At 44.7% G+C, this 56,476-nt stretch carries 61 protein-coding genes, 2 pseudogenes and 2 riboswitches (2 of these 65 cut by a window edge); of the genes and pseudogenes, 21 read left to right on the top strand and 42 right to left on the bottom strand.

Going from position 1 to position 56,476, the window contains the following annotated elements; translation table 11 throughout:
- A riboswitch (purine riboswitch) is annotated at positions 1-94 on the top strand; it begins 8 nt to the left of the window's first position.
- 241 nt (positions 95-335) lie between these two features.
- The 3 genes from B9Y67_RS14370 (at position 336) to B9Y67_RS14360 (ending at position 3,945) form a co-directional block, all read left to right on the top strand.
- Entirely contained in the window at positions 336-920 is a 585-nt protein-coding gene (locus B9Y67_RS14370; protein ID WP_085507657.1) for a xanthine phosphoribosyltransferase, read from the top strand.
- On the top strand, positions 917-2,206 hold the full coding sequence (locus B9Y67_RS14365; protein ID WP_085507655.1) for a nucleobase:cation symporter-2 family protein: 1,290 nt from the start codon (positions 917-919) through the stop codon (positions 2,204-2,206). Before B9Y67_RS14370 ends, B9Y67_RS14365 begins: the two co-directional genes overlap by 4 nt.
- Before the next feature lie 176 nt (positions 2,207-2,382).
- Positions 2,383-3,945, top strand: coding sequence for an IS1182 family transposase (locus B9Y67_RS14360; RefSeq protein WP_085505220.1), 1,563 nt, complete (start codon positions 2,383-2,385; stop codon positions 3,943-3,945).
- A 405-nt stretch (positions 3,946-4,350) separates the two neighbouring features.
- Here B9Y67_RS14360 and B9Y67_RS14355 read toward each other — a convergent pair whose 3' ends face one another.
- The 5 genes from B9Y67_RS14355 to B9Y67_RS14335 form a co-directional block, all read right to left on the bottom strand.
- Positions 4,351-5,202, bottom strand: coding sequence for a VOC family protein (locus B9Y67_RS14355; protein ID WP_085507652.1), 852 nt, complete (start codon positions 5,200-5,202; stop codon positions 4,351-4,353).
- Between the two features lie 367 nt (positions 5,203-5,569).
- Positions 5,570-6,655: a GerAB/ArcD/ProY family transporter gene (locus B9Y67_RS14350; RefSeq protein WP_085507650.1), complete on the bottom strand. Its 1,086-nt coding sequence runs from the start codon at positions 6,653-6,655 to the stop codon at positions 5,570-5,572.
- Between the two features lie 19 nt (positions 6,656-6,674).
- Complete coding sequence (locus B9Y67_RS14345; protein ID WP_085507647.1) at positions 6,675-6,896, bottom strand: hypothetical protein; 222 nt, start codon at positions 6,894-6,896, stop codon at positions 6,675-6,677.
- Positions 6,893-8,101: a Ger(x)C family spore germination protein gene (locus B9Y67_RS14340; RefSeq protein WP_085507645.1), complete on the bottom strand. Its 1,209-nt coding sequence runs from the start codon at positions 8,099-8,101 to the stop codon at positions 6,893-6,895. The genes B9Y67_RS14345 and B9Y67_RS14340 overlap by 4 nt, the downstream gene beginning before the upstream one ends.
- Before the next feature lie 24 nt (positions 8,102-8,125).
- Complete coding sequence (locus B9Y67_RS14335; RefSeq protein WP_139823814.1) at positions 8,126-9,685, bottom strand: spore germination protein; 1,560 nt, start codon at positions 9,683-9,685, stop codon at positions 8,126-8,128.
- A gap of 287 nt (positions 9,686-9,972) precedes the next feature.
- Between B9Y67_RS14335 and B9Y67_RS14330 the strand changes: the two are divergent.
- Positions 9,973-10,841, top strand: a pseudogene (locus B9Y67_RS14330) (DMT family transporter).
- Positions 10,842-10,921: 80 nt separating this feature from the next.
- On the opposite strand, the gene B9Y67_RS14325 reads toward B9Y67_RS14330, so the two are convergent.
- The 3 genes from B9Y67_RS14325 to B9Y67_RS14315 form a co-directional block, all read right to left on the bottom strand.
- Positions 10,922-11,644 (bottom strand): DsbA family oxidoreductase, encoded by a 723-nt coding sequence (locus B9Y67_RS14325; RefSeq protein ID WP_085507639.1) that lies wholly within the window; start codon positions 11,642-11,644, stop codon positions 10,922-10,924.
- Between the two features lie 33 nt (positions 11,645-11,677).
- On the bottom strand, positions 11,678-12,310 hold the full coding sequence (locus B9Y67_RS14320) for an FMN-dependent NADH-azoreductase (RefSeq protein ID WP_085507637.1): 633 nt from the start codon (positions 12,308-12,310) through the stop codon (positions 11,678-11,680).
- A 174-nt stretch (positions 12,311-12,484) separates the two neighbouring features.
- Positions 12,485-13,324, bottom strand: a complete 840-nt coding sequence (locus tag B9Y67_RS14315; protein ID WP_085507635.1) for a pirin family protein — start codon at positions 13,322-13,324, stop codon at positions 12,485-12,487.
- A gap of 200 nt (positions 13,325-13,524) precedes the next feature.
- Here B9Y67_RS14315 and B9Y67_RS14310 point away from each other — a divergent pair, with 200 nt between their 5' ends.
- Together B9Y67_RS14310 and B9Y67_RS14305 are read left to right on the top strand one after the other, a co-directional pair.
- Positions 13,525-13,845, top strand: coding sequence for an ArsR/SmtB family transcription factor (locus tag B9Y67_RS14310; RefSeq protein WP_085507633.1), 321 nt, complete (start codon positions 13,525-13,527; stop codon positions 13,843-13,845).
- A gap of 48 nt (positions 13,846-13,893) precedes the next feature.
- Entirely contained in the window at positions 13,894-14,292 is a 399-nt protein-coding gene (locus B9Y67_RS14305) for an ArsI/CadI family heavy metal resistance metalloenzyme (protein WP_085507631.1), read from the top strand.
- Between the two features lie 333 nt (positions 14,293-14,625).
- Here the strand turns inward: B9Y67_RS14305 and B9Y67_RS14300 are convergent, their stop codons facing one another.
- From B9Y67_RS14300 to B9Y67_RS14290, 3 genes are all read right to left on the bottom strand, one after another.
- On the bottom strand, positions 14,626-14,823 hold the full coding sequence (locus tag B9Y67_RS14300) for a cold-shock protein (protein ID WP_014641831.1): 198 nt from the start codon (positions 14,821-14,823) through the stop codon (positions 14,626-14,628).
- Between the two features lie 179 nt (positions 14,824-15,002).
- Positions 15,003-15,329 carry a YnfA family protein gene (locus B9Y67_RS14295; RefSeq protein WP_085507629.1) on the bottom strand — a complete coding sequence of 109 codons (327 nt, stop codon included), beginning with the start codon at positions 15,327-15,329 and terminating at the stop codon, positions 15,003-15,005.
- Between the two features lie 29 nt (positions 15,330-15,358).
- A complete protein-coding gene (locus B9Y67_RS14290; RefSeq protein ID WP_085507627.1) occupies positions 15,359-15,538 on the bottom strand; it encodes a hypothetical protein in 180 nt (59 codons plus the stop codon).
- A gap of 274 nt (positions 15,539-15,812) precedes the next feature.
- Between B9Y67_RS14290 and B9Y67_RS14285 the strand changes: the two genes are divergently transcribed.
- Complete coding sequence (locus B9Y67_RS14285) at positions 15,813-16,061, top strand: GlsB/YeaQ/YmgE family stress response membrane protein (RefSeq protein ID WP_085507625.1); 249 nt, start codon at positions 15,813-15,815, stop codon at positions 16,059-16,061.
- Positions 16,062-16,115: 54 nt separating this feature from the next.
- On the opposite strand, the gene B9Y67_RS14280 is transcribed toward B9Y67_RS14285, so the two are convergent.
- The 6 genes from B9Y67_RS14280 to B9Y67_RS14255 form a co-directional block, all read right to left on the bottom strand.
- Positions 16,116-16,952: a 5'-methylthioadenosine/S-adenosylhomocysteine nucleosidase gene (locus B9Y67_RS14280; protein WP_139823862.1), complete on the bottom strand. Its 837-nt coding sequence runs from the start codon at positions 16,950-16,952 to the stop codon at positions 16,116-16,118.
- Positions 16,953-17,187: 235 nt separating this feature from the next.
- Positions 17,188-17,291, bottom strand: a riboswitch (purine riboswitch).
- A gap of 32 nt (positions 17,292-17,323) precedes the next feature.
- Positions 17,324-19,936 (bottom strand): YfhO family protein, encoded by a 2,613-nt coding sequence (locus B9Y67_RS14275; RefSeq protein ID WP_085507621.1) that lies wholly within the window; start codon positions 19,934-19,936, stop codon positions 17,324-17,326.
- A gap of 56 nt (positions 19,937-19,992) precedes the next feature.
- Complete coding sequence (locus B9Y67_RS14270) at positions 19,993-20,985, bottom strand: glycosyltransferase family 2 protein (RefSeq protein ID WP_085507619.1); 993 nt, start codon at positions 20,983-20,985, stop codon at positions 19,993-19,995.
- 106 nt (positions 20,986-21,091) lie between these two features.
- Positions 21,092-21,310, bottom strand: a complete 219-nt coding sequence (locus tag B9Y67_RS14265; RefSeq protein WP_085507617.1) for a hypothetical protein — start codon at positions 21,308-21,310, stop codon at positions 21,092-21,094.
- A gap of 10 nt (positions 21,311-21,320) precedes the next feature.
- Entirely contained in the window at positions 21,321-21,512 is a 192-nt protein-coding gene (locus B9Y67_RS14260) for a hypothetical protein (protein WP_085507615.1), read from the bottom strand.
- A 382-nt stretch (positions 21,513-21,894) separates the two neighbouring features.
- Positions 21,895-23,364: a PTS transporter subunit EIIC gene (locus B9Y67_RS14255; protein ID WP_085507613.1), complete on the bottom strand. Its 1,470-nt coding sequence runs from the start codon at positions 23,362-23,364 to the stop codon at positions 21,895-21,897.
- A gap of 128 nt (positions 23,365-23,492) precedes the next feature.
- On the opposite strand from B9Y67_RS14255, the gene B9Y67_RS14250 reads away from it, so the two are divergent.
- Positions 23,493-25,256, top strand: a complete 1,764-nt coding sequence (locus B9Y67_RS14250; protein WP_085507611.1) for an amylo-alpha-1,6-glucosidase — start codon at positions 23,493-23,495, stop codon at positions 25,254-25,256.
- A 45-nt stretch (positions 25,257-25,301) separates the two neighbouring features.
- On the opposite strand, the gene B9Y67_RS14245 is transcribed toward B9Y67_RS14250, so the two are convergent.
- The 6 genes and pseudogenes from B9Y67_RS14245 to B9Y67_RS14225 all read right to left on the bottom strand — a co-directional run bounded on the left by B9Y67_RS14245 (position 25,302) and on the right by B9Y67_RS14225 (position 31,263).
- Positions 25,302-26,024: a UTRA domain-containing protein gene (locus B9Y67_RS14245; RefSeq protein ID WP_085507609.1), complete on the bottom strand. Its 723-nt coding sequence runs from the start codon at positions 26,022-26,024 to the stop codon at positions 25,302-25,304.
- 601 nt (positions 26,025-26,625) lie between these two features.
- The gene (locus B9Y67_RS14240) at positions 26,626-27,579 is read right to left on the bottom strand and encodes a hypothetical protein (RefSeq protein ID WP_085507607.1); all 954 of its coding nucleotides are present in this window, start codon (positions 27,577-27,579) and stop codon (positions 26,626-26,628) included.
- A 147-nt stretch (positions 27,580-27,726) separates the two neighbouring features.
- The gene (locus tag B9Y67_RS21210) at positions 27,727-28,317 is read right to left on the bottom strand and encodes a YrrS family protein (protein WP_254901861.1); all 591 of its coding nucleotides are present in this window, start codon (positions 28,315-28,317) and stop codon (positions 27,727-27,729) included.
- A gap of 39 nt (positions 28,318-28,356) precedes the next feature.
- Positions 28,357-29,268: pseudogene (locus tag B9Y67_RS21205) on the bottom strand (LCP family glycopolymer transferase); the annotation flags it as partial.
- A 28-nt stretch (positions 29,269-29,296) separates the two neighbouring features.
- Positions 29,297-30,691, bottom strand: a complete 1,395-nt coding sequence (locus B9Y67_RS14230) for a glycosyltransferase family 2 protein (RefSeq protein WP_176224012.1) — start codon at positions 30,689-30,691, stop codon at positions 29,297-29,299.
- Positions 30,692-31,071: 380 nt separating this feature from the next.
- Positions 31,072-31,263 (bottom strand): hypothetical protein, encoded by a 192-nt coding sequence (locus B9Y67_RS14225; RefSeq protein WP_085507603.1) that lies wholly within the window; start codon positions 31,261-31,263, stop codon positions 31,072-31,074.
- A gap of 65 nt (positions 31,264-31,328) precedes the next feature.
- On the opposite strand from B9Y67_RS14225, the gene B9Y67_RS14220 reads away from it, so the two are divergent.
- Positions 31,329-31,571, top strand: a complete 243-nt coding sequence (locus B9Y67_RS14220; protein ID WP_085507601.1) for a hypothetical protein — start codon at positions 31,329-31,331, stop codon at positions 31,569-31,571.
- Between the two features lie 64 nt (positions 31,572-31,635).
- Here the strand turns inward: B9Y67_RS14220 and B9Y67_RS21160 are convergent, their stop codons facing one another.
- From B9Y67_RS21160 to B9Y67_RS14185, 8 genes are all read right to left on the bottom strand, one after another.
- Positions 31,636-31,923, bottom strand: a complete 288-nt coding sequence (locus B9Y67_RS21160; protein ID WP_085507599.1) for a TIGR04104 family putative zinc finger protein — start codon at positions 31,921-31,923, stop codon at positions 31,636-31,638.
- Positions 31,924-32,106: 183 nt separating this feature from the next.
- Entirely contained in the window at positions 32,107-32,664 is a 558-nt protein-coding gene (locus B9Y67_RS14210) for a hypothetical protein (protein ID WP_085507597.1), read from the bottom strand.
- Positions 32,661-33,287, bottom strand: coding sequence for an SCO family protein (locus tag B9Y67_RS14205; protein ID WP_085507595.1), 627 nt, complete (start codon positions 33,285-33,287; stop codon positions 32,661-32,663). Before B9Y67_RS14205 ends, B9Y67_RS14210 begins: the two co-directional genes overlap by 4 nt.
- 72 nt (positions 33,288-33,359) lie before the next feature.
- Positions 33,360-35,039, bottom strand: a complete 1,680-nt coding sequence (locus B9Y67_RS14200) for a cbb3-type cytochrome c oxidase subunit I (protein ID WP_085507593.1) — start codon at positions 35,037-35,039, stop codon at positions 33,360-33,362.
- Positions 35,040-35,052: 13 nt separating this feature from the next.
- Positions 35,053-35,520 (bottom strand): cytochrome c oxidase subunit II, encoded by a 468-nt coding sequence (locus tag B9Y67_RS14195; protein ID WP_085507590.1) that lies wholly within the window; start codon positions 35,518-35,520, stop codon positions 35,053-35,055.
- A gap of 6 nt (positions 35,521-35,526) precedes the next feature.
- Positions 35,527-35,673 carry a cytochrome c oxidase subunit 2A gene (locus B9Y67_RS20475; protein WP_139823813.1) on the bottom strand — a complete coding sequence of 49 codons (147 nt, stop codon included), beginning with the start codon at positions 35,671-35,673 and terminating at the stop codon, positions 35,527-35,529.
- Positions 35,674-35,925: 252 nt separating this feature from the next.
- Positions 35,926-36,474 (bottom strand): Rossmann-fold NAD(P)-binding domain-containing protein, encoded by a 549-nt coding sequence (locus B9Y67_RS14190; RefSeq protein ID WP_176224011.1) that lies wholly within the window; start codon positions 36,472-36,474, stop codon positions 35,926-35,928.
- Between the two features lie 133 nt (positions 36,475-36,607).
- Positions 36,608-36,775: a YfhE family protein gene (locus B9Y67_RS14185; RefSeq protein WP_085507587.1), complete on the bottom strand. Its 168-nt coding sequence runs from the start codon at positions 36,773-36,775 to the stop codon at positions 36,608-36,610.
- A 163-nt stretch (positions 36,776-36,938) separates the two neighbouring features.
- Here B9Y67_RS14185 and B9Y67_RS14180 point away from each other — a divergent pair, with 163 nt between their 5' ends.
- Positions 36,939-38,264 (top strand): cytochrome ubiquinol oxidase subunit I, encoded by a 1,326-nt coding sequence (locus B9Y67_RS14180; protein ID WP_139823860.1) that lies wholly within the window; start codon positions 36,939-36,941, stop codon positions 38,262-38,264.
- 3 nt (positions 38,265-38,267) lie between these two features.
- Entirely contained in the window at positions 38,268-39,290 is a 1,023-nt protein-coding gene (locus B9Y67_RS14175; protein ID WP_085507583.1) for a cytochrome d ubiquinol oxidase subunit II, read from the top strand.
- Between the two features lie 145 nt (positions 39,291-39,435).
- Here B9Y67_RS14175 and B9Y67_RS14170 read toward each other — a convergent pair whose 3' ends face one another.
- Both B9Y67_RS14170 and B9Y67_RS14165 read right to left on the bottom strand, forming a co-directional pair.
- Complete coding sequence (locus B9Y67_RS14170; RefSeq protein ID WP_085507579.1) at positions 39,436-39,813, bottom strand: hypothetical protein; 378 nt, start codon at positions 39,811-39,813, stop codon at positions 39,436-39,438.
- 117 nt (positions 39,814-39,930) lie between these two features.
- On the bottom strand, positions 39,931-41,343 hold the full coding sequence (locus tag B9Y67_RS14165; protein ID WP_085507511.1) for a glycoside hydrolase family 18 protein: 1,413 nt from the start codon (positions 41,341-41,343) through the stop codon (positions 39,931-39,933).
- Between the two features lie 200 nt (positions 41,344-41,543).
- On the opposite strand from B9Y67_RS14165, the gene B9Y67_RS14160 reads away from it, so the two are divergent.
- Together B9Y67_RS14160 and B9Y67_RS14155 are read left to right on the top strand one after the other, a co-directional pair.
- A complete protein-coding gene (locus B9Y67_RS14160; protein WP_085507509.1) occupies positions 41,544-42,182 on the top strand; it encodes a YczE/YyaS/YitT family protein in 639 nt (212 codons plus the stop codon).
- 107 nt (positions 42,183-42,289) lie between these two features.
- Positions 42,290-42,535: a DUF2642 domain-containing protein gene (locus B9Y67_RS14155; RefSeq protein ID WP_085507507.1), complete on the top strand. Its 246-nt coding sequence runs from the start codon at positions 42,290-42,292 to the stop codon at positions 42,533-42,535.
- A 49-nt stretch (positions 42,536-42,584) separates the two neighbouring features.
- Here the strand turns inward: B9Y67_RS14155 and B9Y67_RS14150 are convergent, their stop codons facing one another.
- Positions 42,585-42,818, bottom strand: a complete 234-nt coding sequence (locus B9Y67_RS14150; protein WP_139823812.1) for a hypothetical protein — start codon at positions 42,816-42,818, stop codon at positions 42,585-42,587.
- A gap of 411 nt (positions 42,819-43,229) precedes the next feature.
- On the opposite strand from B9Y67_RS14150, the gene B9Y67_RS14145 reads away from it, so the two are divergent.
- Entirely contained in the window at positions 43,230-43,997 is a 768-nt protein-coding gene (locus B9Y67_RS14145) for a helix-turn-helix domain-containing protein (protein WP_176224010.1), read from the top strand.
- Positions 43,998-44,239: 242 nt separating this feature from the next.
- Here B9Y67_RS14145 and B9Y67_RS14140 read toward each other — a convergent pair whose 3' ends face one another.
- Positions 44,240-45,157 carry an aldo/keto reductase gene (locus B9Y67_RS14140; protein WP_085507499.1) on the bottom strand — a complete coding sequence of 306 codons (918 nt, stop codon included), beginning with the start codon at positions 45,155-45,157 and terminating at the stop codon, positions 44,240-44,242.
- Positions 45,158-45,318: 161 nt separating this feature from the next.
- Between B9Y67_RS14140 and B9Y67_RS14135 the strand changes: the two genes are divergently transcribed.
- The gene (locus tag B9Y67_RS14135) at positions 45,319-45,621 is read left to right on the top strand and encodes a hypothetical protein (RefSeq protein WP_085507496.1); all 303 of its coding nucleotides are present in this window, start codon (positions 45,319-45,321) and stop codon (positions 45,619-45,621) included.
- Positions 45,622-45,830: 209 nt separating this feature from the next.
- Here the strand turns inward: B9Y67_RS14135 and B9Y67_RS14130 are convergent, their stop codons facing one another.
- A complete protein-coding gene (locus tag B9Y67_RS14130; RefSeq protein WP_254901814.1) occupies positions 45,831-46,613 on the bottom strand; it encodes a SurA N-terminal domain-containing protein in 783 nt (260 codons plus the stop codon).
- A 296-nt stretch (positions 46,614-46,909) separates the two neighbouring features.
- On the opposite strand from B9Y67_RS14130, the gene B9Y67_RS14125 reads away from it, so the two are divergent.
- Positions 46,910-47,002, top strand: coding sequence for a YjcZ family sporulation protein (locus tag B9Y67_RS14125; protein ID WP_082412024.1), 93 nt, complete (start codon positions 46,910-46,912; stop codon positions 47,000-47,002).
- A 170-nt stretch (positions 47,003-47,172) separates the two neighbouring features.
- On the opposite strand, the gene B9Y67_RS20735 is transcribed toward B9Y67_RS14125, so the two are convergent.
- Positions 47,173-47,328, bottom strand: coding sequence for a hypothetical protein (locus B9Y67_RS20735; protein WP_176224009.1), 156 nt, complete (start codon positions 47,326-47,328; stop codon positions 47,173-47,175).
- A 268-nt stretch (positions 47,329-47,596) separates the two neighbouring features.
- Between B9Y67_RS20735 and B9Y67_RS14115 the strand changes: the two genes are divergently transcribed.
- On the top strand, positions 47,597-48,127 hold the full coding sequence (locus B9Y67_RS14115; protein WP_085507491.1) for a YceI family protein: 531 nt from the start codon (positions 47,597-47,599) through the stop codon (positions 48,125-48,127).
- 45 nt (positions 48,128-48,172) lie between these two features.
- Here B9Y67_RS14115 and B9Y67_RS14110 read toward each other — a convergent pair whose 3' ends face one another.
- Positions 48,173-48,856, bottom strand: a complete 684-nt coding sequence (locus B9Y67_RS14110) for a DNA-3-methyladenine glycosylase family protein (protein WP_085507489.1) — start codon at positions 48,854-48,856, stop codon at positions 48,173-48,175.
- 181 nt (positions 48,857-49,037) lie between these two features.
- Here B9Y67_RS14110 and B9Y67_RS14105 point away from each other — a divergent pair, with 181 nt between their 5' ends.
- The 3 genes from B9Y67_RS14105 to B9Y67_RS14095 all read left to right on the top strand — a co-directional run bounded on the left by B9Y67_RS14105 (position 49,038) and on the right by B9Y67_RS14095 (position 52,153).
- Entirely contained in the window at positions 49,038-50,162 is a 1,125-nt protein-coding gene (locus B9Y67_RS14105; RefSeq protein ID WP_441007560.1) for a hypothetical protein, read from the top strand.
- A gap of 303 nt (positions 50,163-50,465) precedes the next feature.
- Entirely contained in the window at positions 50,466-50,963 is a 498-nt protein-coding gene (locus B9Y67_RS14100) for an Lrp/AsnC family transcriptional regulator (protein ID WP_085507484.1), read from the top strand.
- On the top strand, positions 50,960-52,153 hold the full coding sequence (locus B9Y67_RS14095; protein WP_085507481.1) for an aminotransferase: 1,194 nt from the start codon (positions 50,960-50,962) through the stop codon (positions 52,151-52,153). Before B9Y67_RS14100 ends, B9Y67_RS14095 begins: the two co-directional genes overlap by 4 nt.
- A 67-nt stretch (positions 52,154-52,220) precedes the next feature.
- Here B9Y67_RS14095 and B9Y67_RS14090 read toward each other — a convergent pair whose 3' ends face one another.
- From B9Y67_RS14090 to B9Y67_RS14080, 3 genes are all read right to left on the bottom strand, one after another.
- Positions 52,221-52,574, bottom strand: coding sequence for a DUF2200 domain-containing protein (locus tag B9Y67_RS14090; RefSeq protein ID WP_085507478.1), 354 nt, complete (start codon positions 52,572-52,574; stop codon positions 52,221-52,223).
- A 99-nt stretch (positions 52,575-52,673) separates the two neighbouring features.
- Positions 52,674-54,071 carry a DUF2254 domain-containing protein gene (locus B9Y67_RS14085; protein ID WP_176224008.1) on the bottom strand — a complete coding sequence of 466 codons (1,398 nt, stop codon included), beginning with the start codon at positions 54,069-54,071 and terminating at the stop codon, positions 52,674-52,676.
- A gap of 191 nt (positions 54,072-54,262) precedes the next feature.
- On the bottom strand, positions 54,263-55,018 hold the full coding sequence (locus B9Y67_RS14080; RefSeq protein WP_085507473.1) for a cyclase family protein: 756 nt from the start codon (positions 55,016-55,018) through the stop codon (positions 54,263-54,265).
- A gap of 171 nt (positions 55,019-55,189) precedes the next feature.
- On the opposite strand from B9Y67_RS14080, the gene B9Y67_RS14075 reads away from it, so the two are divergent.
- Entirely contained in the window at positions 55,190-56,086 is an 897-nt protein-coding gene (locus tag B9Y67_RS14075) for a cupin domain-containing protein (protein ID WP_176224007.1), read from the top strand.
- 39 nt (positions 56,087-56,125) lie between these two features.
- Here B9Y67_RS14075 and B9Y67_RS14070 read toward each other — a convergent pair whose 3' ends face one another.
- Positions 56,126-56,476, bottom strand: the 3' portion of a protein-coding gene (locus tag B9Y67_RS14070; RefSeq protein ID WP_085507468.1) for a DinB family protein. The gene runs 168 nt beyond the window's last position; the window shows 351 of its 519 coding nt (coding positions 169-519); the start codon falls outside the window, past its right edge — the gene reads right to left on this strand; its stop codon occupies positions 56,126-56,128.

The raw sequence follows: 56,476 nt of genomic DNA, 5'->3' as shown, positions 1-56,476 counted from the left end.
CTACATACCTTTTCATATAATCGCAGGGATAGGGCCTGCAAGTTTCTACCGGTTTACCGTAAATGAACCGACTATGAAAAGCAGCATGACAATAGAGCGGGGATGTATGTCCGCCCTCTATTCTATTCGTCAATGGCAATAATAAGCCAAAGCTCGCTTTCCTCATAGTGGTGGAAAGCGAGCTTTTTTTATTGGCTAGCTTCAGCGCCCAGACACTCGCGACATAAGCAACCCGTCTTGCGGAAGGAAAGGACGCCTTCCTCCAGTCGTTTTGCTTATGCGTGTTGTGTCTTTCAGGGCGCTTGCGCTTTTCTTAATTCAGAAAGGGGATTTCCATGAAAGCATTAGAACAGAAGATTGTAACTGAAGGAAACGTACTATCGGATTCTGTCATCAAAGTCGATTCTTTTTTGAACCATCAAATTGATCCGTTATTGATGAAGCAGATCGGGCAGGAGTTCGCGGACAGATTTTCAGATACCAAGATAACGAAGGTATTAACGTTGGAGTCATCAGGCATCGCACCAGCAACGATGACAGGGCTCATCTTAGGTGTCCCGGTTGTATTTGCTAAAAAACGAAAGCCTATAACACTAGCAGAGCACTTTTCAACAGAAGTCTATTCCTTCACCAAAAAAGAAATGAATAACATTACCATCGCCAAAGAATTTCTTAAACCGGATGATAACATCCTACTCATCGATGACTTTTTGGCTAACGGCCAGGCCGTTTCCGGAATGGTAGACATCATCAAACAAGCGGGTGCAAGTCTCGCAGGCGTCGGCATTGTGATCGAAAAAGGGTTCCAGCATGGCGGCAAAATATTGCGCCAGGAAGGAATACGGGTAGAATCCCTCGCCATCATTTCATCTATGAAAAACAAGCAAATCACGTTTGATAAGGAGCGTGCATTAACATGAAAACTTTCACCTTAGGACTCCAGCATCTGCTCGCCATGTACACAGGGGCCGTTTTAATCCCCTTAATCGTCGGCGGTGCACTTGGACTCACTTCTGAACAATTGACCTATCTCGTCGCCATCGATCTTTTGATGTGCGGGGTGGCCACCATTCTCCAGATCGTCAATAATCGCTTCTTCGGTATCGGACTGCCCGTTGTTCTCGGCTGTACGTTTACGGCGGTTGCTCCGATGATTGCGATTGGCGGGCAGTATGGAATATCCGCTATTTATGGCGCGATTCTCGCTTCCGGCTTATTTGTCGTAGTCATCAGTGGTTTCTTTGGTAAACTGGTACGGTTTTTCCCGCCGGTTGTCACCGGAACGGTCGTCACGATTATCGGTATCACCTTGATTCCTGTCGCAATCACGAATATGGGCGGCGGTGAAGGCGCCAGTGATTTCGGCTCGATGACGAATATTTCCTTAGCGTTCGGTACACTTCTTTTCATCATCCTAACATATCGTTTTACCCACGGGTTCATCCGGGCGATTGCTATTTTACTTGGCATCGTCGCTGGTACGGCGGCAGCTGCTCTTGTTGGAAAAGTCGACGTTTCTGCAGTCGGAGAAGCTTCTTATTTCCATATGGTAGAGCCGTTTTACTTCGGAATGCCAACGTTCGAATGGTCAGCGATCCTGACGATGATCTTAGTGGCTATGGTATCGATGGTGGAATCGACCGGCGTTTATTTTGCCCTTAGCGACCTGACGGGGAAAAAAATAAAAGAAGCGGACCTCTCCAGAGGCTACCGCGCGGAAGGACTGGCCATCTTTCTTGGCGGAATCTTCAACGCTTTTCCTTACACCGCTTTCTCTCAGAATGTCGGTCTCGTCCATATGACTGGGGTCAAATCGCGGAAAGTGATTCTGGTTACGGGGTTACTCCTGATTGCCTTAGGATTTATCCCGAAAATTGCTGCCCTGACGACAACCATTCCGGCTGCAGTCCTTGGAGGTGCGATGGTAGCGATGTTCGGGATGGTCATCTCGCAGGGGATCAAGATGTTGAGCAGCGTCATCGCCGACTCACCTGAAAATTCCATGATCGTCGCTTGCTCCGTTGGCATGGGACTTGGCGTGACTGTTGTTCCTGAGCTGTTCGCCCAGCTGCCGTCCGGTGTACAAATTCTGACAAGTAACGGAATCGTTGCCGGCAGTGTCACCGCGATAGTTTTGAATATCGTGTTCAATATGACGCCTCGCAACGTAAAGGTAACCATGTTAAAAGAAAGGAAAGCCTCCTGATATAATTAACGTAAACAAGAGGCTGGGACAAAACCCAGTAAATTAAACGGAAAGTGGTCGGCATCAACATGATGCCGACCACTTTTTTATGGTTTTCTTTTATTTTCAATAAAGAAAATAAGGACAACCTCTGATAAAATTAAAGTTACCACACAACAACCATCGGAGGTGTCCTTATGTTTAAACAGTATAACATGAACCAAGTAATCTTGCCTATGGATGTGGAAATGAAACTTCAAGATAATGATATCGCCTATGCCGTGCATGAGTTGGTGGAAAGTATTCCGGATGAAGCCTTTTCAGCATTCCTGCGTGACACGGGATGCCCGGCGTATCACCCACGCATGATGATGAAGGTCATTTTATGCGCCTACACCCAATCCGTGTTCTCTGGAAGAAAAATCGAAGGGCTACTCAAGGATAGTGTGCGTATGATGTGGCTGGCTCAAGGTTATGAGCCCAGCTATCGAACCATTAATCGGTTCCGTGTCCACCCCGCCGTCAAAGATCTTCTTCGCCAGAGCTTTGTCCAGTTTCGTTCCCGACTGGTTCAAGAAGATATCATTGATGCGGAAGCTATTTTTATTGATGGAACCAAGATAGAAGCAAACGCCAACAAGTTTACGTTCGTCTGGCGTAAGGCCGTCGAAAACTACAGCGACAAGCTAATAGAAAAGTCCAACCAAATGTATGATGAATTAGTGGAAAAGGAAATCATCCCTGAAATAGAAAGGGAAAATCCGGAGGAATTATCGGTCGACGAACTTTCTGATATAGCCGAAACATTAGATGAAAAAGTCGAAGACTTGAACCGGAAAATTGAAGAAAGCGAAGACACAAGTGAACGAAAACAAATTCGTTCCGAACGCAAAGAACCGAATCAGGCCAGGAAACAGTTCAGAGACTTTGCGGCGCGCAAGCAAAAATATGCGAACGACATGGAAATCTTCGGGAAAAGGAATAGTTATTCGAAGACAGACCACGATGCGACATTTATGCGGATGAAAGATGATTATATGAAGAATGGGCAATTGAAAGCCGGCTATAATATCCAAGTTGCGACGGAAGGTCAATACGCCCTCGCTTATGATATTTTTCCGAACCCCACGGATATGCGTACCTTCGGTCCTTTCCTTGATCGGATCGAACAGGATTACTTTGAACTTCCGAACTACATCGTCGCCGATGGGGGCTATGGGAGTGAAGAAAATTATGAAGATGTCCTGGAAAACCGGGAGCGTGAGCCTCTGATTACATACAACTCTTATCGTAAAGAGAAGACGAAGAGCTTTCAAAAAAATGCCTTCCACTCCGCGAATTGGTCATACAATGAAGAAGAAGATTCCTATACGTGTCCTAACGGAAAACAAGTGACGTTCCGTTACCGATCCCAGAAAACCGATCGAAACGGTTATACTCGGGAGTTCAAAGTGTACGAGAGCGAAGATTGTACGGGATGTCCGCTCCGTTCCCAGTGCACGAAGGCAAAAGAAGGGAACAATCGAAAAATCTATTATAATGAAAAGTGGGAGCAACAAAAAAATACGGTGAGAGAGAAGCTTTCGGATGAGAAAACCGGCGAACTCTACGGCAGACGCAAAGTAGATGTAGAGCCAGTTTTTGGATTTCTGAAGGCTAATTTGCGTTTCACTCGCATGTCCGTTAGGGGCAGCGATAACGTTGAAAATGAATTAGGTTTTGCCTTTTTGGCCGTGAACTTGAGAAAGTACACGGCCTGAAACGGAAACCGTCTAACCAATTATGAGATTGACTCAGTAAAAAAGGTTCCGGTCATCAAAATTCGATAATCGGAACCCTTTTTTTACTATTTTCGGCTAGTTATGTCCCAGACTCTTGTTTTGATGAGCCATTCCGTATAAACTGCTGGATTTCTTTTTCTGGCTTTTAATCACCCTTATTAAGACCGTTCCGACCGGATTATCATCTCGCACGGTTCTTATCCTGCCTATAAAGACCATAAGTTGGGTGTTCATGTATCATGACAGTCATTACCTATAATCTAAAGATTGTTAGAACTCTATTCTCTAAATGTGCTGGTCATTAAAAGTGATTGGGGAGTAGAGAACTAAGCTTTCCAACTCACCTTAACTTATTTTTCATCATGATATCGATAAGTTTTCCTATTAAACAGCGAGATGAATACGGTTTCCAGATGGATCTTTCGTAGTAACCACACCATTCTCCTCTGTGACAGTGGCACCATTACGCTCAAGACTAGCTATCACATTTTTTCTATACTCCTTATCAGGCAGCAGGATGGTAAATGATTCAAGACCAACGCTATTTGCTGGGGATTCAGGAACTCCTACTCCCTGCCAAGTATTTAAGCCAATATGATGATGATAGTTGCCTACTGAGATGAACAGGGCCTGATCGCCAAATCGGTTGACTACTTCAAAACCCAGTCCTTTTGTATAAAATTCCTCTGCTTCATGTAAGTGAGAAACATGTAAGTGGATATGCCCCATCACCGTACCGGGAGGCAGTCCTTCCCATGCTTTTTCTGGATTCCCGTCCTTCAGCAGGTCTGCAAAATTTAATGGATCCACTGTCATGGCAACTTCCCCATTCCTCCATTTCCACACGGAAGGCTCACGGTCCACATAAATTTCGATCCCATTCCCATCCGGGTCATTTAAATAGAGCGCTTCACTGACCAGGTGGTCCGAAGATCCTATTCGAATCCCTTTTGCAATAAAATGATGGACGATGTTAGCCAGATCGGAACGGTTTGGAACAAGGATGGCAAAATGGTATAGTCCGGCAGTCCTTCCCTGCTTAGGTATGACGTTATCCGGCTGCTCTATGGACAGGATACATGTTTTCCCATCAGCAGTTAACTTTGCTTTGTTATTCGTTTGCTCCAGAATTTTAAACCCTATCACTTCTTGATAATATTCCAGGGAACGGTCTAAGTTTTGCACTTTAATGTTGACGTGGTTTACAAATGTAATTGGTTTACGATGAAATGACAACGAAATTCCTCCTTGTATCTCTCTTTCGATTTTATCCCATCAGTTGGAGATGAATACCATGCTTATCCGGCTTATTTATAGCCAGACGTGTACAGCTCTACTTCTTCTTATACCCTAGTGGGGAAAGAATATAAGAAATCCAAATATCTCAAATTCGAGATATCATATTAAAAATTTTTATCACTATAAATGCCAAGTGAGAGCTTTCCATAGATTACATGTTTGTACCTGACACAGTATTCCTATCTGCTGAGAAGGGATTATTGTTCTCTACTATATAATACCATTTAGACTATCTTTAATCCAAGATTTTCTAATTACTACTATAAGTGGTGCTTATTAATTATTTCTTTTTACATCAATTTCCCTAATGGTGCTTCTTTCTAAGGATAGCAATTACCAATAACAGCAGAGGAATTATCGTTTGGACGACAAGAGAAAACGAGGGAAAAATCGTTCCGCTATAATGAGCGGATTCCATTTCACTTGATATCCCCCATATACTGACTAATACGGTCAGGAACCCCAAGGGAAATACTAGTGGTTTATAGTCAGACAAATTAAGCCATTGAGCGGTACCTATAACCAAGGCAAAATGGACAACTGCCAGCTTAACGAACGTACCTGCCACCCAAATAGCCATCACTAAAGATTCCAGATGCTGGATAAATTCGGCTATACTGATATATCGTACGGCATCCAGTAACGGATAGTTGAACCTCTCTGTCAGTTCTCCCCCGAACAGAAATAGCAAGGATAAGTTAGTGGCCAGGAACCCCAGAAGCACAGCGCCCAAAGAAATCATACTCCATTTTCCAGCTTTCTGAATATCTTTGACATAAGGCAAGAGAAAAGCAATCAAAAAGAACTCCGCAAACCAGCTTTGGGGAGTGTAGGCACCTTTAATAGACGGCATGAGACCATCAGAAAGAATTGGAAATATATTTTTAGGGTTCAAATCAGCAACCAGCAGGAAACATAAAATGGTCAAAATAATGACATAGAAGGGGACAATCATTTCCGCTGAACGGCCGACAACCTCTATCCCTCCTCTGACAGCAAATGAACTGACAAGCATGATAGTAGAGAGAATGACAAATAGCGGCGTTTCTTTAAAAAAAGCTCCTGTCACAAAATCTGCGTAAATACGTGTGCCCCCGGCATTCATCAGAAGATAGAAATATAAATAGATGAACCCGAGAAGTTTTCCCGGTACCTTGCCGATAATGGATACGCTGTATTCGATAATCGTATGGCCAGGATACAATTGATGAAGCTTAAGAGCGATAAATATAACGAGAACTCCCATTAAACTTGCCAATATGGGAGACAGCCACATATCTTGCGCGGCATAATTAGCAGTGATTGATGGTATGATCACAATACCAGTGGCTATCACTACAGGATACATCATGAATGCCATTTGGGATGCAGAGATTTTACCTGTTTCCATACGATTATCCCCCCTTCGTTTACAAAAAATTCTCCACCGGTCTGAACAGAAAAGTAATTAAATCAATTGGTCCTGGTACATCGGGGAAAAATATCAGCATGACGGCTACCAGCCATACTCCGGCAATAAGGAATATAAACACCCTTTTTTCTTTTACCTGGTTCTGATTCATTTTAGGCCATTCGTAAAAGAAGAGGAGCAGGACAACTAAACTGACACCGAAAAGTGATAGCCAATTCATTCTTCTTTCATCTCCTCTTCAGGAATGCCTTGGGGCTGTGTTGACATACCTAACCTTCGAATATAAGCCTTACTTACTACCTCAATTTCAACTTCTGCGAACTTTTCCTCCCACCTGTCTTTCACCTGTTCCCATTCATCCGGATATTTCTGTTCAAATGATTTAGCAAACCCTAACACGTCAGCTTTCATCTCTTTTTGTACTGTTGAAAGGGTTTCTTCAATCCGCTCGTCAATTTTTGCAGCTAATTGTTCTTCTAACTCGGCAATTATTTTAGGATCCGTCAGTACTAAGTCTGTCTGATTTTCTTCAATATCATCTTCTGTTGTAATCGCGAGGGTCATTTTCCATTTTCCATCCTTTATTTCTGGATGTAATTGGGTATTGGAACGAAGCAATTTAAAAGACATATACCCATCTGCATTTTCCGGTGTGAAGGAAACGGTAGCTAAATGCACTTCATTTCGTATCCACAATAACCCTCTGGTCAACCGATCATCGAGATAACCTTCCATTTTATCTTCCTTAAAAACGGCAGTTCCGTTAATATTCAGTCCGCCTTTTTTCTCTTTTACATTTTCATATTCGTATTCTAACCCGGGAAGTGCTACCGCTCTTGCTCCTCCCGATATACTTTCCAACAAATCCTTTAAGGTTACGCGCAGGCCTATTTGAAAGCGGGCTAATTCCCTCGCGAATTGGGAAGAGCTTTGCTCAAGGTAAGGGATAACCTCCAAAAGCGCAGAGGCCCTTTCCTCGCTTACGAATACAAAAGAACGAAGTCTTGGTTCCGGATGATGAGCGAAGAATTCTACATATTCCCGGATCCCACCTTCTGCAAGTTCCTTTCCAAATACTATTACTGTATTATGGCCCCAGAAAATTCGCCGTGGAACTTTTTGTTGTAAAATCGAAGCAGCTTCGGAAATTGTTGTACCTGTGGCTTGTTTGGTAAGGGTGGGTTTCTCCCCCTGTCCCCCGGAGCCTGATCCCTGTTGCTGTCCGCCTCCCATCTGATTTGGGATAGCCAGCTGAACAGTCAATTCAATTTGATCATCCTCTGTTTTGTCAATACCGGCAGCAAGCACAATGGCCAAATCATTAATTTCCACACGATCCCAGCAGCCTGAAAGCACCAACAGACTTCCCCACGTGAATACAATTAGTAAAAGTTTTTTGGATAAATGAAGATAACCCTGAGCCATACCTTTTCCTACTCCTCTTAATGATTAGTCTCCTCCATGTTTCGGACCGGGTTTTTGGCCTGGTGCTTGTCGATATTTGTTGTATTTTCCTGTCAGATGCGGGCGTGTGTTAAGTTTCCACCACGGCGCTCGTACCAGGATATCTTTCGTTTCACTTCCCATGAGTGGTGCCATTGGGCTAAGGAAAGGCACGCCGAAAGATCGAATAGTAGCTAAATGGATGATTATGGTGATCAGTCCAAGCATAATTCCGAGTAGTCCAAGGGTGCCAGCAAGGAGAATCATCGGAAACCGAAGCATGCGGATTGCTGAAGCTCCGGAGTATCGAGGGATGGTAAAAGAAGCAATCCCTGTTAAAGCCACAACAATAACCATTGGCGCAGAAACAATCCCAGCCATGACGGCCGCTTCCCCGATGACAAGCGCCCCTACAATACTTACAGCAGAACCTACTTGTTTCGGAAGTCTTAACCCTGCTTCCCTCAATGCTTCGAATGTGATTTCCATCAATAATGCCTCAATCAACGCAGGAAAAGGAATAGCTTCCCTAGATGCTGCCATCCCTATCATCAGACTGGTTGGCACCATTTCTGCATGAAAGGTGATCACGGCTACATAGATAGATGGCAGTAACAACGAAATCAACAGGAATACGTAACGGAGCCAGCGAATCAACGTACTGATGATAAAGCGATTATAATAATCCTCTGATGCTTGAAGAAAAGAATAAATGGTAACCGGAGCTATTAATACGAAAGGCGAACCGTCTACTAAAATAACGAAACGGCCCTCCAGCAAATGGGAAGTTGCGACATCCGGACGTTCTGTCGATAATAATTGGGGAAATGGAGAATAAGGATAGTCTTCGATCAACTCTTCAATAATTCCACTGTCCAGCACACCATCGATATCAATTCGCTTCAACCTGTTTTCGGCTTCTTTAATCAAATTTTCATCAGCGATTCCATCCATGTATGCCAAAATCACTGGTGTCGCAGAATATTTTCCAATCTCTATTTCTTTCATTTTTAATTTTGGGCTCTTAATTTTTCTTCTAAGCATGGTTCGGTTGACTTCCAGTGTTTCTACAAAACCTTCCCTGGGACCACGAACAACAGCTTCGGCAGGTGGTTCTTCAATAGCTCTTTTCTCAAACTTCGTAAGATTTAGAGCGAATCCGGAACTCCAGCCCTCCAACAAAATAATTGGACAACCGGAGGATATCTTTTTTACACAATCCGATAGTTTTGTAAGCTCTTTAACCCCTGAAACCGATATTTTTTTCTCCAGTAATTCTTTTACGCCGCTGTATTCAGCTGTAAACTCCTCCATCAACGGCGATAGTACAGAATCATCCAATTCTTGTATATCAACTAATCCATCTAAATAAAACAGAACGGCTTTTTGTTTGCCCGCTATGTAGAAATGGCGAAAGATTAAATCAGATGCTTCTGAATACACAGCCCGAATATGATTTTCATTTTTATCAAAATCATCATATAGAGCACCTTTATTCTTTTCTATTCGTGTGGCAGGATTAGACTCTTTTCTTGAACTTACCAGTTTGCGCCGTCGCTTAACCATACCCGTCAGCTCCATTTTATCTATAAAACACTTTTTAATTAGCTTGCTTTTATAGCGTAAATTTATACAGTATAGTGAACTTCACTGTTTTACCTCTATCTCCTAAAAGTAAAGTTCCATGCGAGTTGATATAGGTTTAAGAATGAGAAATTAAAGGAAATACCGTCTACACGGTCATTTAAAATATGTTATTAAGGATCGAAAAAAGATTTGTTTGGTCCTTCATTTACATTAAGACCACATCAGTAGAGACAATTGGTACATCACACATGTTGAGGAGGAGCACAATGAAGTATGCAGGTGTAGGATTAGTGATGCTAGCCGCTATATGCTGGGGCATTAGTGGCGGAATTGCAGATATTTTAATGACCAAGGGCTGGGACCCAATGGTAATTTCGTTTTACCGGGGTGCCGTTGGATTTATATGTTTCTTGGCGTGGTTTCTCATTCGTTTTAAAAAGAACTGGACTTTCTCTCCTCGTCTATACTTGTGGTCATTATTAGCGGGCGTTGGTGTTGCTGGAAATTTCACTTTTTATTTTCTTGGCATCCAGGCCTCGAGCATTGCTGTAGCGGCTACCTTGATGTACACCGCACCTGTGTTTGTCCTGTTAATCTCCTTTTTATTTCATATCGAACGTTCGACCTGGTTTAAATGGGCGTGCATTTTCGGTGTACTTATGGGGATCGTGCTGCTTACAGGTGCTTACAATACGGAATCCATTTCCGTCAGTTTAGCAGGGGCGGCAGCAGGGCTTGCTGCAGGTCTTTCCTATGCTTTGTTTATATTCGGTTTTAAAAACGCTTCTGCTATCGGAAAGCCACAGACCACCTTAACCATCGCCTTTTTTTCTTTCTGTCTCATCCTTTTATTCTTTACAGGAAGTGGGGAAGCAACTAAGGTATTGACCTCTAGCGACCTGGGATGGTTCATTCTCTTAGGACTTGTAGGGCTGGAATATCGTTTATATTCTATGTGATCGGGGTTCGAAAGACTGCCCCGACTACGGCTTCGATGGTCGCAATGGTAGAGCCGGTGACAGCGTCCATATTTGGAGTTTTGCTTCTCGGAGATCATTTGGGACTCATTCAATTTCTTGGAATGGCGCTTATTTTGGTTACAGTAACTATACTAAGCGTCAAGCAGGCTGGCTGATCATCTACTGGTCATGAAATAGATTCTATATATAAAAACGCCCGATTACGAGAATAGATTCTCTGATCGGGCGTTTTTGATTAGTTATTGTCATCCTTTACTTCACAGCCGTCATCCGTACAAGACGCATCAGCGGATGGCTGGATTTGCTGCAAGGAAGGCGTCTCGTTTTCTTCCTGCCACACTTTTTCCAGGGTTTCCTGGAACAGTTCCGGTGGCTGGGCGCCAGAAATCGCATATTTACGATTGAATACAAAGAATGGTACTCCCTGAACTCCGATTTGCTGGGCTTCACGCTGGTCATTTCGGACATCCTCCAAAAAGTCATCGCTTACCAGTACATCTTCTGCTTCTTCGCCATCGAGACCGATTTCCTCAGCCAGTTCAATCAGTGTGTCCGGCCGTCCGAGGAAACGGGATTCTGTGAAGTAGGCACGCATCAGACGTTCCGTGAACGCCAGTCCTTTTCCCTGCATTTCAGCATATTTGAACAATCGGTGAGCCTCCAGCGTATTGGTCTGTTTCACCTCGTCAAAATTATACTCCAAACCAACGGTCTTTGCGGTCTCCACCATCTGATCATTCATCGCTTTCGCCTGCTCAACCGTGGTACCCATTTTCCTGGCAAGCACCTCGTAAACAGAAACATTCTCATCACTCTGGATGTGAGGTTGCAATTCATAACTTTTGAAGATGACTTCCACGTCATCCTTGTGAGCAAACTGTTCCAGTGCCTGCTCGAGCCGACGTTTCCCGATATAGCAAAACGGGCAGACAAAGTCAGACCATACTTCAATTTTCATTTCTGGCACCACACTTTTCCGTATATTTCAGCCTTACGCGTGTTGGTAGGCTAAGTTACGAGCTGCTTCTTTTACTTTTGTCATACCTTCATCAATGATTGCTTCTGCTTTATCAGGCATCGCATTGTGGCCTTCGATGATTACTTCATCCACGATGTCCATGCCATACAATCCGCCAAATACATTGCGCATGAAGTTGACGGACATTTCCATTGGGGCCATTTCTTCAGAAGAATAAACACCGCCGCGCGCATTCAACAGGATAACTTTCTTGCCAGGCATAAGCGGCTTAATGCCTTCTTCGGTATATTTGAATGTGAAGCCAGCTTCAGAAACGTAGTCGATGAATGTGTGCAATTTCGCTGGAATCGTAAAGTTCCATAGCGGGAATGCCAACACGATGACATCGGCTGCTTCTAAGGCATCTTTTGCTTTTTGCTTGGCGTCAAGCAGACGCTGTTCTACGTCATTCAAACGCTCGCCAGCTTCCATTTTTGTCAACGCATTGAAAAGGTCCTGCCCAAAATAAGGCATATCTTCTGCGAATACATCATACGTCGTGATGTTCAGATCGCTGTTGTCTTTAACCTCTTCCATGAATGTTTCATACATTTTTGTTGTAATACCGTCAGGACGGTTATTACCTTTTACTACTAGTACGTTCATCTCTATATTCCTCCCATGATTAACTTAGGTGTGCTCAACGATTATAGATTGTACTACCGAAGGAGGAATTTCTCAACTGTTTCGACTTCGAGACTTTTAAAACAAGGATAAACAGGAAAAAAGTCTCATGATGCAAACCGCACGGTTATAGGGTTCCTGAAAAAAACCAGATCCTTACGAACGGTTGAATTTACCAGCCTGATAGTCGCGATAAGCCTGGAAAATTTCTTCTTCCGTATTCATAACGAACGGCCCTCTCGCCACCACTGGCTCCCCGATCGGTTCTCCGGCAACGAGAATAGCTCGAAGTTTTTCATTCGCCTGGATGGCCACTTCACTGTCTGAATCCTGTGAAGTGCGTCCGAGCCAGAGCACCTGGTTCTTTTTCCCTTCGGTTCCCTCACTTCCAAATGTCCCGCTTCCTTCTATAATATAGATAAAGCCATTGAAGCTTCCCGGCAGCTCCTGCGTTATTTTCGCACCGGCCTCCATATTTAATTCGACGTAGGTGAGCGGGACATGGTTGTCCGTATCTGCCTGCACATCACCGGAAGAACCGGAGTAAACACGAACTTTTGCGCCATCTTCCCTTCGAACCGGCACCGTCTCCGCCTTCAAATCCTGATAGCGCGGAGTCGCTGATTTTTTACTGCTCGGCAGGTTCAGCCACAATTGCAGGCTATGGACCGTTTCACCTGGGGGTGGATCCTCCGAATGGACGATGCCGCTCCCTGCCGTCATAAGCTGCGCATCACCTGGCTCTAACACCCCGGAGCCCCCATGGTTGTCCTCATGCTTCAATTTTCCCTCGATTACATAGGTGATCGTCTCCATGCCACGGTGCGGGTGATCCGGAAACGTCCCCTGCTGGAACCAGTCTTCCGCCATTAACAAAAATGGGTCGAATTGTTCCCAGTTGCCAGGCGGCAGCACTTGTCCGACTTGCTTGTGCGGGCCGCTTCCTTCCTGGTACTCCACCGTCCATACGCGCTCAATTCCTCGTTGATTCGCCATTGATTCAGCACCTCCTGATTGGTCTGCTTCCATTATATTACTATAGCTTTCGTAAAATAAAACGAAAGGAATTCGACATAGTAGTTTTTTCCTGAATATAGCCTTTCATCAAAAAAATTTGATTTAATAGTTGTCATTTTGCTTTCCTTTGCATATACTTTTATTAAATCAAAAAAAATTGATGTAAAGGAGGAGCTGATGTGTTCAAAGAAATCCCGCTCACAGACGTATCATTAGAAAAGACCTTTCAAACATACGAAAAGAAGTTCAAAGCAATCGCCGATCACAAACGACTGCATATCCTGCATGAAATAACCGACCGAGGCGAAGCATGTGTCTGCGATTTGTCTGAGAAATTGAACCTGCCCCAGTCTAAATTATCCTACCACCTGAAAATCCTGCTGGATGCCCAGCTGATCACCAAAGATACCAGAGGAACCTGGAGCTACTACACCTTGAATCACAAAGAAATGAATCACCTGCTGTCAGAAGAATTGTGCTGCTTATTCCGTAGAGAGTAATTTTTTTCAGCTATTCATCAAAAAAAATTGATTTATGGAGGTTTTCACATGAACATACATGTCGGCTTGAATGTAGTAAATTTAGAAAGATCGATTGAGTTTTACACAAAAGTTTTCGGAGAAAGACCAGTGAAAGTCAAGAATGATTATGCCAAATTTATGCCAGAACATCTGCAATTGAACTTTACACTGAACGCAATACCGGAAGTATCCGGCAATCAGGTTGGCCACTTCGGCATCCAGGTAGAAAAGCAGGAAGACATCGATTTCCATAAAGACAGACTGACAAAAAGCGGTTTTTTCACAAGAGACGAAACGAATACTACCTGCTGCTATGCCCTGCAGGATAAGTTTTGGATAACGGATCCGGACGGCAATGAATGGGAGTTTTTCCATACCAAACAAGATGTAGAAAACAATAAAAAAGAGCAGTTCTGCTGCCAATAGGAGGTAAATGATGTATAACTTATATTCCGTGAGTCAACGAGTAGAAGAGAAAAAACGCAAGTTAGACCATATCAACCGTCATGCATGGAAATCTGCGTCCCTTCCTAAAAAAAGATGGAAACTCCCATCTATCAGCTTTTCGAAAAAGCAATCGGCTCCAGTGTGCTGTGCTCCCTGTTGTTAAACGAATGATAAAAAAACGGAAGCTCCCAGGCGGAGGCTTCCGTTTTTTATAAATATATGGCGTTCGTTCGACGGTCAATATATCGCCCGTTCTAATTGCACAAAAAAAGAGACTTCCGAATGGGAAGTCTCTTTTATAACGCTTCACGTTTATCGTTGCACGTTAGCTGCTTGTGGTCCACGGTTGCCTTCGACGATTTCGAAAGAAACTGTTTCGTTTTCTTCTAGTGTTTTGAAACCTTCACCTTGAATAGCAGAGAAATGAACGAATACATCGTCTTGACCTTCTACTTCAATAAATCCGAAACCTTTTTCTGCGTTGAACCATTTTACGTTACCTTGTAACATGTTGTTACCTCCTGCGTGGATGTAAATCCACAATGTATTACTATTATTGCTCTAGAAATTCAAGGGTAAGTCACAAAAACTTATCTTTCATTCTTTAAACGAACAAGAATAATTAATCCCTACTATACGCTGATTATTACTCTCCGTCAAGGGGAAGTTAAAAATAATTAATGCGCTTATCAATTACGCGGACCGAATAACATGACAGACACACCAATCAGACAAATTCCGGCACCAATCCAGTCGTATAAATCGGGTGTTTTTTTATCGATTCCCCAGCCCCATAAAACAGACAGCACGATAAAGACACCTCCGTAAGCCGCATACACTCTACCGAACGAAGGAAAGGTTTGAAAGGTAGCAATCACCCCGTACATCGCAAGCGCAAATCCTCCTCCTAATCCCCAATAAAACGGCTTCCCTTCTCTGAGCCATAACCAAATCAAATACCCGCCGCCGATCTCCGCGAGCCCCGCAAACAGGAATAATAGAAACGCATGTAACAAACTATCACTTCCCGTCAGTTTATGAGTCGTTATCCTTTATGTAACTTTTTCAGTTCATAGATAGAGGCAATCAAACCAATGAAACCGCCTACCGCAAGGATCACTGGAATAAACGCTATCGTATTCTCGGAAAACATGCGGTAAATTCCCCAGAAAAAAATCAGCAGATTACCGATCAACCCGATCCTTACCCTCAATTCTCTTCGCATTTCCCTTCCCTCCTGGTAGCTTCCTTTTCCAACGAATGCTTCTTTCTCAATTTATCATATTTGCTTCCCTCGTTGTACATCACACCCCTTCCCCTCCTATAACATTTCAAAATAAAGTCTTCGATTTTTTGGTCTTGTTGTGGAATAAGCCTATGATGAAAGTCAACAACGATGGTTAACAAAGCCAAAAAAAGTTAGGTTTTAAAAGAAGCCAAGCAGGTTATATTTCATATACGACACGATATAAAAGATTTAGTTGAAGGAGGAAAAGATTATGGGATTTATTCTATATTTAATTGTTGGTGGTCTAGTCGGCTGGTTAGCAGGTGTTATCCTCGGCCGTGATGTACCATTCGGAATTGTAGGTAATATTATTGCAGGTATCATTGGTGCCTGGATTGGTGGTGCCCTGTTAGGATCATGGGGACCAAGCCTCGCTGGAATGGCAATAATCCCTGCCTTGATTGGTGCGTTGATTTTCGTATTTATCATCAGTGTCATCATGAAAGGCCGCAAACGATAATTCACTTTTTAAATAAAAATGCCTGGCTATCGCTTTGATAGCCAGGCATTTTTATTACTTCTGATCAGAAATGTACTGTTTCACTACTTCATACACATATTCCTGATTCGCTTCCGCTGTATTCGGATCGTATTCCCCGTCGTTGGTTTTATTATTAGAAAGGATGCGGATCCCGAGATAAGGAACGTCGTAGCCCTTCGCTATTTGGGCGGCCGCTGCACCTTCCATTTCTTCTACAGAGGTGCCGTAATTTTCGTGAAACCAGTTGATCCGGTCGACTTCGTTGTTCCAGACATCCGCAGAGCCGATTGTCCCTTCCACAACTTTTCCTTCCTCATGCACCTCTTTCACTGCTTTAGCGGCTGCCAGAAGATCTTCGTCCGCTTCATAATAGCGGATATTCTCCGCATCCGGATCTTCTCCGGCACTTCCTTCTGAAGCCATCAGATCCATCGGAATCCATTCTTTCGGCTTGATGCCTTCGCCTTCTTCCCGATCCCCTGTCTTCATGGAGCCGATGTTGGTTGTACGCTCGCCCAACACAATATCATAGACATTCAAATTCGGATCATGCCCTCCGGATGTACCCTGGTTGATGATTGCAGCCGGGTTGTATTTTTCAATAGCCACTGCGGTAGCTGCTGCTGTGTTTTCCATTCCCTTCCCTGTTTTTGCCACAATAACAGGGTAGTCATCGACGGTTCCGATATAGAATTCAAACGTTCCGGATTTTTCAATTTCTACATCTTCAAGCCGTTCGGCGAAGTTTTCTGCTTCAATCGGCATCGGCCCTTCAATTAAAATTGGCCGCTGCTGTTTGTTTTCTTCTGGAGCATCTGTTGAGGATGAAGCACTGCATGCCCCAAGGACTGTCAGTACCATTACGGCCATGACTGCTAGTAAAATAACGACTTTTCTCTGTGCTGTTTTCAAGCTGATTCCTCCTTGTGGTGTCGTATGCACGATTAGGAAAACTTGGCTGATCCCCAAGTTCATATAGTGAAAGCCTTTAATCGTTTAACATAGTTAAACTTTCTTAAAGGATAAAAAGGCCTGGAAGGTGGGTTACCTTTCAGGCCTACGAAGGAAAAATATGTATAGTTCGGCAAATGGGCTGGAAGCCGAACATTCATAAATTTCACCTCGTAGTCCAGTTCTTTCAATGGGAACCTGGTAGAAACGCTCCGACCATATTACCGAGCATATACGAGTTATTGATTTATAACGTTACTGTGCCACTATAACAAATCGCAGATAGGCTTTCAATGGTAAATGCGAACATAATTAATTAAATGATGTTTATTGTTCGCTTTTCTCCCGACTAATAGGAGAGCAAGCAGGATACTTACAAAAGTGACTGCCATAGAAGCTTTAAAGAAAGGAGGAAAATACATTAATTGAATCTGATTGTTTCCTGATTCAATCGGAAATCCCAGGAACGCATAATTGACCTTTTCCATCTTCTGTTCCTCTCCATTCACCTTCACCTGCCATCCTCGTTCGTAAGGAATAGGCAGCACCATCCATTTGTCTCCACCGTGATTGTCATATTGAATCGCCAGGTTATTGCCCTCCCATTTCACCTGTGCTCCATCATCCGTATGGCGTTTTGCTTTGTCTAGAACCGTGTAGTCTTCTTCATATAATGCAAACTCCTTCAACAAATACTCACCTTCGGGAACACGTATCGAAATCTTTTCCGCTTTCGGAACTCGGATGACCAGGTCATCGATGTAGGTTTTGTAAATCGACTGGTTATGTTTACGTGTCGTCCGGTAACCATTGACCTTCACCGCAAACCCTTGCCGCTCGGCGAGACTTTCGAGATGAAAACGGACGTAATAATCACCAGCCTCCCCATCAAAGTCCTCGACAATCATATCTATGCCACCTTCTTTATCCTTCACCTTCAAATACCCATGTTCATATTCTGCTCCAGCCGTTTTCATGATCGTATTGTCAATAAGATTTGGCGCTTCTGTTGGTTTTTCAGAAAAGCTGCCGTCCTCGACAACCACCCCTTCCAGCATCGCGTGCTCTTTTTCCAGGACATTGGCTTCTCTCAGCGCCTCTTTAGAAAATACGGTATCTGTCGTACGTACAAACGGCAGCAGGTTGGTATTCTCGTACATCACATAATTTTCTGTAGCGGCCACCTTTTCGAAACCATAGGGAACTTTTGCCGTGTCTTCTTTTTTACGCATCATGTATTTGCCCTGCAACAGGCTGTACAGATTGGCCCGGGAACCGAGCGTCGAGTAACGGCTGACACTCTCCCGCCCCATATCCACTTGCAGATCATACAAATAGAAAAACAACAGCTCCTTGTTCAATATGCTGGAATAAACACTCATACCGTTGAAATCCTGAACGATCGGCGTATTGTTCCAATACCCGACCCGCCAGTCAATCCGGTAAAGCGGGTCGCTATCCCGCTCCTTGATTTCCGTCAGCAATTCCAGCTGTTCTTTCCCGTTATATTTTTCGCTATGTAAAAACTCCTGCGATACACTTCGCACACCGGTCATTTCCGAGATGACGTACTGGATGGCATTCGAAAAAACGAGCAGAAAAACAAGGCTTGCCCCGTATAACATGTAAAAGCAGCTGCGTTTACCTATCCACACGACACATGCAGTCATCAACACGATGACTACCATGAAAATTAGGACAGTGAGACCAGGCAGCGAGAAGAAAGAAAGATGCTGATCGATCACCAGCACGCTCAAGTACAGGCTGATTACGAGCAGACTTGCAATCATTATGCTTGTTTTACTGACCTCCCCCAAGTACTGCAGTCCCACAGCCACACCCCCTCCAACCGTAAATGACAGCAGGTATTCCCAGCGGTACTGGGGAGCCGAAAAGCCATTGAATGCGCTGGCCGCAAGCGGACTGAAATGAAGGAGCACGAACAGAACGCTTAACGAGGCAAATAATCGGAAATGTGGCCTCTTATACAAGGGAATAAGGCAGAGCAACAAGAGAAAAATAGCCGGCAGAACAATGATCCGGCTTGTAAACAGGATATTATCGGAAAAATCTACGATATCAATCGGAAACCGGTAACCAGGGCGGTAATTGTTCAGAAAACTGTAGACCGCCGGTACAAAAGAAACCGCACTGATGCCTGCACCAATCAATCCCGCCGTCATAAACAGCCAGACTCTTTTAAACAAGGATACTTCCTGCTCATCCAGCCGGTGGAATAACCGGAACAGAAAGTATACGCCAATGAAAATCAGATTGATATAGGCAAAATAGAAGTTATCAAACATCGTTACGGCGACAGCAAAAATAAACCATCCCGCCCGGCCTTCACGGATGATTTTTTCAACCCCAAGGACAAGCAATGGCAGCCATAACATGGCATCAGCAAAGAACTCCCAGTACGTCGCATGCCGGAAATAGATCACCGATAACCCATACACAGCGGACCCCAGGAATGCAGGCAGCCACGGAACTTTCATATAACGGAAAATAAGCGTGGTAAGGGCAAGAATAGCAGTCAGCCGGAGGATGCTGATGAACACGGCCGCCTTGGCCCAATAAACGATATCTACCGCACTCACTACTCCAAGCCATTCCAGTAAAAAAGTTACCCCGGCGCTGAGCAGGAAAACAATCGACGTCGAAAAATAAAACGACAACTGACTATAGGTACCCCCGCCGAGGCCAAATCCGTAGTTATAGAAGAAATCACCGCTGGTGTATTGGTTGTATAAAAGTTTTTTGAATGTCACCATTTGCTGCAAGCCGTCATTGTGCCCGACCATGTAACGGCCTTCCGTCCATGCCTGCAGAAAAAAACCATGAGCTAAGACAGCAAGTACGAGACTCGCCGCCACTAACAGCATAAGCTTTTTATTTACCATGACATCCCCGCCTGCATTTTAGATATTTTACTGTTTTATCAGTGTATCTGACCGCATTACCGATCCCCACTGCGATGAATTTGGTAAACTCCCGTTTGGTCCGCTTCCCTGTCTGGCCCGCGACGGATATTGGCTTCCTCGACCAGATAATGCGGCCGCTGCTTCGTTTCGTAGTATATCCTTCCGATATATTCTCCGATGACACCAAGGCTGACGAGCTGGATGCCGCCAAGCAGCAGCACCGCAGAAATCGTCGTGAAATAACCCTGCTCCACGATCCCGTTATTCAGTATAAGGACCAGATGGACGATTATATATAGAGCAGAAATCATCAGCACAAAAATACCGGTATAAAAGCAGAGCCGGAGTGGCCGGTTGTTAAACGATATCGCACCATCAATGCCATAATTCATCAATTTAGACAGCTTCCACTTCGACTGGCCATTCTCCCGGCAGACGTTATCATAGTGGATGACCTTTTGACTTAAACCGATCCAGGAAAACAGCCCCTTCGAGAAGCGGCTTCCCTCATTCAGCTTCAACAGCCCATCCACCGCTTTCCTGCTCAGCAGCCGGAAATCCCCGACTCCATCCTCAAGCTCGACATCCACAAACTTGTTGATGACACAATAGTAAAGCGAGGAAAGACACGATCGCAGCCAGCCTTCCCCCTTCCGATTCCGTTTTCCGATCACCTGGTGATAGCCTTCCTCATACCCGTCGAGGAACGGTCGAATCAACGAACACGGGTGCTGCAGGTCTGCATCCATCACAATTACCGCTTCTCCGTTCGCATGTTGAAACCCGGCAAGTAGCGCTACCTCTTTTCCAAAATTACGCGTAAACGATATATACTTCACGCGAGAGTGCTCCTTCGCGAGCCTCTTAATCCGGGAGAGCGTATCGTCCGAACTGCCATCATTCACATACAGGATTTCGTAATCATAACGAAGCGCTTCAAACTCTTTGTCCACCGCTTTATAAATAAGGTCGATATTATCGGATTCATTATAGGAAGGAATAATAATCGAAATCAGTCCAGCTGTCATCATTGCACCTACTTTAACGTCTATCTGCTACCAATAGCTTCAGCAGAAATCCGCTTTCTTATACAAGGATGCGCCCAGTAGAAAAACCACCCCAGCCGGAGTGGCTTTACTTATCCATCTTACATTCAAAAGAATAGGAACTCGTTAAACTATTATGTATTTCTAACAGGACTTCCCCACCGCGTTCGTAACACTGGGCTGTAAATTCACCAATCTCTTTTGAATGAAAATAGCTGGATGTGATGATAAAAAAACTGAAAAGCAGTAAAAATGTGACGGATATTATGGTGACACCCAGCAAAAACTTAGACTTCTTATTAATCATCTTCCCCCCCTTAGTTAGTAGGCCCGCGTTGTTCACGATTCCATTTTATAGCAGATAGTAAGGCGAGAATTTGACAGATAAGCCCAAACAACCACCCGATTAGTGGAGAATAGGGGATATAATCTTTCATTCCCATGCCACCGGCTATGCAGGCAGCACCAAGCAATGAAAAAACCACCGCCTGCCTTTGAAATTTATTCATTATCCCCCTCCATCCCCTGTGTATTGTAAAATATATACACTTATCCTAACATACCTTCATATCCTTTATGCGGTTACAGTCAGAAATTTGCTTAAGTCAGAACATGGTTGAGTTAGGGAAGAAGTTACCGGTGTACCATAAAAATTTAAAGCAGAAGTTTGGAAAAATGATATCATGGGTTAAAATCTCATTACATAGCTATTACTTCACTGGATAAAAGCAATTTCCTCTGTTAGGGTGAATATAGATAAAGTCAGGTGAACATCAGTTTTGACCTCCCCCCTTTTATTTTCTGATAAAAACCTGAACTTTATTGAACAAGAAGACAAGCAGCAAAACATACGATCAAGAAAAGCCACTCCAATATGGAGTGGCTTTTCTATTAGGAAGTTGCTACTTTTTTTGTCTCCACTGTTTGACCCTCTTTTTTATCTACAGATTTACGTGTCTGGAACAGGTTACCTTTATGGAACCCGAGCGTCAGACCAACCGTCAGCACAAATGTGATTCCCATGCCAAGGAAGTAGAATCCCCAGTGTTCTGGATAAACAGATAAGAAGGACAGCACGCCGCCCACGCCAACGGAAGTTGCTTTGACGCCTTGCGCAGCGATATAGGCACTACCCACAGCACTCGCCAGCATGACAGCGATGAACGGGTAGCGGAAGCGGAGGTTGATCCCGTAAATCGCAGGTTCCGTAACACCAAGCCAGGCAGAAATCGTCGCGGCAAAAGAAACCCCTCTTAATTTCTTATTACGTTTCAATAGGAAGAACATCGTCAATGCAGCAGCACCCTGCGCCAATGTTACCGTTTCACTTACCGGCCAAAGCGTGACATACCCAAGAGTTCCTGCCATTTGCAGGTTTACCCCAAGGAAAATATGGTGCATTCCTGTGATCACAAGCGGAGCGGAAATGAACCCATAAACACCGCCTGCAAATGCAGGAGATACTTCAAATAGATATAAAATGCCATCCGTAATCCAGTTCGATCCAGTCATTGTGATCGGACCAATCAACCCAAACGTCAATAGTCCGGCAAAAATCAAAGCAAACGGTGCGACAAATAACATTTGCAAATTACCCGGTATGAAACTTTTCAAATGTTTTTCAGACCAGGTCAGCAGCCATACTGCAAAGATTACCGGAAGCACTTGTCCCTGATATCCTATTTTAGCAATTTCCCAGCCAAACAAATTCCAGTATCCTACACCTTCTGGATCTGCTGCATAATCATAGGCAGACATCAATTCCGGATGGACGAGCAACAAACCAAGAACAATCCCTAATAACGGACTTCCACCAAACTTTTTCGCGGCGGACCAGGCAATCAATACAGGTAAAAATGTGAATGCCGTGTTTGCGATTACATTAATGAATTCAGCAAATCCGGTCCAGCCGGTATACACGTCTAATAACGATTTTTCTTCAAAAAAGATTCCCGGATTGGCAAGCAGGTTGTTCAATCCTAACAGCAAACCTGCAGCAACGATCGCCGGCAGAATCGGAATGAAAATGTCCGCCAGTACCCGGATCCCTTTTTGTAAAGGATTCCCTTTCTCTGCCGTAATCTGCTTCATTTCATCCTTACTGACTTCCTCGGCATCCGTCTGCTTTACAAATTCCTGATAAACTTTTTCCACCGTTCCAGGACCGATAATGACCTGATACTGGCCGTTCGCTGAAAAGGTTCCCTTTACCAATTCATTTTCTTCTAATGCATCTCTATTCACGAGGTTTTCATCTTTTAGAACGAGGCGCAGCCGGGTTACACAATGGGAAGCATTCGTGACATTTGCAGGGCCGCCGACATGTTCAATTATTTTGGCAACGTTTTCTTTGAAACCCATGATATTTCCTCCCTTTATCTTAATCGCTTTCAAAAACCGCTTTCAAAATTTGCTACTTGTTTAAACAAGTTCATTATAGTACAGTGAGAATAGTTGTCAAGAAAATTTTGAAATAAGGAGTGTATCAATTGGATTTAACAGTAACTCCAATGAGCCATTTCGGTTCTTATATGGCCCTTACCTACCAGGAAAATAACGAGCCCGAAAAAGAAGGCATTTATGTGAATGCTGTCAGGGGGAAATCCAAGCAGCATCAAAATGCGCTTAAAATAATTCCGACGAAAAACGGGGAACCCGTCAGTTATAGCTACGAGGCAGATGAATTCCAGATCACCATGCATGTCGATGGAGGAAAATTGGACATTTGTTTTGAAGATGAGTTACGGATTTTTGTCAGGGGAACCGGGGAAAACCTCGGACTTACACTGGATACCCAGCCGATTTACAACTTTGAATACAATTATCTATTAGGGAAGAGTGGAGACGAATACTGCATCGTTAATAGCTATAAAAACTTAACGAAGTATTTGATTTTTGCGCCACAAGGTTCGCTTTCCATGAAACAGAACGTATTTATGGATACAACAGGGAGCACGAATAAAGCGGACAACCTGTCGAGCATCCATATTGACGCTGAAGCCGGGTCCGATGAGTTTCTCTGTGTCATTGAAGATATTCCGACACATGGATCGGTTCCAGCCGACAGAGAATACAGCTTTGATCAAGCGCTGGCAAAAAGCAAGGCCCACTTCGAAGATTTTCTAGCTAAACAGCCGGCGGTCCCGGAAGACTATCAGCAAACCTTACGCGAAGCGGCTTATCTCAACTGGACGTGCATCAAGAATGAAGAGGGCTTGCTGAAAAGGAAGGCGATGTTCATGTCCAACAGCAACTTCCCTGGCGTATGGAGCTGGGACAATGCCTTTAATGGCCTGGCGCTTGCCGGTGTGGATGACCAGCTGGCATGGGATCAGATCCAATGCCTGTTCGACCACCAGGACGAGAAAGGACAAATTCCCGGCTCCCTCAGTGATTCCACCATCCGCTGGAACTTTTCCAAGCCTCCGGTACAAGGATTGTTTGTATTGAAAATGATGGACAGAATGACTCTTACCCAAGCTCAGCTGGAACAAATGTATCAACAAATTGAAGCGCATGTAAACTTCTATTTCCGATACAAAGATTCCAACCAGGACGGCATTCCGGAATACCACCATGGGAATGATTCCGGTCAGGATAACAGCACCGTTTTCCGAAATGCCGATATCATTGACTCTCCGGATCTATTGGCCTTTTTGATTAAATCCATGGACATGCTCGCTGTCGCAGCTGGTAAATTGGACCGCCCTCAGGATAAGGAACAGTGGGAAGAGAAAGCACAGAAATATACCGACCTGTTCTGCGACTATTTCATCGTCGATGATTTGCCAGTCGCCCGTTATACACGGACCGGCGAAAAGATCGACAGCGAAGGATACCTGCCGCTCGTTTCCCTTATCCTGGCAGATAAATTGCCGGAATCCGTAAGAAAGAAAATCATTGAAACACTAAGCAGCGACAGGTATTTGACGGAATGGGGAATTGCTTCCGAGGCGATCGACAGCCCATTATATGAAGAAGATGCTTACTGGAGAGGACCCATCTGGGCACCGACTACCCTGCTGTTCATTGATGCTTTTGAAGCATGCGGGAAGCAGGAATTGGCGGATGAAGTAGCGGAGAAATTCCTGAAGCTCTGTAAGTATGGAGGATTCGCCGAGAACTTCCACGCTGAAACGGGTGAAGGGTTAAGAGATCTTGCTCATACGTGGACATCCAGCGTATTCATCCATCTCGCCGCCCGGCAACAGGAAAAAAACAATCGTGAACGTAAGCAGGCAGCAACGGTTTAAAAACATAAAAAAAGTGTACGAGACTCTCTCTCGTACACTTTTTTATTACGCTTTTCGCTGCGTCTGGTCAAAAAAGACAAAATCACCGGGCATGTGCCTCGACTGGGTATACTCAAACATGACACCGTCCGCATTGAAAACATGACTGGTGACCACAACCACACAATTGTAGCCATCCATTTTTAAATATTTTTCATCCGTTTCGGTCACTTTCTCCACCGTCATTTTTCGCTTCGCGGTGACCGCTCTTTGATTCCACTCTCTTTCCAGATATTCATAGATAGAATCCTCAGCGATGTCTACTGTCAGATCTTTCACAACATCTTTTCTAAAATAGTTATAATCCATGATCACCGGATCCCCATCAAGATAGCGGACCCGCTGGAGATGGTAGACCTCTATTCCCACCGGCATCATCGTCTCTTCATGGAGGCGTTCGTCCACCGTCATTTCTTCGAAAACGATCACTTCCGTCCGGTGTCCTTTTTTATTACGAATGGCGAATTGTTTGAACGTTTCGGTTTCCCCGAACATATACTCCGCCTGTTTGAAGTCCTGGTAAATCACACGCGCTCCATGCCCATGTCTCGTCTGAACATATCCTTCTGAAGCCAGTTCACCTATGGCCCGACGGATCGTATTTCGTGAGCAGTCGTATTCTTTTACCATGGTATTTTCCGATGGGAGCAACTGTTGATAGGGATAAAATTCATTTTCTATCTTCTGTTTCAAGTCTTCATAAATTTTCTTGTACTTAGCCCGTGGCATAATAGCCTCCTATGTATCTCACTTCTCTATGTATTTGTACTATAACTAGAAAAAAACGCCAGCGCAACCCATTGACCAAACAACTAATAGCTGCTTTAAGTCAGAACATGGCTCAGTTAGGGCGTAAGGTTGACGCGTTAGGGCAGAAGTTACCTGCGTTAAGTCAGAATGTTTTGGGTTTAGGTCAGAACCTGCCTAAGTTAGGGCAGAACTTGCCAGTGCTGCCTATTTTTTAATGCAGAAAGATGAAAAAAATATCTCACGAGTTAAAATAACATTACATAGCGATTACTTGTCTGGATAAAAGCAGATTCATCTGTTAGGGTGAATATAAATAAAGCAGGTTCCCATCAGTATTGACCTCCCCCTTTTCATCTGAAAGGAATCCTGCCTTTATTAAAAACAAACACTGCATACAAAAAGCCACCCCAATCGAGGGTGGCTTTTGTTATAAGATAAGAAAGTATAATATTTTAGTCGGCTAGCTTCAGCGCCCAGACACTCGCGACATAAGCAACCCGTCTTGCGGAAGGAAAGGACACCTTCCACCAGCCGTTTTGCTTATGCGTTTCGTGTCTTTCAGGGCGCTTGCGCTTTTCTTTTACGTATGTTCCGCTGCAAGTTCCTGACTGAAGTGTCCGGCTTCTCCATTGGTCATATCCGCGTGCTCGAGCACGGCTTTCAGCTTTTTCAAATCCTTTTCGGTATAAAATGGATAGCCATCTTTCAGCTGACCCACCAGAAATTTGGCGAGCTTTTCTTTCTGATCAAATACATACGGCTTATAAGCTTTGGAATAATTGATGACCTGGTTGCTTTGAGTAAAATAAACAATCGGAAGTACCCGATGGTCGAGCTCATTAGTTTCCAGCAGGCTATGGATCGTCTCCATCCCATCCAATACCTGTCTGGCAGGATTCTCTATGGACCTCACCTTCAGGTTATGCCGCTCTGCTTGCTGATGATCAGCGACAAGCGTCTTTTCTTCCTTAGGATCATCGGAAGAAAAAAAGTCATCAAACAAAAAAGAAACTTCCTTCGCCTTGTCCTGACTCATACCGTAAAGCACCTTTCCCTGTAAATCGTTGGTGCCAAGCAGATAAATTCCCGACTTCATCAATACAATAAGCTCATTTTTAACGAATTTCTTATCCCCAGGCGAAGGTAAGTACACGTTAGGCAGTAGAATCATATCAGAAGGCTGGATCCTTCCTTCACGAACCAGACTATCCTTCAATTCACTCACAATCGTATACACTTCCATCTCACTGGCTGTTCGAGAGATCTTTTCCATATCTTTGACGTATTCTTTGACCGCTGCGACCTTTAGCTCGTAATCTTCCTTTATTTTTTTCCTGTGCTCTTCTTTCTTTTGTTCATAATCCTTTTCCACCTGATCCAGTGTTGTCACGGCGTCGTGTTCCACTTCTGCCACCATTTTCTTATAGCTTTTAGCGGAAAAATAATGATAGATGATTAAACCTACTACAACAAACGCTAACACACCAGCTGCTGTTACCCACACATACATATTTAAAAAATCAGATGCATTCATATCGCTTCTTCCTCCAACTCTTTTTAATAGACTTCGAAAATCCAGCCGCTGTTCGGGCAGTATCTTTCAAATTGGTTGGAATTACATGTTTATTGGCGGACCCACCCTTACAGCCCGCCGTTTTCTATCTTTAACACGGTCGTCTCCTCAATTTTTCTGATCATTTTCATAAAGAATTTCTGTTTTCACCGGCTTGTAACCGGCACCGTCCACCCACGCAACATGGACACGGTAATTCTCTGTCTGGGCTTGATTGGTGACCGTGGCATTGGCTTTATCCGTGCCTTCACCCGCCGCCCACCAGACAATCATATCGTCTTCCGGCAAGCCGGCACCTGCAGCGATCGCTGTCGTCATTTCCTTCCAATCGAGCGAACCTTTTTCAAAAGTGATATGAGTATGGTTCTCCTGTTCGGTTGGCACAACAGCCCAATTATCGGTTATGACTTGTTTGACGTTCGGATCACCATTGCCGCCTTGGTCCTGGGAAGATTCCGGTCCTGTTGGTTCTTGAGGTGCCTCCTCACTTTCGTCTGTGGCTGACTCCGCCTCACCTTCATCCTCTTTCGGTGGCGTTGGCTTTTCTGTCGATGTTTCCTGCTCTTTTTCTTCCGGCGGATCTTCTTCGTCCGGACGATGCTCTGCTTCGGTTACTGGTTCTTTACCAGATTCACGCTTGGGTTCTTTGGTCGTAAAGAGATTCCCTTCCTTGTCCTCTTTCTTAACATTCTCTTCCATCGGCCTTTTTGCTGCATCAGATGCCTGGTCGGCCAACCCTAAATGAGAGTTCAATTGATAGGAAATTTCCTCTACTTGTTTTTCGTCAGGCATATAGTAGTAAACCCCATCGATCTTTTTATCCGTGCCTTCGATTTTGTACTGTTCAATTTTTGCACGGGCATCTTTGTAATTGGACTGGATTTTCCACATCTCATTAAAACTCAGGTTGGTCTTCACGTGATCTTCCACCACTTCAAAAATATCACCGAACTTGGTCACGGAGGAAATGCTTGCCCCTTTTTGAATCACTTGTTCGATCACCTGACGCTGCCGTTTCTGACGCCCGAAATCCCCTCTAGGGTCGAGCTCTCTCATCCGGGCATACAGCAGGGCTTCTTCTCCATTTAGCGTAATCTCCCCTTTAGGAAAATACGCATCTCCTTTGAGATGCTCGGCATCCCTGGTATCAAACTCGAGGTCGTTCTGGACAGTGATACCATCCAGAGCATTAACAATGCCTTCAAAACTTTGCATATTCACTTTTACAAAATAATCGACCGGAACGTCGAGAAATTCCTCAATTGACTTGATGGTCATTTCCGTACCGCCGACTTGATAGGTGCTGTTCATCTTATTTTCTTCAGCCCCTCGAACCTTTACATACGTATCACGGGGAATACTGACCATCTGGACAGACTCTTCTTCCGGATTGATTGTCAGCAGGACCATCGTATCGGCCCGTCCGCCTTTTTCTCCTTTTTGCGTATCCAGCCCCATGATCAATACGGATATCGGATCCCCGTCCTTCAAGTCGATATGATCCAGACGCTGTTCAAATTCAGGATTACGGTCAATATCTTCATAGATGCTTGCCGAGGTCGACGTGAACACGTTGAATGTATAACTGACTGCCCCAAGAACCAATACCGTCCCGGCTGTCATGATGAATAATAGAACTTTTTTACCCATAATGCTGTCCTCCACTCAAAACGGAGTGTCAAGCTGCCGTTTCCGATTTCTTCTGATGATAGTTTCTTCCTGTCCGGGATACTTTGTTCCATTTCTTGTTGAAAAAGTAAGAGATGCTTCCATACATGACGTAATAGACTGCCACAAATCGATACACGAAAATATCGAAGAAAATTGTCCCCAGTATTCGGAAGCCATCTCCCTTCTGGAAACGGAAGCCATAATGCTTGTTCATACGGAGCGCGACAAGATCGTACAGGACCCCGAATAAAAACAGGAAGAACAAATAGAAAAACATATAGGCAAGAATCGAATTCTCCGAGCTCGTAATCAGGTTATACGTCACCACCCCAGTCATGAAATAAGCAGCAATCGTACCAATCAGAAAGGTTTCAAAAATATAGAAAAAGGAAACAGGCTTGGTAAATAACGTTTTTAGGAAAAATGCCCAAAAATGAATGACACAGTCGACATATGCTTTTTGCCACCGGAGACGCTGTTTCGTCAAATCCTTCCATGTCTCCGGAAGTTCGGTATAACCGATCGCATCAGCAATAAACGTGATTTTCAACTGCTTTTTATCTGCAATGAACCGCTGGATACGCAACGTGATGTCGATATCTTCTCCAATGGAATTCCGGTAGCCGCCAACCTTAAATAAAATGTCTTTCCGAAAGACACCAAACGCTCCAGAAATAACGGCCAAAGCCTTGAATCGGACGAGTGACAATTTGGATATATAAAAAGCTTTCAGAAAATCAAGTACCTGGACACGGACAAGCATATTGGCCGTTTTCAGCGATAACCGCTTTAACGGCTCATTCGTTTTTGTCTGCAGAACATGGACCATTCCGCCGGCAGCTACGACTCCTTGATCTTCGAATGCTTTATTGACTGCTGCCAATGCATTCTCGGCCAAGATCGTATCGGCATCCAGCGTGACAACTAAATCTTTTTGAGAATATTCGATTCCGGCATTGAGTGCATCTGCCTTCCCGCCATTCTCTTTATCAATGACGTACATATGAGGATAAAGCTGGGACTGGTACACCCCTTTTACCTTTTCATGCATCAGTCTGCCCTGAGGGGACAGCTCGCTTTTTTTCAAATCGAGCATGTTATTCAAATCATCCATCGTGCCATCCGATGATCCATCATTGATATAAACCACTTCAAACTTCGAATACTCCAGTGTCTTCATACTTGCTATTGAAGTTTCAATGATCGATTCTTCGTTGTAACAGGGAACCAAAATACTGATGCCGGCCTCTTTCATATAGCCATGTTGATGCTTCCACTGTTTCAAACCGCTAGTGATTCCCGTACTTTCGTCATTATTACGAAAAAACGGCAGGCAATGATAAAGATGCAACACAGGAAACGTTACACTAATCAGAAAAAATATCGTTATAAATAAATCCAAAGCCGTCACTCCTTCATGGTGAAATGCAATATACTTTATACGTCTATGACAAATAAAAACGTCCCCCATGAAAGGAGGACGTGAATTTCCATCTCTAAAAGATTAACACAAGTGACCACCTGAAAAATACAGGCTTAATATCTAAATATACAGGCCCGTTTTATAGGGAAAGATATGTACCACGTGACAATCATTACCGTAATTCACCAAAATATGTTTAAAGACCATTACAACCTTACTAACAACTGTTTTACCAGGTGATGGATGAAATTTTTTCTTTTTGAGATAAATGTGTCAAGGGTAAAAAAGGTATTACATTTTTATTACTTTGGTGGTTTAAAGCGGCTATGTCTGTTAGTATAATTATTGAATAAAGGCAGCTACCTAACCAGTTTGACCTCCCCCTTTTTCCTGGTATGATAGCTGCCTTTGGTATGTTTATTTATCAGGAGCTGCATACTAATCTCTCTCATGATAGCAATAGAAAAAGAGCCTGGCTGTACCAGGCTCCCTGTCCGCTCAATCACACGCTGCCTCAAAATGACAAATGATATAGCAATTACCCTGATCATCACAAATGATCTGACAGTCCTCTTCTAACTCCGGTAAAGTTTAATGGGGAGGAGGTGCGTAAGCGATGTCATGGGGAAAGGACAAAGGCTGTCGTCATTGTGATGATGGTGCTTTGAGACCACTGTCCCGCAATATGTTCGTTCTTATACGATGCGTAAATGGGGCAACAGAAACCTTAAAGGCTACAAACAGCCATTTGTTTAAAACCTTTTCTGATTTCACTGCCGCACATGCAATGGCGCAGAAGCTCAATGTTCATACCAAAGGTGCGATGCATTGGGATGTTAAACACCAAAAACAATACTAACGTAAGCGGGTGGCTGCCTGCTTACTTTTTTTATGCCTTTTGCTGCCACCCCTTTGCCTTCCGTCTACTTGCTTACCAACTTATAATTAACCACAAAAGGGGTGACAAGCATACCTGATACAAATATCAACAACGCCACTACAATGGTGAAAAAGATGTTATGAAAAGGAGATAAAATCATTCCGAATAAAAGGAAGGGAACCACACTGAACAGGGTAGTGAGAAACCTCGAAGGAACATCAATTTTATGTACGCAGTTACAATTTCGACATGTAATCGGACCATAAATAAAGTTTTTCTTTAAAATCTCTCCCCACTTAAAAGGGTTAGAGCAACAATCACACTTCGTCATAACCAAACACCAACTTTTAAAAATTTCGTTAATACTGGAAGGAAGAACTTCCCCTTTATCTTACCATATATATCCACACCGATTGTCATTCCTATCCATAAAAAAAACAGCCCATCTTATTGCTTTCTGGACTGCTTTTTTATACGCGGAAGCCACATCCATGGAAATTGGCCGGATGATAGGCTATACTGTTTTGGCAAAATCGGTAATATAACTGTACGCCAGGTAAATGATCATACAGACAGCGGTCAGCAAAAATCCCCATCCGAGGGTGATCTGGTCGATCATCAGATAATTATTGCACAGCTGGTTCGGTGACCAGATGTACAGCCAGCCCATCAAAATGAATAATAAGGTAAATAAACTAATCAGACCGTTTTTAAGACTGGCAGTGATTTTCTTCCAACTGTCCCAAAGCGGCACACCAGCTAAGAACGGCAGGGAAATGAACTTGAACAGCTCAATATACCAAAGGTTGAGCGCTTCGTCCATCGACCGGGGCAGCGTCCAATAGAAGATGACGATCACAAACAGCAGGATGCCGGGAATGCCATTCGGGTTCCATTCTTCAAAAAAGCGCGGGAACCTTTTTTGCAGTGCAGGTGCGAGCAAAAAGCCGATGATGACAAACAGTGTCATCTGCATATGCATATGGATGATCATTACGGACTCCATCAGATTGGCAACGGGAGGGAGCATGAGAAAAAAGTACAGCAATAACACATAATAGATTCCCTTCATTTTTCTCCGCCCCCTTCCATCCTATCCATCACGGTTACTGCCGCTTCTCTCGTCTCCTGATAATCCATCACTTCCACCAGCCGGCCTTCCGGATCAACGAGATAAAAAGCCGAATTGTGGGCAAAGTTGCCATATTCGTCGGGAATGACGATCACGCCGAAACGGTCGAGCAGTTCATCCAGTTCCTGCTGATCCGGAATCCGAGCCATCCGCCACGTCTCCCCGTCACTCTCAAGCCATTCCCGGTACGTGTCCAGTACTTCAGGTGTATCACGCTCCGGGTCAAAGCTGATGCTTAAAAACTGGATATCTTCTTCCACCACGTCTTCCGGCAGCATCTCATACACTTGCTTCATATTCTTCTCCAGCTCCGGACAGACAGTCCCGCACATCGTATAAAAAAAGGTAATGAATACATACTTGCCTTCAAACTCGGAAAAAGGATACACCCGTTCGGCGTGGTCCTCTAACGTTACCTCAGGAAATAAGGGTTTCTCTTCTTTCAGCTGGTTGACCCGAGCCGCTTCCGATGTGTAAGCAGTAAAGCCATCAGTTCCGAAGTAGAACAGGACGATACCAAAGACAGCGACCAGTAGATAAGCTAGTAGTTTTTTGTTGACCATTAGGATCACATCCTAGTTATCGATTAAAAGAAAGAGAGCTGCTGCCAGGAGCGGGCTCTCTTCTTTTGTCATTTACCAGGTTTTGAATGGAGGCGAACCTGGAGGCGCATTAACAATGAAGTCGACTAACGGAATGACATACGCCATGCTTACCAGCCCAAGCATCAGCACGATCCAGAGACCCCATCGCTCGGTCCACATTGGTGTCGGTGTTGCATCTTCTTCTACATCTGCCACCGGAAACTCAGTTTCCCCTTTTGGTGCCAGGAACATCATATGGAAGACAGCGTACACTTGGAGCAGTACACCGATCATCAGTAAGGTTCCGCCGATCGCCAGGAAGAACAGGTAAGGATCCCAGCTTAGTGCCGTTGCATTATCAAAGTAAGTCGAGTAAGAGGTACGGCGCGGGGAACCCAACAAGCCGACCCAGTGCATAGCCCCAGACATGAGCACCATACCGATTGTCCAGACGATCGTTTGAATAACACCCAGTTTATTGATTTCTTTCGTCAAAACCCTTCCGGAGACATATGGGACGAGCCAGTAGCTGACACCGAAGAACGTCATAACAACTGTCATACCAAGCGTCAAGTGGAAGTGACCGACCACCCACATCGTATTATGGGCAACCTGGTTCAACTGGTTCGTGCTTTGCACAATTCCGCCGGCACCGGCTGGAATGAATGCAGCCATCGCAATGAACGGAGCAAGGAACCGGACGTCTCCCCAAGGCAGTTTTTTGTACCAGCCGACAAGACCTCTGCCGCCTTTTTTACGAGCTGTCTTTTCAAACACAGCGAACATCGCATAAGCAGTCATCAAGGACGGGAACCCAATGGCAAGACTCATAAACACGTGCATGTATTTGACAGATTCCGAGATACCCGGGTCAATGATCTGATGGTGGAAGCCGCCAGTAATATTCATGATGACGAGCGCGATGACAACGATCCTTGTCAACAAATCGCTCCAGCGTCTTCCGTCAATGATTTTAGGAACGAAAACATACCAGGCAGAAATGGCGGTCATATACCAGATGTTAACGAGCGTATGGCCAAATGCCCAGAACAGTGTACGGGAAACCATAACATTGATGGTCTCAATCCATCCAAGCGCCCATGGAATGATGTAGAATACTTCAATAGCGACCGGCAGACTGCCGAAGAACAATAGGACAAAAACACCGGTTGCGAAAAAGGAGATGATCGGGATGTGCTGTCCCTTATGATTTTTTCTCCAATTTGCCACATTGATGAAGGCACCGAAGGCAAGCATCCAGACACCCAATACGATGAAGACGAGACCGATGTAGAACATCGGAGCAGCGGCCATCGGTGGATAGAAGGTATACATGACAGAGGCGTCGCCCTGTAAAATCGGGATGACGGCAAGCACGAAGCCGAAGATTTTCATCCAGAAGCCGATCCAGGCCATTTTCCTTACTTTCGGTAGCAGCCCGCCTAAGGAATGGGAGAGCCCCGCGTAAAAGTAACCGATCGTGAAGAAGGCCGATAACACAACCACCAGTAAGAGTCCGTGGGCGGTCAGTACTTTATAATAGTTCAGCCATACCGGCAATTCGAGGATGCCAGCCCTGTTCATGCCTTGGAGAAGTCCGAGAAGACCGCCAACTAAAATGGCGACGAAGGCAACAATTAAATATGATTTCGTGATTCTGGCATCTTCCGGACTGATTCCGAGCGCTTTATTCGCTTTATCTTTCCAATACTCTTTTTTTATCGCTTCCATGTTACTCCCCCCTTTATTTTACTGTAATCGTCGTACCCATCAGCTGATGGCCCGATCCGCAATACTCGTTACAAAGGACCAGGTACTCCCCAGGCTCATCGAACGTTTGTGTGATTTTTGAAATGTAGCCGGGCATGACCATTGCGTTGATATTCGTATCCGCTACCTGGAACCCGTGCGTGACATCTTTTGAAGTCATGGTGAAATGGACCGTGGATCCTGCAGGTACTTCAATTTCGTTTGGTGTAAAGCTGAAAATCTGAAGCGTCATAACCACTTCATATTCATTTTCACCAATCTGTTTTACACCAGGGTTATCGAATGGAGCTGTTTCATCGACCTTTTGCGGATCGATCCGTTCCCCGTAGCTTGGTGGTCCCATATCTTTCGCGAACGCCTGATAGCCTGTGATTAACATGAATCCGATAATCATTCCAAAACTCAATGTCAGCCAAATTTTTTCCGCTTTATGCATGTTCATCCCCTCCTATATTCTCGCCATATACAATCCGTAAATCAGAAGATACGTTAGAAAAATGACTCCCCCCACCACAGCTACCGAAAAAATAGTCCCCTTCATTGACGAATGCTCTTCCACCACTTCTTCGGTCTTCTTTACGTTTGACTCCGCCATTTCGAATCCCCCTTATTATTTGTTAACTCCATGATAATTGAGAACGGTTATTAACTAAGTGAACTAAATCACACTTACTGGTATTATTTTTTAAAAATGTTTCTACTGTAACAAAGTTGTCAAACTTTAACACCGGGCTAGTAGAGGAAATTCTTTTTTTTACATAGGAAAAGCCTGGATTCACATGAAATCCAGGCTTAATATAAGTTCTTAATTCTATAACAGTTTTTGCTTCGCTTCATTAACCAACCATCATGGCCGGTGTTCCCACGGTTCCAGTACACCGACAACATGTTCCATTTTTTCGTTCCTTATCGCATCAATCACACCATGTGCTATCTCGTCATGCACCAGCCACTTTGAACGATTCCCTTCCACCACATAGCCCAATTGCACGATATGCAACGTGCCATGATCCGGTACATTAATCTCTTGCCGAAAGACATCACGGTTGTGTGAGCTCCCAAGGATTATGTATAAGTTGAAGGGAACAGTAGCTTTAGCCACTTCATGCAGGATGACCTCCCTGGCCTTCCCTGCATCCGAATGGATCCATGCTACTACCAGTTGAGGCGTGCCATGCCGCTCAAAATCTTCCCTCAATCTATGTATCAATCCTTCTGTATTTTTATAATCTACTAAGACCGGAATCAATTTATCGCTACGAGTGGACCGCTCTATCAGCTTATCCATCTTCTGTTTATTCCGCACCACTACGGAGACATGATAACCTTGATCCGCGAGCCACAGTGTCGTTTCCGCTAACATTCCCGTACCGCCAATCACCAGCGCATGTTTCATAAAAACCTCCCTTTCATCTTCGCCATGTTTTACCACCATAATCCTTCGTGTTTATTATACTTTGCCTTTAGCAAATTTGAACTTCTTAACGTAAAAAAAGCAGCTTGCTCTCAAGCTGCTTTTTCAAAGGTGCTTATTTTTTCAATTCAGGATTTTCACGTTTTGCTTCCTGGACTCTAGGCTTTCGATAGCCTCCAGCTTTATCTGCTTGCTTGAATTCTTTCGCATAATGTACTTCCTGTGCATCACTTGGATCGATCCCAGTTCCGCCTACAGGTTGATATTGTGCTTTTCGTGCCATGTTGTGCTCATCCTTTCTGTTGGAATTGGGTTATATAAACCACTTTCCCACTATAAAAAGGGCGTAAACATCACACGTTTTATAAATGCAGTATCCCGTTGGAATAAAAATAGTCGAACAGGGCTTACTAACTAGCAGATTATTCCTTCCTGAGGTGAGTAGATTGGATCCAGTCATGTACGCCCGTGTGCTGTTCGGCAGCTCACTCGGTTTTCATATTATCTATGCCACACTAGGTGTCGGCCTGCCATTAATGATTATCTTAAGTGAATTCATGCACATCATAACCAAAGATCGCCATTACGCCATCATGGCGCGCAGAATCACGAAAGGGTTCGCCATATTAATTGCTGTTTCAATCGCTTCCGGAACGATTGTCGGCGTTCTATTATCGTTGTTATGGCCTGGTTTCATGGAAATGGTCGGACAGATCATCGCCCTGCCGTTCCTGATTGAAATTTTTGCATTTTTAATTGAAGCGGTCTTTATGTCGATCTATCTCTATGCTGCTGATCGTTTATCACCGGCCATGCGCCTTGGCAGCATCATCCTGGTAGCTATCGGAGCGGTCGGCTCGGCGATACTGATCACCGATGCCCACGCCTGGATGAACACACCGGACGGGTTCCGGATCGTTAATGGGGAAGTAGTCGATGTTGATCCATTGGATGCTTTTTTCAATCCGAGCTTTTTCGCCACAGCCCTTCACGTGACCGTATCGGCTTACATGACCGCTGCTTTTGTAATGGCGTCGGTTGCCGCCTTTAAACTACTAAAAAGAAACATAACAAAAGAAGAGCGCAGCTATCATATGAAGGGGTTGAAAATCTCCCTCGTGTTAGGTCTGCTTATGTCTTTGGCAACTGCTGCCAATGGTCATGAGACAGCCCAGATGCTCCACGAATACATGCCAAGGAAACTTGCGGCTGCGGAAGGATTATTCGAAACGCAATCCTATGCCCCGCTTGCAATTGGCGGGTTTACCGATGAAGAGAGCGAGTCGGTGAAATTTGCGATTGAAATTCCCGGTGCGCTAAGCTTCCTGGCTGGAGACCGCTTTGACACAGAAGTATTAGGGTTGAATGAATTCCCGAAGGATGAATGGCCGCCTTTATTCGTCCACACCCTGTTTAACGTGATGGTCGGTATCGGTACGTTATTGCTTCTCTATTCCGCTTTCCTGGTGATATGGAAGTTTGTATTAAAAAAAGAGTTCAAACCGTGGATGTTTGCCGGACTGACAGCAGGTGGACCGCTTGCCATCATTGCCATTGAGGCCGGCTGGTGCTTCAGCTGTATCGGGCGCCAGCCATGGACCATCACCGATGTGATGAGAACGACGGAAGCTGCGACAGATTCTGATTATGTCGGGCTGTTATTCTTTTTATTCGCCGGGCTGTATATCGCATTACTGTTCATCACCAGCTTCGTCATGCGTTACTACTTCAAGCGAAACCCGGTCATGAAAGATTTGCAACTGGAGGGATAAACCATGGAAGCATCCATCATCGCAATTACGATTCTCTGGAGCTTTTTATACATTTACTCTATGCTCGGTTCGCTTGATTTTGGGGCAGGTTTCTGGGGGATGATTTATGGTAAAAAAAATAATACCGGTGCCTCGCTGATTGCCAACCGCTTCCTGTCTCCTACCTGGGAAGTGACCAATGTCTTTCTCGTGTTATTTGTGGTAGCCTTATACAGCTTTTTCCCGTTTGCCGCTTCCATGCTTGGGGTTTTGTTCCTTCTGCCTATCGGTCTTGGGCTCGTTCTGTTGACGATCCGGACCACTTTCATGGTCTTTTCTCATTCGGTGAAACGGTATGGCAGACTATTGCAGGTGATATCAGGAATTACGGGCATACTGATCCCGGCATTATTGGTGAGTATCTTACCTGTTACGCTTGGAGGATTTATTACGATGGAAAACGGTCACCATGAGCTGCTGTACGGAAAACTGCTGACAAGTTTCACCACCTACGCCCATATCCTGTTTGGCATTTGCACACAATTTTTCTTATCCGCCTTATTTTTAGCGGATTATGCCTCCGTTTCTAAAGATCCATCAGCTGCTCAATTGTACCGGAAACACGCAATTGTAGCGGGACCGGTAACGATTGTTGTTGCTGTTTTAACCCTATTCACATTAGAACCGGAAGCATCGTGGTTCCTGACTAATGTGGAAAACCATTTGTATGGATTCGGCATGTCCCTCTTGTTGTTTCTATTTGGCTATGCCGCCCTGTTTTTGAAAAACAGGGACGGACAGCGGGGATTATTCCGTTATGCCGTCGTGTTTGTAGTTTTACAGTATGGTTTTGCCATCTATGCGTACGGTTCTTCACACCTGCCGTACATGGTCTATCCGCACCTGACCATCGAGGAAGCGTTCACCAATCCTTCGATGTTTTATGCCCTGTTGATTGCAACCATTATTGGAATGGCCATCTTAGTTCCGGCTTTCTATCTATTCTGGAAGTTGTTTTTGAAAGACAGAAGATATTTGGAGCAATGACTTTTTAGGGAGGGAGCATCCGATTCCGTTCCTCCCTTATCTTTTTAAAGCAGAAGATATAGCGATAATGAATAATACGAAGAATGTTACACCGACACCAAGCAGGATATTCGTCAGGCCCATCTGGGTTCCCCCTTTTTCAATTTTAAATAAAATTCGTAACGATCAGTATATCAACTACACTGAAAATGACCGCTAATGCCAGGGAACCGATCACCACGATCCGCCTTTCCCGAGCCCATTTCCCAGCTATAGTCATCAGGAAGAATACAACGGTACTAATTTGAATGTTTTGCAGCCGGGACTGTTTTTGAAAAATGGCCAGCTCCCCATCCGGATTCCCATCAAACGGTTCCCGTTTTTTTATCCCGCCATACCAATAATATTCCGTGATTTGTGTAGTTTCGGTATCTTCGTTGTAATCCAATTTTTTATATCCTAATACCGGTAACTCCAATGAAAAAGTGACCAGCAACCCTGTTATCAAAAGGAGAACGGCATAGGAGACCCTTTTTCTGTTCACCCCTATTCTCCTTTCCATGAAATACTATTTTCAGACAATTTCCTCCATTTTAACATTTATAGAAGATTCTTGTATCTATTCATAGAAATAAGCGTGCCGGCTAAGCACGCTTTTGGTTTAATATTTTTCAATCGTAAAATTATTACGCAGTACCGGCCAGTTTTGCGGGAACGGGCTTCCGAGCACCCAATAACTGCCGCCGCGCAGGCCATATTCCTTGATGGTATCGTATTTCGCCTGCATACTCCTGGCATCCTCGAACCACACCTCATGCTCCTGGCCGCTCGCGTCGACGTAACGGAAAAACGGCGACTGGTACTCGTCATCATACTGAATATCGACTCCATACCGGGCGGCAAGCTGCACGGCTTCTTTTGGACTGACCGTCCGGGCAAACGTGCCTTGCTGCCATGGAATTTTCCAGTCCCGCCCATACAACGGGATGCCCATCAAAATTTTCTTGGGAGGTATCTCTGTAACCGCATAGTCGAGCACATCGCGGACTTTATTGATCGGCGCGATCGCCCACGGTTCTCCACCGGCCCAGCCCCATTCATAAGTCATAATAACGACAAAATCGACAATTTCCCCGTGCGCCGCATAGTCATGCGCTTCATACAAAAGCCCCACCTGATCAGCTGATTCTTTCGGTGCCAATGCCGTCGAGACTGAATAGCCTGCCGGCCTGAGTCTCGCTACAGCGCGCCTGAGAAAATCATTGTAATTTTCCCGGTCTTCCGGATAGACGTATTCGAAATCAACATTCAGACCGGTATACCCTTTTTCCTCCATTGTCTCGATGATGTTCGTAATCAAGGTTTCCTGCAGCTCAGGACTTCGCAAAATAGTCGCCGCCACATCAGAATCGAACGACCGATCCCTGAAATTGGTGAGCACTAACAATGGCGCAACGGCTGTCGCTCGCGCCGCTTCCAGCACGGGGGTCTCCCGCATATCCGTAATAGAACCATCTTCTCTTATGGAGTATGTGAATGGCGATAAGTAAGTAAAATTCCTCCCGAGCGCCAGCACCTCGCTACGCCCTTCCTCCCCGGTATTCGTAATATAAGCATTGATTTCCGTAACAGGCCGCGGCTCACGGGGAATATACAAAACCTGGCCGACCGACAGCATCGCTGGATTACTGATCGAGTTCACCTGTACGATCCGGTCCACAGACGCCCCGAACCGTCTGGCAATCTGCCATAACGTGTCCCCAGACCGAACACGATATGGAAAGTACGGCAGTACCAGCATATCTCCCACAAAAATCAATGCCGGATTCGTGATTTGGTTGACTTGTGCGAGCTCCTGCACCGGTACTACAAAGCGTTGCGCGATCGCCCACAACGTATCTCCCGGCTGGACTACATACTCCCGTCCCGGTTCAGGGATGACAAGCGCCTGACCCACCACGAGTACATCAGGATTTTCTATCTGATTCGCCAAAACAATCTGGTTCATATCCGTTCCATAACGCCGGGCCACAGCCCATAACGTATCTCCTGAAACAACCACATGAATTTGCACGATCCCTCACCCTCTCAGGTAGTCTCTATATACCATGCTATTCACATGAAGCTTGTCCTATTATGTCTTTCACTTCACGGGACTTATTGTGGAAAAAAGATAGATAAAAGGAAAATTTCAGCACCCTATTGACGTGAAAAAATCCAGCTAATAGAATGGCCCAATAAAATTGTTTGATCAGAAAGACGAGGGTTATCATAATGTTTTATCGTACCGCGGTGTACATGCTTGGAATAGTTGTGAATTTTTTTGGTGTAGCCCTTATAATAAAAGCCGCCTTAGGCGCGGGATTTTGGACGGCACTATTTGTAGGATTATCTGATCGTTTCGGTTTTACCGTTGGCATTTGGTACGGAATGTTTCAGCTCGCTTTCATTTTCCTCAATGGGTGGTTAATGAAGCAAAAGCCGGAATTTCGTGCTTTACTGCCACTTATTTTAGAAAGCCTGGTATTGGACTTCTGGCTGGAAGTTGTGTTCAAACATATGACCTTAGCTTCCGCACCATTTTTCATTCAGCTTCTCACCGTTATAGCCGGTGTCAGTTTCACTGCTTTAGGGGTAGCGATTTACATTTTACCTCAACTGCCGCGAGCACCAGTCGATCAATTATTTTTAGTCATCGCTGACAAGTTCAACATCAGCCTGCTGGCAAGCCAGACAGCCATCGCAGTCACCACCTCAACTTCGGCATTGTTGATTGGTGGCCCAGTGGGAATCGGTACCATTATGGGAACGTTCGGCGCCGGTCCACTCATACAGTATTTTTATACGAAAGGGTATCCTATTTATTATCTCTATCACCCACAATACCAAAGCAGGTATGAGCCGCTGACTTAAGGTAATGACTAACCCTTCCTTCCCGAAAGGAAGGGTTTTTTGATTGGCAGCACCTTTTCAGTGACCTTGCATAAATTGAATGCAGTATGAGAATGGGGGAATGTGACATGCGTCATGATGTACACGCAGGAGACAGAAACCAAGAAACCAATCATCAATATAAGACTTTGATCGATCCTTTTGTTGTGAATCGCCTTCAGTCGATCCTTGGTGCCACGCTGATTGTAGAAACAACAAAAGATACGATCAGAGGAGATTTAATCGAAGTCCAGCCCGATCATATCGCTTTAAAAGCAGGCGATTCCACTGTATTTGTACGTATCCAGCAAATTGTAACCGTAATGCCCATTTAGGTAACAAAAAAACCTTCCTCCTGAATGTTTATCTTTCAGAAGAAAGGCGCTAGGTTACTTTAGTATTCTGTTTTGGCATATACAAGGTGAAGTAGATATCTTCCACACCTTTAAACGTATATACTACTTTTTCTATCTCTTGATGGTAATAAACAATCATGTAGTCCCCGTTATCATCCACAATCTTTTTGCCATAACGGTACTTCGGATACTCCTTGATTTCGAACTCCTCTTTGGTATCGAGAAGCGAATCAAGCATAAAGTCTAACTCTTGATGCTTCACTTGTATCACCTTTTTTCTCTGTAGGCTCATTAATTATATACCCAGCTATATTCCTAGTAAACATGAATCACCAACCATGGTCACCCAACTAACCAACGCAAACGGTAGCAATTGCCTGATAAATCCCCTAAGAATACTGTGCGTTAGAATAACGCATTTTTTTATTTTTTTCAACCGCGGATGACACCCCAGGAATGCCACGGTAGATGACACCGTACCCCCAAGGCTGAACATCAGGCACCACAAGGACCCAGTCGTCTTCATTCCCACTGGAAACGAAGCAAAAACGTAAATTTAATAATAGAAAAGCATGAGAAAAACGAACATAGCGAAAAAATTTTCAAATTCCGTCACACCATTTTTATCGAAATTACGATTATAGAAGTAAAAGACTGTGATAGGATGATGAACATGCTGCAAGAAATCCGTCAACTTCAATCATTTCCCAACAAAAATGCGATGGACCTCCGCGTCCGCGCCTTTCTATACCATCATAAAGCCACGCTATCCCCTGGTGCCCTTCAGGTGTTGAAATTCATCTGGCGTCATTCGGTGAAGTTTCCAGGTGTTTCGTTTGCCAAAATTGACACGATCATGGAGAAAACAAGCCGCAGCCGGAGCACGGTCATTCGCGCCATCAACATATTCGTAGCCAAAGGACTCATGAAGCGGGTTCCGGCTGTCCGCCCCAATGGTAAACGCGGCGTGAATTTTCTAGTCATCCTTCCTGAAGAAACAGCTGCATGCCCATGGGAAAAAGAAGCAGAAACCGAACAACCGGAAGGAAGCACCTTGAAACCGGCACCCGCGCATAAGTCAGACATAAAAAAAGCTGTATCCAAACCGATGATGGATACAGACTACCTCCCTGCTTTTATACCAAAAGCGTTTATTAAGCTGACCAAACCTTATTTACAAATCACGGATATTTACGCCGCGTGGGGCAGTGTCATGCGTGCCTATCGGCAGATGAAGCTAAACTATCCAGTCGACCATTACATAGACGTGATCACCAAAACCTTCAAGCAGGCAATTTTCCTCCAGAAGCAAGGTGCGATCAAAAAAACCTTTCTCGGTTATTTTTACGGTGGAATGAGAAATAGCTTCACGCAAGTAGGACGAAAAGAAATCATGGACGATCCATCCAACCTGTACTACGACTGGCTTCATGAATCCTGATTTCCCGGCCGCTCCGAATCAGTTTTCACGAACGTTCACTTCCGCTTGCTTCTTTTAAGAAGGATAAGAATAAAAATGACAAAGAGGATCGATATGATAGCTGCCATCGCTAAAACGGATAGAACAAACGGATCATTCAACATATGGTTCCACCTCCTGAATCATTGGCGTCATTGTAACATGATGAAAAAAATTATAAAAAAATGAACGCAATCATCCTGACTGCGCCCATTTCCTATGCTTTAAGGCAGGTCATTGCCTACTGCGCGGTACAGTTCGTACCATTCCTGTCTTGTCAATTCGATGTCGGAAGCTTTTGCGATAGCGTTCAGCCGCTTCGGATTCATCGAGCCAACGACCGGCTGAATGTTAGCGGGATGACGCAGAATCCAGGCAATTGCGATCGCAGAATCAGTGACGCCTTTTTTCTCGGCAAGTTCCTGCAGTTTAGCGTTCACTTCCGGGAACGCATCGTTGCCGATAAACGGCCCTTCAATCATGCCATGCTGAAATGGGGACCACGCCTGGATAGTAATGTCGTTCAGACGGCAATACTCCAGTACGCTGCTATCGCGCACCACGGCAGGATCATTTTGCATATTCACGTTAAAGCCGGAATCGATCATCGGTGTATGTACAAGGCTCAGCTGCATCTGGTTCACAATCAAATCGTCGTTCAGATATTTACGCAGCAATTCCATCTGCATCGGATTCTGGTTGCTGACGCCAAAATATCGGACTTTACCGCTTTCCTTCAATGTTGCAAATGCTTCTGCCACTTCCTCCGGCTCCATCAAAGTATCCGGACGGTGCAGCAGCAGACTGTCGACATAGTCTGTCTTCAGGCGGCGAAGGCTGGCTTCTACTGACTCGAGAATATGTTCTTTGGAAAAATCAAAAAAGCCCTTGCGGATTCCGCATTTCGTCTGGATTTTCATCCGCTCACGCACATCATCATTCATACCAATGGCCTCCGCGAACACTTCCTCCGACTTCCCTTCCCCATAAATATCAGCATGGTCGAACAGATCAACGCCTGCTTCCATCGCATTTTCAATGACATGGGCTGCATCCTTTGTGCTGAGCTCACTCATCCGCATGCAGCCAAGCGAAATTTCTCCTACCTGTAAGTCACTGTTTCCTAACATTATCTTCTTCATAAGCTTCACCTTCTTTTTCAGGATGGTTTTATCCTAACACGGAGGCGCTGAAAAGCAATAACTATAGGCTCCATTCGTTATTATTTCGGGCTTTATTACTATATAAAACAACATTACCATAGTGTAAAATTGGATTACTACGATAACGAGAGGGTGGGGCGATGAAGCAATTATTTGTTTTCTTACTGCTTTTCCTTGTTATCAGTTCGACTACGGCAAGTATGAATGACACACAGTCCTCACCTGAGAACTATGTAGCGGATAATCCAATCATAGATCAATCTACCTCTGGAGGCAGCGATCCGGGGGACAAGAAGTTTAGCTTATTGCAAGGAACGATCATGATCACCATCAGTCTGCTGCTCATGACCTGGTGTGCCAGCCAATTGGCAACAGCATACATTCCAAAGGTTTTCCTTGTTACCATCTTTTATCAGTCGAATTATGTGATTGTACGCCTTTGATAAAGAACAACTACTATTTTTATCAAAGGAGGAGAATGCAAATGATATGGTTTCGAATGATCATGATCGCAGCGTTTTCACTAACGGCAGTATCCTTGTTCTCTTTTCAGGGAATTGAACTGTACCATGCGTTTCTTGACTTTTTTCAAAAGAACCGCTGATAATCATAACAAAAGCCAGGTCCTGATGGGACCTGGCTTATTTGTTCCTTAAATATGAACTTTCACGTCGGCGTCTTCACGAAGGCTCTTCATCAGCTTCTGAGCTTCTTCGCCTTCTTTTTGCATCTTGACTTGTTCTTCAAGCTGAGGCTTCACTTCTTCATATGGTGGTACTTCACCTTGGCCTTCACCGCCCATTTGTTCCTGCTGGGCTTTCATTTGTTCATAGGCTTGTTTCAGTTCTTCCTCGGATGGCTCAAGATCGCCTGCTTCTTCAGCAATCAACTGATCCATTTTAACTTGTAGTTCCAATTGAGAATCGATTTCCTCTTTACTCATGCCTTGTTCTTCAAGGGCAGCCATGAATTCATCTTTCGATCCAAGCTGATTCTGCTCAGCTAAATCTTCCAGGATTTTGTCCTTTTCTTCCTGTGTCGCTTCATAGCCTCGGTTGTTCGCTTCCTGGATCAGCAATTCCTGACCGACAAGGCTCTCAACCATTTGCTTTTTCAGTTGATCCTGATTCAGTTCCTGGCCAGACATTTGTGCCTGTAGAGCAGCTTGTTGGAACTGCTGTTTATAAGCGCTCTCGAATTCTTCCTTCTTAATTTCTTCTCCATTGACTTCTGCTACGACCTCAGGTGTATCTTTGAGATCCGGCTCCGGCATTTTCGCCTGCTCGCCTTCTCCACCTTCTTTACCTTGTTCAGCTTTTTGTTCCTGCTTTTGGTCTTTATCTTGTCCCTCTTTTTTTGCTTCTTCATCGTTGCCGCATGCAGCCAATGCTAATAATGCTGCAAAAAGCAGCCCCATAATCCATTTTTTACTCAATTTCCATTCCCCTTTTCCAAATAAGAGTTTCCGTCATTGTATCATGTTTGAGCCGACTGTAAACCCATGGATGGAAAATATCCCCGTTATGTCAGAGTGATTACAACGTTCATCCCTTGTTTTGCAGGCTGTCTAACTGTCTTCCTGAGCAAATGTGTAAAAACTATGTAATAGCAAACCTGACTAATGAAAACATCCATTTCTTCTAATATAGGCTTGCGCCTATCCACATCATGGTCCCGCTACATATAGTATTAGTGAAATACCTCAAGAATCTAAAGTTAGGAGTGTGAAATATGGGTTACGGACGCGGTTATGGTGACACATTCGTATTGATCGTCGTTTTGTTCATCCTGCTAATCATCGTAGGAGCAACTTTCTACTATTAAAATTGAGTTTGGCTGCTGCTTGCCTCCTGCCTGAACCCAGGCACCTTGCCAGCCAGCAAAGCGTCGACAGACATCTAACTGAAAAACCGGACTTCGCCAGCTATTGGTGGCGAAGTCCGGTTTTTCTGCCTATTCAAACCAGAAAGACGCCAGGGAACGGCGCCTTTTTATTATGTAATTATGATGTTGTTACTCCGATATGGATTACCGCTTATCTTCTTCCTCATTTCATCCGTTACCCGGAATGTCTCTTTTCTTGCCGTCCCGCTTTTATTCCAGGACGGATCAAGCTTGCTGCCATCAAAATACACCGGCTTCGTTTTCATCCCTTTCTCCCCTCTCCTCTCATCAGCCTTCATAAAGACCTATTCCTGCAAACCTTTCAGATTCGTATTACCTAAAACTTTCGAACTATAAAACTATAATAACAAGAAATTACCAGCTTGTGTTACTTTTACATAAATTTTTCTAATTCGAATGAACTCCTGATAAACCTCGATATTAATTATTTTAAATAAAAACATCTTGACTTTGAGATAAAATTATAGTATCTTTAATTCGAGATAAAAATTATCTATTCAGGAGGAATTATTAATGGCTACATTAAAATTAGACAACGTGCACAGCAGCTTGAATTTTCAAATCAAACATATGATGGTATCCAAGGCAAAAGGAGAATTCACGGACTTCAACGTCGATTTCAACGGGGATCTCGATAACCTGGACCAGGCAAACGTGACCGTAACCATTCCTGTCACTTCCATTGATACAGGAAACGAAGACCGCGATGGCCACCTTCGTTCCGGTGACTTTTTTGAAGCAGAAAAATACCCGAACATGGTGTTCGAAAGCAAGTCCATCAAAAAGGTATCCGATGATGAATATGAAGTTACTGGTGACTTCACCATCAAAGATGTAACCCGCGAAGAAACCTTTACTGTCGAATACAATGGCGTTTCCAAAAGCCCAATGGACGGCAGCACGATTGCAGGCTTCGACGTAACCGGTAAAGTGAACCGGGAAGCTTACGGCATGACTTGGAATGCAGCAATCGAAACAGGCGGCGTCCTGCTTGGGAAAGACGTTAAATTCGAAGGCAACTTTGAATTTGTCGTAGAAGATTAATGTTTCTTAAAGACAAAAAAAGCCATGAACCTGATTAACCTAGGTTCATGGCTTTTTAACGTTATTCAGCTGGATCCACGCCTCGTCGAGATTCCTGTACTCGGCTACCAAACCTCGATTGATCGCTTCCCAAAGATAGAGCGAAGCGGCTGTATAATGGGGATGCCATTTTTCTGCATGACTCTGAATGAGCTTTTTACCATTGGAATCCCGTTCTTTCCCATACAGCCACTGGCAGGCACGCTGAATCCCGAGGTCCCCCACTGGCAACACATTCGTCCGCCCAAGTGAAAAAATTAAAAACATCTCAGCCGTCCATGGGCCGATTCCTTTGACACTGGTCAAAACTTTTCTGATATCATCGTTCTCCATCGTTTCGAGCTGGTCCAGATCGACTTCTTTCGTCTGCACTTTTTCACTGAGATCCCGTAAGTAAGCAATTTTTTGCTTCGAAAGACCAACGCTTCTCAGCTCTTCATCGGAACGGGCTAACACTCTTTCCGGTGTAATTTCGCCGACCAGCTCCTGGAATCTGGCATAAATTGTCTGTGCTGCTTTTACGGAAAGCTGCTGGCCAATGCATGACCGGACAAGACTTTGAAAATGGTCCTCTCGTTTCGTCATGGAAATGTCCCCGATGAGCGCAACCAGTTTTCCCATAGCGGGATCCCGCGCTGTCAACGCCTCTATCTCCGACTTTTCAAAAGTTAACGGTTTATTTGAATTCATCGTAATCTCCTTCTCATATTTAGGCTTTATTCGGAAAAATTAGGGTATACCCTCATTGTAACGAAAGGAAAGTTGCCTCGTCTTAATAATTTGATTTCAAATACATTAAATCCTGCCTGAAGCCGTTACAATATGTTAAAATACAGGCTGCTTTTCTCATTATCACCATGAAAATAAGGATGTGAACACCTTGAACCGATTAGTTTTCTTATTAACAATCTTCACTACAACCCTGCTTCTCGCCGCCTGCACGGATTCAACCTCCCAGGATGCAGAAGAAGAGGAAAATAACACAGAAGAAACAGAACAAGAGGAAAAGCCAGACAAGTCCGAGGAAAAGGAGGCGGAAAAAGAACAAGAACCTTCCCGGCCTTATGAAGCGCTGGAACCTTCCGAAGACGCCAAACCCTTGAAAGAAAAACTATCAGAAGACGAACTAACGAATATGCCCAAATCCCAGCGAAACGGCGTCGATAACCCGGAACGAGCCGTTTCAGCCGGTGATATGCTAGTAAAAGATGCCGAGGATAATACAGACGGCCCGTTGAAAAACAACCGGCTCGTCGCTTTTTACGGGCATCCCAACTCAGAAAACATGGGCATCCTCGGAGAAATGGAACCAGAGGCGTTTATGGAGAAATTGAAAGAACAAACGCAGGCTTATTCCGATGCTGACCCAGAGCGTCCGGCCATCCCGACGATTGAACTGATTACAACAGCAGCCCAGCGGGAACCCGGTCCGGATGGCAAGTACTACCGGATGACGCCGGAAGAGGAAATTGAGAAATATTCAGAGCTCGCCAAAGAAAACAACGCCCTGCTTCTGCTCGACATCCAGCTCGGCACCGACTCTGTCATGAACCAGGTGAAACTGATTGAAAAATATTTGAAAGAGCCGCATGTCCACCTTGCCATCGATACCGAATTCCGTGTCGGTGAGGGAGAAGTTCCGGGTGAAGACCTCGGCCAGGTCGACGGTGAAGAAGTCCAGGAAGCCGTGGAGTATTTATCCAAAATCGTTGAAGAAAATAACCTGCCGGATAAATTCGTCCTCCTCCACCAGTTCACTGATGGCGTTCTGACCAATAAAGACGCGGTCCAGCCGACCGACAACGTACAAGTCGCGCTGAACTTTGATGGCTGGGGCAATTCAGTGGACAAGCAGACACTCTACCGGAAATTCGTCCGTGACGACACGTCCCAGTATGGCGGCTTCAAGATATTTTACAACAAAGATGAACCAGTCATGGACCCGGAAGACGTCGTCAAACTCGACCCAGGTCCGGCCATCGTCAACTACCAATAATTATCGGCTGGGTGCGTGAGCATAAGAGAGACAACCTGCTTGTATAAGAGACTCCACCTGCCGGAATTGAGACAAGCGTGCACGTAAAGGAGACAGTTTTGAAATTTTATGAGACAAATCCGGAAATATATTAGACAAAATCAAAAATAAGAGAGACATCAAGAGCGTTTATGAGACAACTTGCTCCCGGGGGCCTGGTCATCAATCAGGCACCCCCTCTCCTTAATCATTACAGAAACATTTGAGTTAACAGAAAATTTTGATAGAATGAAGCATATGTATCTTTGAAAAGTGAGGGTCCCAATGATGGAACATGAAGTAGAATTATTGAAGTTAATCGAAAAGAACGCCAACTTAAGCGTAAATAAACTGGCAAAACTGATGGGGAAGAAGCCAGCAGAAATCGAAGAAATGATTGCACACCTGGAAGAAAAGAAAGCCATTCTCGGCTATTCGACGCTCATTGACTGGGCAAAAGTAGCCAATGAAGAAGAAGTGACAGCGATGGTCGATGTCAAAGTGACACCCGCCCGTGGGGTAGGTTTTGATAAAGTAGCGGAACGCATTTACCGTTTTCCAGAGGTGAAAGCCGTCTACCTGATGTCGGGAGCTTATGACCTCTCGGTTTCGGTACGAGGAAGTACGATGATGGAGATCGGGCATTTCATTTCAGAAAAACTGTCCACACTCGAATCCGTGCTTTCGACTACCACCCATTTTGTTTTGAAAAAATATAAGCATGACGGCATCATCCTCGAAGATGAAGATGATGACGATAAAAGAATTGTGGTATCACCATGAATCAGTATCTTTCCAAACAAGTAGCAGACCTAAAACCATCCGGCATCCGGAAATTTTTTGATTTAGCAGCCCAGATGGATGACGTCATCTCCCTTGGTGTCGGCGAGCCCGATTTTGTCACGCCATGGACGTTTATCGAGCAAAGCTTCCATGCTCTGGAGCAGGGGTATACCTCCTATACCGAAAACGCGGGCATGATTGAGCTGCGCGAACAAATCAGCGGCTATTTAAATAAAAACTATAATCTCGATTATCAACCAGACGACCAGGTCATTGTCACCGTAGGCGCGAGTCAGGCAATCGACCTTGCGCTCCGTACGATCGTCAATCCGGGAGACGAGGTCATTGTTGTTGAACCGAGTTTCGTCGCCTATGTTCCTGCGATCTCACTAGCCGGCGGCACACCAGTGACGATCCAGACGAAAGCAGAAGATGCATTCAAGCTGAAGCCGGAACAGATCGAAGAAGCGATTACACCGAAGACGAAAGCGATCATGCTGTGCAATCCGAACAATCCGACCGGGACCTTTTTAACAAAAGAAGAATTGGAGCCTCTGGCAGAAGTGATTGAACAGCACGACCTCCTCGTTTTATCCGATGAAATCTATGCTGAGCTCACCTATGACGAGAACTACACGAGCTTTCCATCCATCGCCCGGATGAAAGAGCGGACGATTTTGATCAGCGGTTTTTCCAAAGCATTCGCCATGACCGGCTGGCGGCTCGGATATGCAACCGGGCCAGCAGAACTCATTTCTGCCATGGTGAAAATCCATCAGTACACGATGATGTGTGCTCCTACGATGGCGCAGCACGCTGCCTTAGAAGCATTGAAAAATGGACGCCAGAGCCTGCAGGACATGGTCGATAGCTATAAACAGCGCCGTAACTTCATCGTAAGCAGCCTGAATGAAATCGGGCTTGACTGCCCGAATCCAGGCGGAGCGTTCTACGCGTTCCCGTCGATTCAGGCAACCGGACTGACCTCAGCGGAATTTGCGGAAGAGCTTCTGCAGGAAGAACAAGTCGCCGTCGTTCCCGGAGATGTATTTGGAGCCAACGGTGAAGGTTACATCCGCTGCTCTTATGCTACATCATTAAAGCAGCTCGACGAAGCAATGGAACGTATGAAGCGCTTTGTCGCTAAGCGTCTGGAAAAAAAACCTGTGCACCTGGAAGCTTCCAATTAAATATGTAGTAAGCAGAAAAAGAACTTCCAAATTTACGGAAGTTCTTTTTTTATTAATGAAAACTCCCTTATGATTTCCGCAAAATCTTCTCCAGCGCTTTCCCCTTTGCCAACTCATCGATTAGCTTATCCATATAGCGAATTTCCCGCATCGTTGGTTCTTCGATGTCTTCCACCCGGACCCCGCAGACCACACCTTTGATCAAGTTCCGGGAAGGATTCATTTGCGGAGCTTCCGCAAAGAAGTTCTCAAAGTTTGTCTGCTTTTCCAGCTGCGCTTTTAACTCCTCCTGGCTGTACCCTGTCAGCCAGCGGATGATTTCATCGACTTCCGCTTTCGTACGTCCTTTTCTTTCCGCCTTCGTAACATAATGGGGATAAACGCTCGAGAAACTCATCGTATAGATCTTATGTTTTGGCATGTTACCTCCGCCCTTTCGTTTTTACCCATTATATCATTCCCCTAACATATAGCAGGGGGCGAACTTCATATGTAAGTTCGCCCCCGTCATCGTTCTGGCTTATAGAGACGAAGGAACCTCGGCGGCACTCTTCGAACTGACACGCTGTAGCATATATTCCAAAAGGAACAGATAATCCTTTTGATTTCCTGTGTGTTTCGCAAGCTCGGCTAATTGCTCTAATATATACAGGCAGTCATTTTCATACAGGCTATAGTTATCAAATCCTAAAATAGTCTGGCGTGCAAATTCCCATAGATCTTGGTGTACTTCCTTATCCATCGTTTTACTCAGCAGGGATACCATCGTAATCAGCTCGGTGATCACGGTCGAGTTCTGGTTCGCATACTCTCGAATCGAAGCAAATCCCTTATGAAGGTAATAACGAAAATCCTTTTGATTCAGGATGATGCGAAGCTTCTCTTCCTCATCAAAAAGATAGGGAGAGAAACTCGAAGACTGGCCGATGCTTTTCAACAAATCAGCAATCTGGTGAATCGTATTCGTAACCGTGAGCGGATCATTATGGCCGAACGCCTTGATGGCTACTTCGGCAAGTTTAATCAGCCCATACTCCAGGTCCTGGATTTCCGTTTGTTTGACCCCGATCTCCATCGACTTGAGGTAAGGGTCAGTCTGAATGGTTTTTCCGTTTTCCCAGTAAGTAAGCAGCGGGGTCCCCTCTACAACAAACTCTCCAATTCTGACATGGAATCTCAGAAGGATATCATCGTTTTTCGCCAGTTTCATCAGTCTGGAAAAGTCAGCGACTTGAAAGTACCCTGATTCGCTGGTTGTGATCACCTTCCCCTCTGATTCAGGGGGAAGGGATTCTGTCTCTACCTCCTTATCCAGGCGGTAAGACGTTAATTCTTTTTCGAGAGAAGCCTGTACCGATTTTGACTTGGTATTCATATTAGAGCTGATATTGTGAACCTGCATCCATGTGGTTGTATGATTGATAAAATAAATGAATGTCACGGCAGCCGTAATCGCAGTCAGAATCGACAAAACCGGTGTCGCCACAATAAACTCTTCTTCTTCATGGGTAACGTATAAGAAGTTTAAGAGAACATAAATAAAACTGCCGTTAAAAATTCCGAGCACATGCTGCGTTGCCCGGTCACTGACAAAGTTCACCAGCATTTTGGAAGAAAACTGCCCGCTGAATGTCGTCAGGGCGACAAGCAGGGAGTTAATCGTAAACGCACTTAACGTCAGCACCCCTCCGACGAGTGCACTCAACAGCACCTGCAAGGTCTGCCCGCTGAAACCGATGGCCGCCGGTAAATATAAACTGACATCCACCACATAATCCAGATAAAAGGTAAAAACAGATAAACCAGCCGCTCCGACGATATACCAAAACGGCATAAACCACAGCGTCGATTTCAATTCACTTTTACGCTGCCGTCTCGACATTTTAAAATATTTCTTTATATAATAAAAAAACCCCATGTTGATCACCATTCTATTCTTCAGAGATTTAAATTCTTTTTATTCCTACCCCGGAAAGAAGTAATTTAACCTGAATTTTAAGTGGTCGATCAAAAATAGGGAAAATATCTCCATGTATTTAATTTGTAAATAACCTGCTCTGTGCATTGGCTCACTTCCTTTTCCATTAAGAAAAGAGCTAAGGCAGGCTTTTATTCTATATAAGCAACCGGCCTTGCCCAGGCACCGCTTGCTTTTTCAATTTTCACCGGAAAACAGGAAACCTGGAATCCATGCCGCACCGGGATTTGATCGAGATTGGCGAGCTTCTCTATCTGACAGTATTCTTTTTCAATCCCGACATAATGCGCTTCCCACATCACCCCTTTATCCGGGTTAGCCATGTGCTGTTTCGCCTGGATATTCAATGGGATATCCCAGCCCCAGCCATCGGTTCCTACGACTTTGATCCCCTGATCAAGCAGCCAGCGGGTGGCTTCTGCGGAGACACCTGCATGGAGGAAGGCGTAATTGTCATCATAGAGTTTTTTATCAGCATCACTTCTGACAAGCACGATGTCATAAGGCTTTAAGGTATAATCCATTTCCTTCAGTTGCTGTTTCAAATCCTTTGATGAAATTTCATAGCCTGGTGGATGGTTGCTGAAGTCAAACAGGACGGCATCTCCATAAAACCATTCCAGCGGCATTTCATCTATCGTCCTTGCCGGATTTTCTTCTGATGTTTCGCCATAATGCCACGGGGCATCGACGTGGGTCCCGGCGTGGGTGTTGGCACTCACGGTTTCAGTCGCCCATGCTTTACCATCACGAAAAGCTTCTTTCTCTATGCCAAGAATCTGTGCGCCTTGTGCTGCTCCCTCTTCATGGGAATGATAGGTAATCGATGGAGGAAGCGGCTCCTTTACCGCAGGACTTAAAGGCACACTTAAATCAATTAACTTCATTATCGTCTCTCCTTTCACATGCGAGTAACCGGCAACTTCCGTATTGAATAGGATATGGCTTACCAGTTTTATACTAATTCTTCTTCTGGGCCATAATTCCTGCCTTTTTCAGATTTATTCCCTTCTCGCCCACTTATTGCATAGGATATGGTTGTGAATCCCTGGAAAGGAATGAGAGCAATGGACAATGGTTCTTATCTCTATGGCAATCCTTATTATGGCAGCTTTCCGACACACCAATGGAATAGAAGTGGCAGTAACGAAACGACGGCGCTCCTCGATGCAATCAAAAGAAAAGCGAAAACCATCCACCTATACCATCGCCTATCTGAAAAAGCAGCAGATCAGCAGGAACAAGCGGTTATATTACAGGCATTAAACGAAGAACGCACGCATTTACAGCACTTCACTGAATTGTATACCCGCCTTAGCGGGCAGCTGCCAGACTATGAAACGGAAAAAATCACGTTCCATTCGTATCAGGACGGCGTCCGAAAAGCTTCCGAGATAGAAGCAGAGAATTACGAAGCGATGAGATTTTATTATTACAGGTCGCCTCAATCTTCCACAGGCCATGCGTTCCTACGCGCATGCCAGGACGAAATCAGGCACGTGGAACAAGCGGGACAGTTGGCAGCAAATGGAGACATTCGTCAAGAAACAACAGACTTTGGCGGGGAGCCCTATGTGGTAGATATCGAGGATGCGACACTTAACAATGATACGTTCCGGACAGCGATATGGACGGGGGAAAATTTTCAAGTTACCGTAATGAGTATTGATGTCGGAGACGATATCGGCCTTGAAGTCCACCCGAATGAAGATCAATTCTTACGCCTGGAACAGGGTGAAGGCCGGGTACAAATGGGCGATACTAAAGATAATTTAGATTTTGAAGCATATGTCGAAGATGACTACGCCATCATGGTACCAGCCGGAAAATGGCATAATATTACCAACATCGGCCAGACACCAATGAAACTGTATGTCATCTATGCACCGCCGGAACACCCATTTGGGACGGTCCACGAAACAAAAGCAGATGCCCTGGCAGCAGAAGAAGGTTAAAGGAAAGGTGCCTCCCCACTATAAAGGGAAGGCACCTGTTTATTTTTCTGCAAGCATGCGCTTGATCACTCGTATCTGTCCGCGGTGGTTGATTTCATCTTCCATCACATGATACCAGAGATAATAATTATTATGAGGGACTCCATTCCCCCACTGATTTTCCTCGAACAGCCACTGGTCCTCATAGTTTTTCAGTTTGGCTAACGTGTTCTCTCTCACTTGGGACAATTTCTCCAGATAAAACTCAAGTCCATGCTGTCTGATCGAGTTTCTGCCCGTCTCACCAAGCTCTAATGCCGCCTGCCACTTTTCAATCTCCGCTTCGGTTATATCCCTTTTTTCAAAAGAAATCACCTGATGGACGTATTCGATGGATGCGATATGTAGAAG

Source organism: Thalassobacillus devorans, from assembly GCF_900176565.1.
GTDB classification, from domain to species: domain Bacteria; phylum Bacillota; class Bacilli; order Bacillales; family Halobacillaceae; genus Thalassobacillus; species Thalassobacillus devorans_A.
The sequence above is the reverse complement of the archived record's forward strand: the minus strand, read 5'-3'. Positions and strand labels throughout refer to the sequence as shown.

Bases quoted from the DNA above. Each gene is read 5' to 3' on its own strand.
- B9Y67_RS14305 (WP_085507631.1), top strand. From the start codon at position 13,894: ATGAACATACATGTCGGCTTGAATGTAGTAAATTTAGAAAGATCGATT.
- B9Y67_RS14265 (WP_085507617.1), bottom strand. From the start codon at position 21,310: ATGATTAATAAGAAGTCTAAGTTTTTGCTGGGTGTCACCATAATATCC.
- B9Y67_RS14085 (WP_176224008.1), bottom strand. From the start codon at position 54,071: ATGGGGTTTTTTTATTATATAAAGAAATATTTTAAAATGTCGAGACGG.
- B9Y67_RS14100 (WP_085507484.1), top strand. From the start codon at position 50,466: ATGATGGAACATGAAGTAGAATTATTGAAGTTAATCGAAAAGAACGCC.
- B9Y67_RS14260 (WP_085507615.1), bottom strand. From the start codon at position 21,512: ATGAATAAATTTCAAAGGCAGGCGGTGGTTTTTTCATTGCTTGGTGCT.
- B9Y67_RS14155 (WP_085507507.1), top strand. From the start codon at position 42,290: ATGCGTCATGATGTACACGCAGGAGACAGAAACCAAGAAACCAATCAT.
- B9Y67_RS14345 (WP_085507647.1), bottom strand. From the start codon at position 6,896: ATGAATTGGCTATCACTTTTCGGTGTCAGTTTAGTTGTCCTGCTCCTC.
- B9Y67_RS14350 (WP_085507650.1), bottom strand. From the start codon at position 6,655: ATGGAAACAGGTAAAATCTCTGCATCCCAAATGGCATTCATGATGTAT.
- B9Y67_RS14325 (WP_085507639.1), bottom strand. From the start codon at position 11,644: ATGAAAATTGAAGTATGGTCTGACTTTGTCTGCCCGTTTTGCTATATC.
- B9Y67_RS14275 (WP_085507621.1), bottom strand. From the start codon at position 19,936: ATGGTAAATAAAAAGCTTATGCTGTTAGTGGCGGCGAGTCTCGTACTT.
- B9Y67_RS20475 (WP_139823813.1), bottom strand. From the start codon at position 35,673: ATGGCGGAGTCAAACGTAAAGAAGACCGAAGAAGTGGTGGAAGAGCAT.
- B9Y67_RS14225 (WP_085507603.1), bottom strand. From the start codon at position 31,263: ATGATCAGGGTAATTGCTATATCATTTGTCATTTTGAGGCAGCGTGTG.
- B9Y67_RS14095 (WP_085507481.1), top strand. From the start codon at position 50,960: ATGAATCAGTATCTTTCCAAACAAGTAGCAGACCTAAAACCATCCGGC.
- B9Y67_RS14335 (WP_139823814.1), bottom strand. From the start codon at position 9,685: ATGGTTAAGCGACGGCGCAAACTGGTAAGTTCAAGAAAAGAGTCTAAT.
- B9Y67_RS14290 (WP_085507627.1), bottom strand. From the start codon at position 15,538: ATGCGAAGAGAATTGAGGGTAAGGATCGGGTTGATCGGTAATCTGCTG.
- B9Y67_RS14285 (WP_085507625.1), top strand. From the start codon at position 15,813: ATGGGATTTATTCTATATTTAATTGTTGGTGGTCTAGTCGGCTGGTTA.
- B9Y67_RS14175 (WP_085507583.1), top strand. From the start codon at position 38,268: ATGGAAGCATCCATCATCGCAATTACGATTCTCTGGAGCTTTTTATAC.
- B9Y67_RS21210 (WP_254901861.1), bottom strand. From the start codon at position 28,317: ATGGAAGAGAATGTTAAGAAAGAGGACAAGGAAGGGAATCTCTTTACG.
- B9Y67_RS14255 (WP_085507613.1), bottom strand. From the start codon at position 23,364: ATGGGTTTCAAAGAAAACGTTGCCAAAATAATTGAACATGTCGGCGGC.
- B9Y67_RS14300 (WP_014641831.1), bottom strand. From the start codon at position 14,823: ATGTTACAAGGTAACGTAAAATGGTTCAACGCAGAAAAAGGTTTCGGA.
- B9Y67_RS14220 (WP_085507601.1), top strand. From the start codon at position 31,329: ATGTCATGGGGAAAGGACAAAGGCTGTCGTCATTGTGATGATGGTGCT.
- B9Y67_RS14145 (WP_176224010.1), top strand. From the start codon at position 43,230: ATGCTGCAAGAAATCCGTCAACTTCAATCATTTCCCAACAAAAATGCG.
- B9Y67_RS14210 (WP_085507597.1), bottom strand. From the start codon at position 32,664: ATGAAGGGAATCTATTATGTGTTATTGCTGTACTTTTTTCTCATGCTC.
- B9Y67_RS14205 (WP_085507595.1), bottom strand. From the start codon at position 33,287: ATGGTCAACAAAAAACTACTAGCTTATCTACTGGTCGCTGTCTTTGGT.
- B9Y67_RS14115 (WP_085507491.1), top strand. From the start codon at position 47,597: ATGGCTACATTAAAATTAGACAACGTGCACAGCAGCTTGAATTTTCAA.
- B9Y67_RS14080 (WP_085507473.1), bottom strand. From the start codon at position 55,018: ATGAAGTTAATTGATTTAAGTGTGCCTTTAAGTCCTGCGGTAAAGGAG.
- B9Y67_RS14140 (WP_085507499.1), bottom strand. From the start codon at position 45,157: ATGAAGAAGATAATGTTAGGAAACAGTGACTTACAGGTAGGAGAAATT.
- B9Y67_RS14340 (WP_085507645.1), bottom strand. From the start codon at position 8,101: ATGGCTCAGGGTTATCTTCATTTATCCAAAAAACTTTTACTAATTGTA.
- B9Y67_RS14090 (WP_085507478.1), bottom strand. From the start codon at position 52,574: ATGCCAAAACATAAGATCTATACGATGAGTTTCTCGAGCGTTTATCCC.
- B9Y67_RS14075 (WP_176224007.1), top strand. From the start codon at position 55,190: ATGAGAGCAATGGACAATGGTTCTTATCTCTATGGCAATCCTTATTAT.
- B9Y67_RS20735 (WP_176224009.1), bottom strand. From the start codon at position 47,328: ATGAAAACGAAGCCGGTGTATTTTGATGGCAGCAAGCTTGATCCGTCC.
- B9Y67_RS14320 (WP_085507637.1), bottom strand. From the start codon at position 12,310: ATGAACGTACTAGTAGTAAAAGGTAATAACCGTCCTGACGGTATTACA.
- B9Y67_RS14185 (WP_085507587.1), bottom strand. From the start codon at position 36,775: ATGGCACGAAAAGCACAATATCAACCTGTAGGCGGAACTGGGATCGAT.
- B9Y67_RS14125 (WP_082412024.1), top strand. From the start codon at position 46,910: ATGGGTTACGGACGCGGTTATGGTGACACATTCGTATTGATCGTCGTT.
- B9Y67_RS14360 (WP_085505220.1), top strand. From the start codon at position 2,383: ATGTTTAAACAGTATAACATGAACCAAGTAATCTTGCCTATGGATGTG.
- B9Y67_RS14160 (WP_085507509.1), top strand. From the start codon at position 41,544: ATGTTTTATCGTACCGCGGTGTACATGCTTGGAATAGTTGTGAATTTT.
- B9Y67_RS14370 (WP_085507657.1), top strand. From the start codon at position 336: ATGAAAGCATTAGAACAGAAGATTGTAACTGAAGGAAACGTACTATCG.
- B9Y67_RS14195 (WP_085507590.1), bottom strand. From the start codon at position 35,520: ATGAACATGCATAAAGCGGAAAAAATTTGGCTGACATTGAGTTTTGGA.
- B9Y67_RS14110 (WP_085507489.1), bottom strand. From the start codon at position 48,856: ATGAATTCAAATAAACCGTTAACTTTTGAAAAGTCGGAGATAGAGGCG.
- B9Y67_RS21160 (WP_085507599.1), bottom strand. From the start codon at position 31,923: ATGACGAAGTGTGATTGTTGCTCTAACCCTTTTAAGTGGGGAGAGATT.
- B9Y67_RS14240 (WP_085507607.1), bottom strand. From the start codon at position 27,579: ATGAATGCATCTGATTTTTTAAATATGTATGTGTGGGTAACAGCAGCT.
- B9Y67_RS14365 (WP_085507655.1), top strand. From the start codon at position 917: ATGAAAACTTTCACCTTAGGACTCCAGCATCTGCTCGCCATGTACACA.
- B9Y67_RS14280 (WP_139823862.1), bottom strand. From the start codon at position 16,952: ATGGCCGTAATGGTACTGACAGTCCTTGGGGCATGCAGTGCTTCATCC.
- B9Y67_RS14315 (WP_085507635.1), bottom strand. From the start codon at position 13,324: ATGGCGAATCAACGAGGAATTGAGCGCGTATGGACGGTGGAGTACCAG.
- B9Y67_RS14135 (WP_085507496.1), top strand. From the start codon at position 45,319: ATGAAGCAATTATTTGTTTTCTTACTGCTTTTCCTTGTTATCAGTTCG.
- B9Y67_RS14200 (WP_085507593.1), bottom strand. From the start codon at position 35,039: ATGGAAGCGATAAAAAAAGAGTATTGGAAAGATAAAGCGAATAAAGCG.
- B9Y67_RS14245 (WP_085507609.1), bottom strand. From the start codon at position 26,024: ATGCCACGGGCTAAGTACAAGAAAATTTATGAAGACTTGAAACAGAAG.
- B9Y67_RS14270 (WP_085507619.1), bottom strand. From the start codon at position 20,985: ATGACAGCTGGACTGATTTCGATTATTATTCCTTCCTATAATGAATCC.
- B9Y67_RS14190 (WP_176224011.1), bottom strand. From the start codon at position 36,474: ATGAAACATGCGCTGGTGATTGGCGGTACGGGAATGTTAGCGGAAACG.